The 56,087-nt window shown below is 73.5% G+C and carries 52 protein-coding genes, 1 pseudogene and 1 riboswitch (1 of these 54 running past the window's edge); of the genes and pseudogenes, 29 read left to right on the top strand and 24 right to left on the bottom strand.

Annotated features, from left to right (window positions below; all coding sequences use genetic code 11):
• On the bottom strand, nucleotides 1-182 hold the 5' end (the start) of the coding sequence (locus tag B5D80_RS14195) for a helix-turn-helix domain-containing protein (protein ID WP_144081664.1). 490 nt of this gene lie to the left of the window's left edge; only the first 182 of its 672 coding nucleotides appear in the window; it begins with the start codon at nucleotides 180-182; the stop codon falls past the left edge of the window.
• Nucleotides 183-213: 31 nt separating this feature from the next.
• Between B5D80_RS14195 and B5D80_RS14190 the strand changes: the two genes are divergently transcribed.
• Both B5D80_RS14190 and B5D80_RS14185 read left to right on the top strand, forming a co-directional pair.
• Nucleotides 214-906: a CPBP family intramembrane glutamic endopeptidase gene (locus B5D80_RS14190; RefSeq protein WP_158224173.1), complete on the top strand. Its 693-nt coding sequence runs from the start codon at nucleotides 214-216 to the stop codon at nucleotides 904-906.
• 51 nt (nucleotides 907-957) lie between these two features.
• On the top strand, nucleotides 958-1,902 hold the full coding sequence (locus tag B5D80_RS14185; RefSeq protein ID WP_088644331.1) for an acyltransferase domain-containing protein: 945 nt from the start codon (nucleotides 958-960) through the stop codon (nucleotides 1,900-1,902).
• Here B5D80_RS14185 and B5D80_RS14180 read toward each other — a convergent pair.
• Nucleotides 1,899-2,399 (bottom strand): MarR family winged helix-turn-helix transcriptional regulator, encoded by a 501-nt coding sequence (locus B5D80_RS14180; RefSeq protein WP_088644330.1) that lies wholly within the window; start codon nucleotides 2,397-2,399, stop codon nucleotides 1,899-1,901. The genes B5D80_RS14185 and B5D80_RS14180 overlap by 4 nt on opposite strands.
• Nucleotides 2,400-2,430: 31 nt before the next feature.
• Between B5D80_RS14180 and B5D80_RS14175 the strand changes: the two genes are divergently transcribed.
• The gene (locus B5D80_RS14175; RefSeq protein ID WP_088644329.1) at nucleotides 2,431-3,501 is read left to right on the top strand and encodes a bifunctional NAD(P)H-dependent oxidoreductase/GNAT family N-acetyltransferase; all 1,071 of its coding nucleotides are present in this window, start codon (nucleotides 2,431-2,433) and stop codon (nucleotides 3,499-3,501) included.
• A 24-nt stretch (nucleotides 3,502-3,525) separates the two neighbouring features.
• Here B5D80_RS14175 and B5D80_RS14170 read toward each other — a convergent pair whose 3' ends face one another.
• The 5 genes from B5D80_RS14170 to atzF all read right to left on the bottom strand — a co-directional run bounded on the left by B5D80_RS14170 (nucleotide 3,526) and on the right by atzF (nucleotide 8,947).
• Complete coding sequence (locus B5D80_RS14170) at nucleotides 3,526-3,912, bottom strand: AtzH-like domain-containing protein (RefSeq protein ID WP_088644361.1); 387 nt, start codon at nucleotides 3,910-3,912, stop codon at nucleotides 3,526-3,528.
• Between the two features lie 93 nt (nucleotides 3,913-4,005).
• A complete protein-coding gene (locus B5D80_RS14165; protein WP_088644328.1) occupies nucleotides 4,006-5,667 on the bottom strand; it encodes a regulator in 1,662 nt (553 codons plus the stop codon).
• Between the two features lie 12 nt (nucleotides 5,668-5,679).
• Nucleotides 5,680-6,372, bottom strand: a complete 693-nt coding sequence (locus tag B5D80_RS14160; RefSeq protein WP_088644327.1) for a cysteine hydrolase family protein — start codon at nucleotides 6,370-6,372, stop codon at nucleotides 5,680-5,682.
• A gap of 9 nt (nucleotides 6,373-6,381) precedes the next feature.
• Entirely contained in the window at nucleotides 6,382-7,071 is a 690-nt protein-coding gene (biuH, locus tag B5D80_RS14155) for a biuret amidohydrolase (RefSeq protein WP_088644326.1), read from the bottom strand.
• A gap of 31 nt (nucleotides 7,072-7,102) precedes the next feature.
• A complete protein-coding gene (gene atzF, locus B5D80_RS14150) occupies nucleotides 7,103-8,947 on the bottom strand; it encodes an allophanate hydrolase (protein WP_088644325.1) in 1,845 nt (614 codons plus the stop codon).
• Between the two features lie 191 nt (nucleotides 8,948-9,138).
• Here atzF and B5D80_RS14145 point away from each other — a divergent pair, with 191 nt between their 5' ends.
• From B5D80_RS14145 to B5D80_RS14135, 3 genes are all read left to right on the top strand, one after another.
• Nucleotides 9,139-9,603 carry a TetR/AcrR family transcriptional regulator gene (locus B5D80_RS14145; protein ID WP_088644324.1) on the top strand — a complete coding sequence of 155 codons (465 nt, stop codon included), beginning with the start codon at nucleotides 9,139-9,141 and terminating at the stop codon, nucleotides 9,601-9,603.
• Nucleotides 9,604-9,682: 79 nt separating this feature from the next.
• On the top strand, nucleotides 9,683-10,036 hold the full coding sequence (locus B5D80_RS14140) for a hypothetical protein (RefSeq protein ID WP_088644323.1): 354 nt from the start codon (nucleotides 9,683-9,685) through the stop codon (nucleotides 10,034-10,036).
• Nucleotides 10,033-11,121, top strand: a complete 1,089-nt coding sequence (locus tag B5D80_RS14135) for an alpha/beta hydrolase family protein (protein ID WP_211291490.1) — start codon at nucleotides 10,033-10,035, stop codon at nucleotides 11,119-11,121. Before B5D80_RS14140 ends, B5D80_RS14135 begins: the two co-directional genes overlap by 4 nt.
• Nucleotides 11,122-11,139: 18 nt before the next feature.
• Here B5D80_RS14135 and B5D80_RS14130 read toward each other — a convergent pair whose 3' ends face one another.
• The 4 genes from B5D80_RS14130 to B5D80_RS14115 form a co-directional block, all read right to left on the bottom strand.
• Entirely contained in the window at nucleotides 11,140-11,805 is a 666-nt protein-coding gene (locus B5D80_RS14130; protein ID WP_088644322.1) for a GntR family transcriptional regulator, read from the bottom strand.
• A 125-nt stretch (nucleotides 11,806-11,930) separates the two neighbouring features.
• Nucleotides 11,931-13,034 carry a Gfo/Idh/MocA family protein gene (locus B5D80_RS14125; protein ID WP_088644321.1) on the bottom strand — a complete coding sequence of 368 codons (1,104 nt, stop codon included), beginning with the start codon at nucleotides 13,032-13,034 and terminating at the stop codon, nucleotides 11,931-11,933.
• Entirely contained in the window at nucleotides 13,004-13,714 is a 711-nt protein-coding gene (locus tag B5D80_RS14120) for a ThuA domain-containing protein (RefSeq protein WP_088644320.1), read from the bottom strand. Before B5D80_RS14120 ends, B5D80_RS14125 begins: the two co-directional genes overlap by 31 nt.
• A 139-nt stretch (nucleotides 13,715-13,853) precedes the next feature.
• Entirely contained in the window at nucleotides 13,854-14,456 is a 603-nt protein-coding gene (locus B5D80_RS14115) for a TetR/AcrR family transcriptional regulator (protein ID WP_088644319.1), read from the bottom strand.
• A 74-nt stretch (nucleotides 14,457-14,530) separates the two neighbouring features.
• On the opposite strand from B5D80_RS14115, the gene B5D80_RS14110 reads away from it, so the two are divergent.
• From B5D80_RS14110 to B5D80_RS14095, 4 genes are all read left to right on the top strand, one after another.
• On the top strand, nucleotides 14,531-15,640 hold the full coding sequence (locus tag B5D80_RS14110; protein WP_088644318.1) for an FAD-dependent monooxygenase: 1,110 nt from the start codon (nucleotides 14,531-14,533) through the stop codon (nucleotides 15,638-15,640).
• A gap of 81 nt (nucleotides 15,641-15,721) precedes the next feature.
• Nucleotides 15,722-16,852, top strand: a complete 1,131-nt coding sequence (locus B5D80_RS14105; protein WP_088644317.1) for a sensor histidine kinase — start codon at nucleotides 15,722-15,724, stop codon at nucleotides 16,850-16,852.
• A complete protein-coding gene (locus B5D80_RS14100; protein ID WP_088644359.1) occupies nucleotides 16,849-17,520 on the top strand; it encodes a response regulator in 672 nt (223 codons plus the stop codon). Before B5D80_RS14105 ends, B5D80_RS14100 begins: the two co-directional genes overlap by 4 nt.
• 131 nt (nucleotides 17,521-17,651) lie before the next feature.
• Nucleotides 17,652-18,320, top strand: a complete 669-nt coding sequence (locus B5D80_RS14095) for a DUF2306 domain-containing protein (protein ID WP_088644316.1) — start codon at nucleotides 17,652-17,654, stop codon at nucleotides 18,318-18,320.
• Nucleotides 18,321-18,371: 51 nt separating this feature from the next.
• Here the strand turns inward: B5D80_RS14095 and B5D80_RS14090 are convergent, their stop codons facing one another.
• Nucleotides 18,372-18,962, bottom strand: coding sequence for a DinB family protein (locus tag B5D80_RS14090; RefSeq protein ID WP_088644315.1), 591 nt, complete (start codon nucleotides 18,960-18,962; stop codon nucleotides 18,372-18,374).
• A gap of 123 nt (nucleotides 18,963-19,085) precedes the next feature.
• Between B5D80_RS14090 and B5D80_RS14085 the strand changes: the two genes are divergently transcribed.
• The 6 genes from B5D80_RS14085 (at nucleotide 19,086) to B5D80_RS14060 (ending at nucleotide 25,982) form a co-directional block, all read left to right on the top strand.
• Nucleotides 19,086-19,643 (top strand): hypothetical protein, encoded by a 558-nt coding sequence (locus B5D80_RS14085; protein WP_144081663.1) that lies wholly within the window; start codon nucleotides 19,086-19,088, stop codon nucleotides 19,641-19,643.
• 233 nt (nucleotides 19,644-19,876) lie between these two features.
• Nucleotides 19,877-20,566, top strand: coding sequence for a response regulator transcription factor (locus tag B5D80_RS14080; protein WP_211291489.1), 690 nt, complete (start codon nucleotides 19,877-19,879; stop codon nucleotides 20,564-20,566).
• The gene (locus B5D80_RS14075; RefSeq protein WP_211291488.1) at nucleotides 20,563-22,353 is read left to right on the top strand and encodes a sensor histidine kinase; all 1,791 of its coding nucleotides are present in this window, start codon (nucleotides 20,563-20,565) and stop codon (nucleotides 22,351-22,353) included. Before B5D80_RS14080 ends, B5D80_RS14075 begins: the two co-directional genes overlap by 4 nt.
• 100 nt (nucleotides 22,354-22,453) lie before the next feature.
• The gene (locus tag B5D80_RS14070) at nucleotides 22,454-24,853 is read left to right on the top strand and encodes a PEP/pyruvate-binding domain-containing protein (RefSeq protein WP_245854565.1); all 2,400 of its coding nucleotides are present in this window, start codon (nucleotides 22,454-22,456) and stop codon (nucleotides 24,851-24,853) included.
• A 6-nt stretch (nucleotides 24,854-24,859) separates the two neighbouring features.
• Nucleotides 24,860-25,453, top strand: coding sequence for a TetR/AcrR family transcriptional regulator (locus tag B5D80_RS14065; RefSeq protein WP_088644311.1), 594 nt, complete (start codon nucleotides 24,860-24,862; stop codon nucleotides 25,451-25,453).
• Nucleotides 25,454-25,595: 142 nt separating this feature from the next.
• The gene (locus tag B5D80_RS14060) at nucleotides 25,596-25,982 is read left to right on the top strand and encodes a hypothetical protein (protein ID WP_088644310.1); all 387 of its coding nucleotides are present in this window, start codon (nucleotides 25,596-25,598) and stop codon (nucleotides 25,980-25,982) included.
• Nucleotides 25,983-26,074: 92 nt separating this feature from the next.
• Here B5D80_RS14060 and B5D80_RS14055 read toward each other — a convergent pair whose 3' ends face one another.
• Nucleotides 26,075-26,794: a hypothetical protein gene (locus tag B5D80_RS14055; RefSeq protein WP_088644309.1), complete on the bottom strand. Its 720-nt coding sequence runs from the start codon at nucleotides 26,792-26,794 to the stop codon at nucleotides 26,075-26,077.
• A gap of 55 nt (nucleotides 26,795-26,849) precedes the next feature.
• A complete protein-coding gene (locus B5D80_RS14050) occupies nucleotides 26,850-27,752 on the bottom strand; it encodes an oxidoreductase (RefSeq protein WP_088644308.1) in 903 nt (300 codons plus the stop codon).
• Between the two features lie 127 nt (nucleotides 27,753-27,879).
• Between B5D80_RS14050 and B5D80_RS14045 the strand changes: the two genes are divergently transcribed.
• The 3 genes from B5D80_RS14045 to B5D80_RS14035 all read left to right on the top strand — a co-directional run bounded on the left by B5D80_RS14045 (nucleotide 27,880) and on the right by B5D80_RS14035 (nucleotide 32,536).
• A complete protein-coding gene (locus tag B5D80_RS14045; protein WP_088644307.1) occupies nucleotides 27,880-28,767 on the top strand; it encodes a helix-turn-helix transcriptional regulator in 888 nt (295 codons plus the stop codon).
• A gap of 27 nt (nucleotides 28,768-28,794) precedes the next feature.
• A riboswitch (cobalamin riboswitch) is annotated at nucleotides 28,795-29,008 on the top strand.
• Nucleotides 29,009-29,129: 121 nt separating this feature from the next.
• Nucleotides 29,130-31,505, top strand: coding sequence for a ribonucleoside-diphosphate reductase subunit alpha (locus B5D80_RS14040; protein WP_088644306.1), 2,376 nt, complete (start codon nucleotides 29,130-29,132; stop codon nucleotides 31,503-31,505).
• Nucleotides 31,506-31,558: 53 nt separating this feature from the next.
• Nucleotides 31,559-32,536, top strand: coding sequence for a ribonucleotide-diphosphate reductase subunit beta (locus tag B5D80_RS14035; protein WP_245854569.1), 978 nt, complete (start codon nucleotides 31,559-31,561; stop codon nucleotides 32,534-32,536).
• 58 nt (nucleotides 32,537-32,594) lie between these two features.
• Here B5D80_RS14035 and B5D80_RS14030 read toward each other — a convergent pair whose 3' ends face one another.
• The 5 genes and pseudogenes from B5D80_RS14030 to aceA form a co-directional block, all read right to left on the bottom strand.
• The gene (locus tag B5D80_RS14030; protein WP_088644304.1) at nucleotides 32,595-33,914 is read right to left on the bottom strand and encodes a PIG-L family deacetylase; all 1,320 of its coding nucleotides are present in this window, start codon (nucleotides 33,912-33,914) and stop codon (nucleotides 32,595-32,597) included.
• Between the two features lie 117 nt (nucleotides 33,915-34,031).
• Nucleotides 34,032-35,657 (bottom strand): annotated as a pseudogene (locus B5D80_RS14025) (ABC-F family ATP-binding cassette domain-containing protein).
• Between the two features lie 225 nt (nucleotides 35,658-35,882).
• Nucleotides 35,883-37,424 carry a glycoside hydrolase family 43 protein gene (locus B5D80_RS14020; protein ID WP_088644303.1) on the bottom strand — a complete coding sequence of 514 codons (1,542 nt, stop codon included), beginning with the start codon at nucleotides 37,422-37,424 and terminating at the stop codon, nucleotides 35,883-35,885.
• Between the two features lie 144 nt (nucleotides 37,425-37,568).
• Complete coding sequence (gene aceB / locus B5D80_RS14015) at nucleotides 37,569-39,176, bottom strand: malate synthase A (RefSeq protein ID WP_088644302.1); 1,608 nt, start codon at nucleotides 39,174-39,176, stop codon at nucleotides 37,569-37,571.
• The gene (gene aceA, locus B5D80_RS14010) at nucleotides 39,173-40,444 is read right to left on the bottom strand and encodes an isocitrate lyase (RefSeq protein WP_088644301.1); all 1,272 of its coding nucleotides are present in this window, start codon (nucleotides 40,442-40,444) and stop codon (nucleotides 39,173-39,175) included. The genes aceB and aceA overlap by 4 nt, the downstream gene beginning before the upstream one ends.
• Nucleotides 40,445-40,683: 239 nt before the next feature.
• Here aceA and B5D80_RS14005 point away from each other — a divergent pair, with 239 nt between their 5' ends.
• Nucleotides 40,684-42,069: a short-chain fatty acyl-CoA regulator family protein gene (locus B5D80_RS14005; protein WP_169733058.1), complete on the top strand. Its 1,386-nt coding sequence runs from the start codon at nucleotides 40,684-40,686 to the stop codon at nucleotides 42,067-42,069.
• 73 nt (nucleotides 42,070-42,142) lie between these two features.
• Here the strand turns inward: B5D80_RS14005 and B5D80_RS14000 are convergent, their stop codons facing one another.
• Nucleotides 42,143-42,796: an NAD(P)-dependent oxidoreductase gene (locus B5D80_RS14000; RefSeq protein WP_088644299.1), complete on the bottom strand. Its 654-nt coding sequence runs from the start codon at nucleotides 42,794-42,796 to the stop codon at nucleotides 42,143-42,145.
• Nucleotides 42,797-42,922: 126 nt separating this feature from the next.
• Between B5D80_RS14000 and B5D80_RS13995 the strand changes: the two genes are divergently transcribed.
• On the top strand, nucleotides 42,923-43,312 hold the full coding sequence (locus tag B5D80_RS13995) for a winged helix-turn-helix transcriptional regulator (protein ID WP_245854563.1): 390 nt from the start codon (nucleotides 42,923-42,925) through the stop codon (nucleotides 43,310-43,312).
• 48 nt (nucleotides 43,313-43,360) lie between these two features.
• Here B5D80_RS13995 and B5D80_RS13990 read toward each other — a convergent pair whose 3' ends face one another.
• The 3 genes from B5D80_RS13990 to B5D80_RS13980 form a co-directional block, all read right to left on the bottom strand.
• A complete protein-coding gene (locus B5D80_RS13990) occupies nucleotides 43,361-44,305 on the bottom strand; it encodes a hypothetical protein (RefSeq protein WP_088644298.1) in 945 nt (314 codons plus the stop codon).
• 83 nt (nucleotides 44,306-44,388) lie between these two features.
• Complete coding sequence (locus tag B5D80_RS13985; protein WP_088644297.1) at nucleotides 44,389-45,771, bottom strand: glycoside hydrolase family 43 protein; 1,383 nt, start codon at nucleotides 45,769-45,771, stop codon at nucleotides 44,389-44,391.
• Nucleotides 45,772-45,916: 145 nt separating this feature from the next.
• Nucleotides 45,917-46,759, bottom strand: coding sequence for an amidohydrolase family protein (locus B5D80_RS13980; RefSeq protein ID WP_088644296.1), 843 nt, complete (start codon nucleotides 46,757-46,759; stop codon nucleotides 45,917-45,919).
• A gap of 110 nt (nucleotides 46,760-46,869) precedes the next feature.
• On the opposite strand from B5D80_RS13980, the gene B5D80_RS13975 reads away from it, so the two are divergent.
• The 6 genes from B5D80_RS13975 to B5D80_RS13950 all read left to right on the top strand — a co-directional run bounded on the left by B5D80_RS13975 (nucleotide 46,870) and on the right by B5D80_RS13950 (nucleotide 52,678).
• A complete protein-coding gene (locus B5D80_RS13975) occupies nucleotides 46,870-48,117 on the top strand; it encodes a M20 metallopeptidase family protein (protein WP_158224172.1) in 1,248 nt (415 codons plus the stop codon).
• Nucleotides 48,114-49,100 (top strand): Gfo/Idh/MocA family protein, encoded by a 987-nt coding sequence (locus tag B5D80_RS13970; protein ID WP_088644294.1) that lies wholly within the window; start codon nucleotides 48,114-48,116, stop codon nucleotides 49,098-49,100. The genes B5D80_RS13975 and B5D80_RS13970 overlap by 4 nt, the downstream gene beginning before the upstream one ends.
• Before the next feature lie 28 nt (nucleotides 49,101-49,128).
• Nucleotides 49,129-50,424, top strand: a complete 1,296-nt coding sequence (locus B5D80_RS13965; protein ID WP_245854560.1) for an ABC transporter substrate-binding protein — start codon at nucleotides 49,129-49,131, stop codon at nucleotides 50,422-50,424.
• Between the two features lie 61 nt (nucleotides 50,425-50,485).
• The gene (locus B5D80_RS13960) at nucleotides 50,486-51,442 is read left to right on the top strand and encodes a carbohydrate ABC transporter permease (RefSeq protein ID WP_088644293.1); all 957 of its coding nucleotides are present in this window, start codon (nucleotides 50,486-50,488) and stop codon (nucleotides 51,440-51,442) included.
• On the top strand, nucleotides 51,439-52,272 hold the full coding sequence (locus B5D80_RS13955) for a carbohydrate ABC transporter permease (protein ID WP_088644292.1): 834 nt from the start codon (nucleotides 51,439-51,441) through the stop codon (nucleotides 52,270-52,272). The genes B5D80_RS13960 and B5D80_RS13955 overlap by 4 nt, the downstream gene beginning before the upstream one ends.
• A gap of 55 nt (nucleotides 52,273-52,327) precedes the next feature.
• A complete protein-coding gene (locus B5D80_RS13950) occupies nucleotides 52,328-52,678 on the top strand; it encodes an L-rhamnose mutarotase (protein ID WP_144081662.1) in 351 nt (116 codons plus the stop codon).
• Nucleotides 52,679-52,743: 65 nt separating this feature from the next.
• Here B5D80_RS13950 and B5D80_RS13945 read toward each other — a convergent pair whose 3' ends face one another.
• On the bottom strand, nucleotides 52,744-53,874 hold the full coding sequence (locus tag B5D80_RS13945; RefSeq protein ID WP_088644291.1) for a mandelate racemase/muconate lactonizing enzyme family protein: 1,131 nt from the start codon (nucleotides 53,872-53,874) through the stop codon (nucleotides 52,744-52,746).
• Nucleotides 53,875-54,005: 131 nt separating this feature from the next.
• Here B5D80_RS13945 and B5D80_RS13940 point away from each other — a divergent pair, with 131 nt between their 5' ends.
• Both B5D80_RS13940 and B5D80_RS13935 read left to right on the top strand, forming a co-directional pair.
• Nucleotides 54,006-54,941, top strand: a complete 936-nt coding sequence (locus tag B5D80_RS13940; protein ID WP_088644290.1) for a thiamine pyrophosphate-dependent dehydrogenase E1 component subunit alpha — start codon at nucleotides 54,006-54,008, stop codon at nucleotides 54,939-54,941.
• Nucleotides 54,934-55,914 (top strand): alpha-ketoacid dehydrogenase subunit beta, encoded by a 981-nt coding sequence (locus tag B5D80_RS13935; RefSeq protein ID WP_088644289.1) that lies wholly within the window; start codon nucleotides 54,934-54,936, stop codon nucleotides 55,912-55,914. Before B5D80_RS13940 ends, B5D80_RS13935 begins: the two co-directional genes overlap by 8 nt.
• Nucleotides 55,915-56,087: the final 173 nt, after the last annotated feature.

Here is a 56,087-nt window from a genome sequence, read left to right as displayed (position 1 = left end):
TGCACCCGGTACGCCGCCTGTTCCACCGGCAGCCCGATCTCCCGGGCGGCCTCGGCCACGCTGCGGCTGCGTCCCAGGAACGGTTCGAGGAACCGCCGCTTCGCCGGCTGGAGCACGATCCGCGCCGCCCGGACGTCAGCCACCGTGACCGTGTCGGGGCTACTCGAAAAAGGGCCTGTCATGTCGAGGAGGGTATCCGCGAGCGTGACGGCCATGACCCTTCCACTGTCGTGGCCCCGCGTCGTCGCCCTGCACCTGGGTCCGGGCCTGGCCGGCCTGGCGGTCTTCGTCGCCGTCGCCCCGGTCCTGGCGGCGGCCGACCTGCCGCCGGTCTGGGCGATGTACGCGGCGGTGCTGCTGGTGCTCGCCCCGCTGGAGCTGTACCTCGTACGCCGGTTGCGGGGTGGCCGCGACGAGCCCGACACCCGCTGGCCACGGCCGGGTCGGCTGCTCCGGCTGCTGGCCCCGACGCTCGCCGTCGCGGCACTGGCACCCGGTCTGGTGCAGTGGTTGGAGCCGGGCCTGCACGACCTGGTTCCCCTGCCGTCCTGGTGGCGGCTGGACCCGGTGGTGGCCGGTGCCGGTCGCCCGGGTTGGCAGACCGCCGTCACGGTCACCGGCTGGCTGGTCTGCTTCGTCGTGGTCGGCCCGGTCGTCGAGGAGCTGTACTTCCGGGGCGTGCTCCTGCACCGCCTGCCCACCACCCGGCCGGCGGTCGCCGGCGCGGTGCTGTTCGCGCTCTACCACCTGTGGCAGCCGTACGCCTGGCTGACGGTGGCGGTCTTCGCGCTCCCGCTCGCGGTCGTCGCCCGCCGCCCGCGCGGGCTGGTCGTCGCGGCGTCGACCCACGTGCTGGTCAACCTGGTGGCGTTCGTGGTGCTCGCCGTGGGGGCGGTGCACCGTTGACCGGCGGCGGCGGGGGCTCCCGGCGGGTCGGCCGGCCGGTAGGATCGGCCGGTGGACCTGGATGTCGTGGCCGCCCGGCTCGGGGTGCCCGTCGGGGAGGTCGAGCGGGTGCACCGGCTCGCCGGTGACCGGCCGTCGGCCCCGTTGCCCGCCCGCGCCGACGCGCCCGCGCTGCTCGACCGGCTGGCGGTACGTCCGGACGACGCCGCCGAGATCCTGGCCGGCTGGCCGGACCGCGACTCTCCGGAGTGGACGCCCGAGCTGCGCTGGCTGCTCGACCGCTCGACCGCCCTGGCCCGCGCCGACCTCGGCGGGCACGAGTGGCTGTCGCCCGGCCCGGAACTGCCCCGCGACCGGGGGCCGGCCTGGCGGCACCTGTACGTCTACGCCTACCTCGCCCTGGTCGACGTGGTCGGCGGATACCACCGCGAGCGCGGCGTCCCCGGGGCCGTCACCTGGGCGACGCTGGCCGACCTGGGTCGTAACCTGGCGATCGACAGGCGGATGCGCGGCGAGGGCTGGCCGGTCATGCAGAGCTGGCTGACCCTGCACGTCCGGGGCGGCCTCTACGAGCTGGGCCGGCTCCAGCACGAGCGGGGCGGTACGGCCATCGGCCTGCACGTCCCCGACGCGGGGCCGCTGACCCCGGAGGCGGTCGACGCGTCGCTCGACGAGGCCCGCGAGTTCTTCCCCCGCCACTTCCCCGACGAGCACCACACCGCCTTCTCCTGCGGCTCCTGGCTGCTCGACCCGCAGTTGCGCGACTACCTCCCCGAGGATTCCAACATCATCCGGTTCCAGCGCCGGTTCGAGCTGCTCCCCTACGTGCCTGCCGACGGGCCGGACGCCGACGTCGAGGTGCTCCGATTCGCCTTCCGTACGCTCAGCACGCCGCTGGAGCAGTTGCCCCGGCGGACCGCGCTGCAACGCGCGATCGTCGACCACCTGGCGGCCGGTGGCCACTGGCAATGGCGGCACGGGCGGTTCCCGCTCTAGGGTCGGCTCGTTCCTGCCGGCGGTGGCCCGGCTTGGTCGTCGTCGGCCGGGGGCTGCGCCAGCCGGCCGGCGATCCGTTCCAGGGCGGCGAGGTCCTGCGGGGCGAGCCGGTCGACGAGGTGCCGCCGTACCGATTCGACGTGCACCGGCGCGGCGTCGCGCAGGGCGGCCATCCCCGGCGCGGTCAGCACGAGCAGGCAGCCCCGCCCGTCGGCCGGGTCGGGGGCGCGGCGCAGCAAGCCGCGCGCCTCCATCCGGCTGGCGTGCCGGGACAGCCGGCTGCGGGACCAGCCCATCTTGTCGGCCTGCACGCCGAGGGTGCTGGTCTGCGCGGGCTGTTCCGACAGGGTGCTCAGCACCTCGTAGTCGGCCTCGGACAGGCCGATCGCCGCCAGGTCGTGCGCGGTGCCGGCCTGGACGGCGACCAGCACGCGCCGCAGGGCCCGCCAGGCCCGTTCCTCGGTGGGTGTCAGCCACCGCACCGACTTTGTTGACATGTAATCAATCTAGCACCTAGCCTTCGTTTCCATGTCAACGAAACCGCTCCGTGTCCTGGCACTGACCTGCGCCACCCGTCCCGGCGCGCTCGGTCCCGCCGTGAGCCGGTGGCTGCTCGACGCGGTCACCGGCCGGGCGGCGGCACTCGACGTCGAGGTGGTGCCGGTGGCGCTCGGCGACCTGGACCTGCCGTTCCTCGACGAGGAGGAGTCCCCGTCGTCGGGCGTCCACCGGCACGACCACACCCGCCGGTGGAGCGCGACAGTCGACGCGGCCGACGGCTTCATCGCCGTCACGCCGGAGTACAACCACGGGATGCCGGCGACGCTGAAGAACGCGCTGGACTACCTCGGCGGCGAGTGGGCGTGGAAGCCGATCGGTTTCGTCAGCTACGGCCACACCTCGGCCGGCACCCGGGCCGTCGAGCACGCCAAGCAGGTGGTGACCGCCCTACGCATGGTCCCGACGGGCAGCACGGTCGCCGTCCGCATCGGCGACGCCGTGCGCGACGGCCGGCTGTGGCCCGACGCCGACCGCGACGCGGCCGGGGTCGCCCTGCTGGACGAGGTGGTCCGGCTCGCCCACGCCCTGCGGCCGATGCGCGAGCGCGACCGGGCCACCCCCGGCCCGCTGCCCGGGTCCTACGCCCGGCGGCTGACCGTCCACGACGCGCCCGAGGTGACCGTCCTGCAACGGTGCTGCTGGACGGAGGAGGCCCTGGTCAACGAGACACTGGCCATCCCGCCGCTGCACGAGTCGGTGCAGGAGGTGGGCCAGTGGCTGGCGGACTGGCACACCACCGGCCTCTGGCGCGACGGACGGCTGCTGGGCATGGTGCGGACCCGCGCCGACGCCACCGACTGCCACCTGGGACGGCTCGCCGTCGTACCCGACCTGCGCGGACGGGGGGTGGGGCGGTGGCTGTTGCGGGCCGCCGAGGTCGCCGCCGGACCGGGGTGCCGCCGCATCGAACTGTTCACCGGGGCGAGGAGTCAGCGCAACATCGCCCTCTACCGGAGCGTCGGCTACCGGCCGGTGTCACCGGCCGGCCCGGACGGCACCGTCCGCCTGGCGAAGCACCTGTCCGGCACCGGACGCTGACCGGCCCACCGACCCACACCGGGCTCAGGTCGGCGTGCCGGCCGGCTCGGAGACGTGCGCGGTGACGATCCGCCAGCCGACGGGCAGGCGTACCCAGGTCTGGGTCTGCCGACCGGTGGCGGCGGCACCGGGGTAGCCGAACCGGGTGGTCACCACCGCGAGGTCCGGGCCGAACGTGGTGACCACCGGATCGACCAGCCGGCGGCCCGGCGGCAGCGCCGGTTGGGCGGCCCGCCACGTGCGCTGTTCGTCCCAGCCGTACTGGTGGTCGGCGAGGCCGAACCGCACGGTCCGGTCGGACTGCCAGAAGTAGCCGCAGATCCGGTCCGCGTCGCCGTCGACCAGCGCCTGTTCGTAGCCGGCGAAGGCCGCCGTCACCTCGGCGACCACCTCCGCCCGGTCGATCTCCATGTGCTGCGTCCCTTTCCGCCGTCGGATGGCCGGCCGGTGGACCCGGTCGGTGGTCGGGGTGGGGGTCACCGGCCACCGACCGGGCCGGTCGGGTCAGCCGTTGACCGCCGACGCCGGCCGGCTGCCGTCGGCCGGACCACCCGGGGCGGCGACGGTGGCCGGGGCGGTGGCGGCGGCCGGGGCGGACGGTTCGTGCCGGCGGTCCAGTTCGGCCTCGTCCGGGTCGGGGACGCGGGGCGCGGGCCGGCCCAGCGCGAAGACCGCGCAGATCACCGCGACGAAGAGGTAGCCGAGCGCCACCGGACCGTTGGCGTTCCACTCGATCTTCTCACCGTGGATCAGCCCGACGAACGACAGCACCGCACCGACCCCGGCGAAGACCGCCGCCCGGACGAACCGCTTGTCGATGACGAAGACCACCACCGCGCCGAGCACCAGACCGGCGAGGATCGCCCCCTGGCCGAGCACGAGCAGCCCGTCGTAGACCACCCCGGCGCCGTTGAGCGCCTCGTCGCCGACCGTGGCGGCGGTGGTGCCGGCCGCCGCCAGGGTGTTGTCGATCTGGCTGGTGGCCCAGGCCGCGATGTTCGGGATGAGCGCGGCGACCACGGCGGCGGCGTGCGCCCTCGGCGTCGCCTGGAACGCCTGCGCGCCGATCAGCAGCCCGATGTACAGCAGGATCGGCACGATGGCCGCCGTCGGGAAGATCGTCGCGAGCAGGCCGAACATGCCCAGGAAGCACAGCACCGCGATCACCACGCCGGTCGCCATCGAGTAGCCGGTGCGACCACCGGCCGCCTTCCAGCCCGGGTGTCCGACGTAGACGGCGGGCGGGAACGGCGAACCGAGAGCAGCGCCGATCACCGCGCCCGCCCCGTCGGCGAGCAGGACGCTGCGCAGGTTGTAGTGGTCGCCGGCGGTTGCCGCGCTCTCCACGTTGGACATGCCCTCGGTGAAGTTGTAGACCCCGAGCGGGATCGCCGTGGCCAGCAGCGGCGCCATGTCGCCGAGACCGGTGAGCAGCAGGTCCAGCTTGAACGAGGGTACGGCGACCGCGACGTCCCGGGCGGCGGCGGTGACGTCCGGCACCGACATCGCCCCGCCGGCCCAGCCGATCGCCGTGCCGACCAGCAGCGCGGCGAGCCCGATCGGGAACTGGAAGGGCAGCTTCACGTCGGTGAGCAGACCGATCAGCAGCAGCGCGAACACCGGCAACGCCACCCACGCCGTGCGCCACATCTGCCCGGCCGGGTTCATCGAGATGAAGGTGACGGAGATCCCGGCCAGGGTGCCGAGCAGCGCGGCCCGGGGCGCGTACCGGCGGATGTACGGGCCGACGAACGCGCCGACCAGCACGATCACGCCGATGATGAAGGCCCACGCCAGGCCGGCCTCCCAGGCCCGCACCGGGTCCCTGGTGCGCAGGTAGATCGGCAGCATGATGACGAAGATGACGATGAACATGTGCGGCACGCTCGGCCCGTACGGCAGGGCGGTCACGTCGGTGCGCTGTTCCCGGCGGGCCAGCCGCCGCGCCAGCAGGGTGTAGTAGACGTTCCCGGCCACCAGGGCGATGCCCAGCGCCGGCAGGATCGTGCCGAACACCTCCCCCTCGGGGAGGTTCACCACGGCGACGCAGAGCCCGGTCAGGGTGAGCACGTTGACCAGGACGTTGACGCCGAAGCCGAAGAACGCGTTGGTGTCGCCGCGGACCCAGAACGGGAGGGCGACGACGGGGGGCTTGGTGGGGACCATGGCTGCTCCCGGTCAGGAGGAGGGGTGCGACACGGAGGGGGTGGCGAGCGCGGCGCGTGCCTGTGGGGAGTCGGCGACCCACCCGAAGATCCCGCCCTGGGCGGCGATCATGTCGAGTCCGACCCGGTGGAACTCGGGGAAGTACGACCCGACGCAGTCGGCGAGCACGAGGCACTCGTACCCGCGGTCGTTGGCCTCCCGGACGGTGGTGTGCACGCACACCTCGGTGGTGACCCCGGTGACCAGGAGGCTGCGCACCCCCCGCGCACGCAGCAGGGCGTCCAGGTCGGTGGCGTGGAAGGCACCCTTGCCGGGCTTGTCGACGACCGGCTCGCCGGGCAGCGGCGTGAGTTCGTCGATGATGTCGTGGCCGTACTCGCCCCGGACGAGGATGCGGCCGTTGGGACCGGGGTCGCCGATGCGCCGGCTCGGCGCGCCCCGGTGCAGCTTGGCCGGCGGGCAGTCGGACAGGTCGGGCAGGTGCCCCTCACGGGTGTGCACGACGGTCAGGCCGGCGGCGCGGACGTCGGCCAGCAGCGCCGCCAGCGGCGCGATGGTCCGGCGGAGCTGACCGACGTCGTTGCCCAGGCTCTCCCCGAAGCCGCCGGGCTCCAGGAAGTCGCGCTGCATGTCGATGACCAGCAGCGCCGTGCTGGCCGGCTCGAAGGAGTACGGGGTGGGCCGCGCGGCGGCGACTGTCGACACGGGCGTTCCTCACTTCACCGTGGCGGTGATGACGTCGTCGGCGGTGGCGACGCAGCCGAAGACGCCGCCCTGCATGGTCACCATGTGCAGGGCCGCGTCGTGGTTGCCCTTGTCGGTCGCGCCCGTGCAGTCGGACAGGATCAGGCACTCGAAGCCCCGGTCGTTCGCCTCCCGCATCGTGGTGTGCACGCAGACGTCGGTGGTGATGCCGGTGAGGATCAGGTGGGTGATGCCCCGGGTCCGCAGCACCAGGTCGAGGTTGGTGGCGTAGAACGCGCCCTTGCCCGGCTTGTCGACGATCACCTCGCCGGCGGCCGGGGCGACCTCCGGCACGATTTCCCAGCCGGGTTCGCCCCGGACCAGGATGCGACCGGCCGGTCCGGCGGCGCCGATCTCGGCACCGATGCGGGCCGAGCGCCACCGCTTGTTCGCCGGCAGGTCGGACAGGTCCGGTTGGTGGCCCTCCCGGGTGTGCACGACCAGCATCCCGAGCGACCGGGCGTGCGCCAGCAGTCGGGCGGTGGCCGGCAGTCCGGCCCGGGTGAGTCCGATGTCGTAGCCCATCGCGTCGACGTAGCCGCCCGGCCCGCAGAAGTCGGTCTGCCAGTCGATGCAGAGCAACGCCGTCCGTGTGGTGTCCACCGTGCCGTCGTACGGCCACGGGTAGGGGTTGGCCGGTACCGGCCCGATGCTGCCCATCCTCGCTCCCTGTCGTCGTCGAAGGTTCGGATCACCGTCGGGCGGCACGCCGCCAGGCCCGCCAGCCACCGGTGGCGCTGATGTCCTCGACCTGCGGTCCCACCGCGTACGCCTCGCAGAGGAAACCGAGCACGTCCCGCCCGTCGTGCAGCCGGACCCAGCCGAGGGAGAGCGGGGCCGGCACCCCGGCCAGCAATGCACCGACGGCGGACGTCGGCAGCCGCCACAGCTCGACGTCGATCGGTAGGCCCGGCGGGCCGGTGGGGGCGGCCCGGACCAGGCCGGGCAGTCCCTCGTCGTCGGGGGTGTCCATCCGGTAGAGCCGGTAGAGCGGCGCGGTCCGGGCCGCGCCGACCAGGGTGGCCCCGTGCCCGGTCAGCTCGCCGTTGCGGGACTCGCCGGCCAGGTGCCGCCCCACCACGGCGATCAGCAGCTCCGCCGGGGCGGGACTCGGCACCGGGCCACCGCCCGGCACCGCAGCCGCGACGGTGCCCGTCCCGGCCGGGTGGGCGTCCACCGGGGTGGGTTCGGTGGCCGTGGTGAGGGCGGCGGCGAGCCGGGCCAGGGTGAGGTCGCTGAACGCCGGGCCGATCAGGGTCAGGCTGGCCGGCCGCCCGCCCTCGGTGAACCCGTTGGGCACGGTCACCGCGGCCAGGTCGAGCAGGTTGGCGAACTGGGTGTAGCGGCCGAGCACGGCGTTGCGTCCGATGGGGTCCTCGGCGATCTCGTCGAGGGTGAACGTGGTGCCGACGGTGGGGACCACCAGCACGTCGATCTCCTGCCACCGCCGGTCCACCCGGGCCCGCAGCTCGCGGAGCCGGTGCTGGCCCCGGAAGGCGTCGACCGCGTCGTAGCGTCGACCGGTCTCCAGCACGGCCCGGGTGACCGGGAGGACCGACCCGGGATGCGCCCGGACGAAGTCGCCCAGCGCGACGAGCCGCTCGGCCACCCACGGCCCCTGGTAGAGCAGGTCCCCCGCCGCGAAGTAGTCGTCCAGCGGCACCGGCAGCGCGTCGGCGACCAGCGCGCTCAACCGCCGTACGCCGATTGCGAACCGGTCGGCCTGCCCGTCGTCGCCGAAGAAGTCGAGGTCCTCCGGCCTGGGCACCCCGAGGCGCAGCGTCGCCGGCACGTCGGCGCTCGCCCGTCGCGCCGGCAGGGCACGGCCCCACGGGTCGGCCGGCGAGACGCCCCGGGCGGCGTGCAGCACGTCGACCGCGCCCGCGACCTCGGTGGTGAACACCGACACGCAGTCCAGCGAGCGGCAGGCCGGCACCACCCCGGCGGTGCTGAGCAGACCCCGGGTGGGCTTGAGCCCGACGATGCCGTTCAGCGCCGCCGGGACCCGACCGGAGCCGGCGGTGTCCGTACCCAGGGCGAAGCTGACCTGGCCGGCGGCGACCGCGACCGCCGAGCCGGAGCTGGAGCCGCCGGAGACGAGCCCGCCGCCGAACACGCTCTCACCGCTGCCGTACGGCGAGCGGGAGCCGGTCAGGCCGGTGGCGAACTGGTCGAGGTTGGTCTTGCCGACGAGCAGGGCACCGGCGTCGCGCAGTCGGCGCACCACGGGCGCATCCTCGGCGGCCCGGTACCCGAAGTCGGGGCAGCCGGCCGTGGTGACCATTCCGGCGACGTCGATGTTGTCCTTGACCGCGAAGGGGATGCCGTACAGCGGGAGCGCGGCGGGATCGTGGCGGCGGGTCAGTTCCTCCGCGCGGGCCCGCAGCTCGGCGGCCGGGACGGTGCTGATCCAGACCGGTCCCCCGTCCCGCCCGGCGAGCCCGGCCAGGACGCGTTCGACCTGGTCGACGGGGGTGGTCGCACCGCTGCGGTAGGCCGACCGTAGTTCCGGGACGGTACCGATGCGCTCTGACATACTGTCGATTGTCGACTGTCTTGTTACGAGCGACGGTCCACGTCGTAACGACGCCATGACGGCCCGCAGGCCGGGCCGGCCCACCTTTTCGCCGCCGCCGTCCATTCGGGATGCCCGCGCCCGCTCGGCCCGCCAAGAAAAGGAACGATCGTTCTTGACCGTTCGTTCCTTAATCGCTTAGTGTTCTCGGCATGGGTCGCCCGAGGGGTTTCGACGAAGAAGTCGTGACGGCCGCGGCGGCGGAGCTGTTCGCCGGCCGGGCCTACGACGGGGTGTCCGTCGACGACCTCGTCCAACAGTTGGGAGTGCACCGCAACAGTCTGTACAAGACCTTCGGCAGCAAGCGGGGGCTGTATCTCGCCGCGCTGCGGTGGCACCTCGATCACCGGCTCCCGCCGCTGACCGAGCAGCTCGCCGCCGGCGCGGAGGTCGCCGACGACCCCGCACTCGATCTGCTGCTGTTGGCGGCGGTCGAGCGCGCTCCCCGCGACGTCGAGGTGGCCGCCCTCGTGACCAAGGCGTGGCAGGAGCTGGATCAGGCCCTGCAGCGGGCACCGGCGAACCACACCGACGGCACCCGCTCGACCGCGTTGAACGCCCTGCTGGGTGAGCGGCTGCGGGCTCGGGCCACTGCGGCGACAACCGACCCTTCATAGCCCCGCGCGGCGCTGCCCACGCCGGTGCCCCACCATGCCCCGCGGCCGGTGCCGCCGGGCCCACGAAAGGACCGTTGACATGGCCAGCGTCCGCATCGACGGCGACGATCTCGTCGTGGAGATCGAGGGTATGGACAGGTTGTGGTCACTCAAGAGCCGTCTGGTGATCCCGTTGGCGAACGTCCGCGGCGCCACCGCCGACCCGGGTATCGCCGCCGAACCCAAGGGCCTGCGGGCACCGGGAACGAGCCTGCCCGGCGTGATCACGGCCGGCACCTTCCATCAGGACGGTGAGCGCGTCTTCTGGAACATCCGTGACGGTTCCCGCGCCGTCGTCATCGAACTCGCCGACGAGCACTATGCCCGCCTGGTCGTGGAGGTCGTCGACCCGGCTGCCACGGTCGCCCTGATCGAAAAGGCGGTCCTGCGATGATCCCGCTCGGCCGGATGCCGCACACCGCCCGGCGGATCGCCTGGCGAGCCGCGGTCGGCGCTGTCATGGTCGGGAGCATCGCCGCGGGGGCCCTTCCCGCCGCCGCCGTGCCGTCCGTGCCGAGCGTGCCCGCCACGGACCGCGAGATCGCTTTCACTGTGGACGGCACCGTCACCTACGGCACCCTGCACCTCCCCGCCCACCGCCGGGGGCGGCAGATGCCGGCCGTGTTGTTGCTGCCGGGCAGCGGCCCCACCGACCGCAACGGCGACCAGCCGCCCGCGCTCACCCCTCACACCCTGGCCAAACTCGCCGAGGCGCTGGGGCGCGACGGAGCCGTCAGCCTGCGCTTCGACAAGTACGGCACGGGCCGCACCGGGTTGGGCGCCTACGCCGAACATCCCGAGACGATCGACTATCCCGCCTTCGTCCGCCAGGCCGATGCCGCGTACCGGCTGCTCGCCAGCCAGCCCGAGGTCGACCGGCGAGCGGTACGGCTGATCGGGCACAGCGAAGGTGCGCTGACGGCCCTGCAGGTCGCGGTCACCGCCGAATCCCGTGCGGCCGGAGTCGGGCTGTTGCAACCCCTGGCACAACGGTTCCTCGACGTGCTCGCCAGGCAACTGCACGACCAACTCGCCGCCGCCGTCGCCGCAGGTCAGCTGAGCCGGCAGGAGCAACGCACCGTCGGACACGCCGTCGACCGGGCCATCGCCGATCTCCGGGCGCACCGCCCGCCGGACACCACGGGCATGCCGCCCGCCCTCGCCGCGCTCTTCCAGGCCCTCGGCGGCCCCAACCAGCGCTACGTGGAGACCATCGACGCCCTCGACCCCGCCTCGGTCGCACTCCGGCTACCGCCTCGGACCCCTGCCCTGCTCACCTGCGGAACCATCGACCAGCAGATCCCGTGCCACACGACCACACGGCTGGCGACGGCGCTGGAGCGGGCGCACACCCACGGGCCCGGCCGGATCGTGCTCTCCGGCGTGGCGCACGATCTGACCGACCCCGCGAATCCGGACGTGCTCGCCCCGGCGACACTCGACGCAGTGCACCGGTTCATGAGGCACGGTGTTCGGTAGGCGGGGCCCACGCCCACGCTAGCCGAGGTACGAGCGCGCGCCGTGCGCGGAGAGCACGGCGAGCACCTCCTCCGGGTCTCCCCCGGCGACCGCCTCGAACAACCGCTCGTGCCGGTGCACGCCGTCGAGTGGCTGGGCCAGCTCCGCCTCACGGCGCAGGTTGATCGCCATGTAGAGCTGCAACTTCACCAGGATCGAGTCGTACACGTCGGACAGCTTCCGGTTACCGGCGAGCGCCACCAGCGCGACGTGGAACGCCCGGTGCGCCTGCGCGACAAGCATCCGGTCGCCGCGCCGTACCGCCTCGCGCATCTGCTCCAACGCCGCCCGCAGGCCGGCCAGGTCACCGTCGCGGCCCACCGGGATGCCGGCCCGCACCGCGAACCGCTCCAGCACGTCGCGCAGCTCGTAGAGTTCCCGCACGTCGCGGTCGGAGAGGGTGGCCACCCGGACGCCCCGCCGGGGCACGTGCTCCACCAGCCCCTGTTGGGCGAGCAACCGCAGCGCCTCCCGCAGCGGTGCCCGGCTGATCCCCAACCGCCTGGTCAGCTGCTCCTCCACCAGGCGTTCACCCGGGTCGCTCCGGCCGCTGAGGATCTCCTGGGTCAGCCGGGTGACGGCCAACTCTACCAGGCTGACACTCTCCAGCTCACCATCCATCGGCGATGCGGCCACGTCGTTCACTCCGCTGAGTCTGCCATCTGTCACCTGACGGTCGGCGCGGCGCGTCCCCCGCCCGGGGGACGCCGCGCCGGCCGGCCCGGAACCGCCGGCCGCGACCGGCGGGAGCGCCGGCCCGTCCGCCCCGCTCAGCGTCCCTGCCAGTCCTCGGCCGCGGTGAGCGGCACGGGGTGGGGTCGGCGCACCGTCGTGTCCAGTGTGATCCGCCGGCCCTCGGCCGCCGAGCGGAGCAGCCCGGTCATCGTGTCGAGCACGTGCAGCGCCAGGTCACCGCCCGCCCGGGGGGCCCGGGTGTCGTCGGCCCGGACCGCGTCGACCAGGCCGAGACCCCGGGTGCCGTCCCGGTAGCCCGCCGTCGGCGCGAGCACCTGCCAGCCGTCGCCGCCGAGCGGGCACAGCCGGACCTCGCCGTCGAAGTAGTTCGGGTCGGGCACGGCGAGGGTGCCGGTCTCCCCGTGCACCTCGATCGGCGCGGCCGTCGTGGTCACCCCGTCGAAGCTGGTGGTGATGGTGGACAGCACGCCGCTGTGGTGTTCGAGCACGCCCGACACGTGGGTGTCCACCAGGACGGGGACGCGCTGGCCGAGGCGCGGGCCGTTGCCGATCACCCGTTCCGGGCGCAGCCGGCTGGCCGTGCCGGTCACCGCGCGGACCGGACCGAGCAGGTGGACCAGCGCCGAGAGGTAGTAGGGGCCCATGTCCAGCAGCGGACCGCCGCCCGGGGCGTAGTAGAAGTCGGGGTGGGGGTGCCAGCGCTCGTGTCCCGGGGTGACCATGACGGCCGAGGCGGCCAGCGGTCGCCCGATCAGCCCGCCGTCGATCGCCGCGCGGGCGGTCTGGGTACCGGTGCCCAGGACGGTGTCGGGAGCGCAGCCCACCCGCACCCCGGCCGCGGCGGCCCGGTCGAGGACCGTACGGGCCCGCGGCAGTTCCACGGCGAGCGGCTTCTCTACGTACACGTGCTTGCCGGCGGCGATCGCGGCGAGCGAGACCTCCACGTGCGCGGCGGGGATAGTGAGGTTGAGCACCGTCTGCACGTCGGGGTGGTCGAGCAGGCGCGCGACGCTCGTCGCCGTGGCGTCGGGGAGGTTCGCGGCGGCCGCGGCCGACCGCTCGGCGTCGAGGTCGGCCACCGCGACGACGCGCAGCTCGGGGTGGTGGGCCAGGGTGTCCAGATAGGCGCGGGAGATGACCCCGAGCCCTACGACGCCGACGCCGTGCGGGTCGCCCACAGCATGCCCCTCTCGATGACGGTCCGCACGGACGGGTGCTCCAGCACGTCGAGGCTGTGCCCGGGGGTCGTCACGACGACCCGGCCGGCGCCCCACCGCCGGGTCCAGATCGCCGGCGAGGTGACCGGCCGGTGCCAGGGGTGCCAGTCCCGGGTGGGGTGGACGGTGGTGGCCAGGACGTCGACCAGGTCGTCGTGCAGCACCCAGTACTGCTCGGTGACCAGCTCGAAGTCGGCGATCCCGGCGGTGATCGGATGTTCCCGGCCGAGGTCGGTGACCGTCACCGTGTGCGGGAGGAAGTTGTCCTCCTCGCCGCCGCGCCGCTCGCAGGGCTCCCGCCCCGGGTGGGTCGCGAACTGGCCGCCCACCAGGTGCAGGTAGTCCGACGAGGCGCGGAACGCGTCCACGATGCCGCCGTGCCAGCCGGTCAGGCCCGTTCCGGCGACGACCGCCGCGCGCAGGCCGGCCACCTGGTCGGCGGTGATCTCGGCCATCGTCATGCACTGCACGACGAGGTCGGTGGCGGCCATCGCGTCGGCGTCGGCGTAGACCTCGGTGGACTCCTCGACGCGTACGGAGTAGCCGTTGTCCGCCAGGAACGGCAGGAACAACTCCGTCGCCCGGACCGGCTGGTGGCCCTCCCAGCCACCGCGTACCACCAGTGCTCTGCGCTGCGTCACGCTCGCTCCCCTCCACGGTCCGTCGCCGGCCGGTGCCGCCCCGGCTACGGGCCGCGTGCCGGGCGGGCACCGAGAACCGTACCCGGGTCCGCCGACACGATCGGCCCCGCGCGGACCGCGGCGGCCCGGGGGGCGTGGTTCACGGCCGGGGCGTCCACGGGCGCAGGGCGACCTCGGTGGCCTGCTGCAGGGACGCGCGGATGGCGGCCGGGTCGGTGCGCCGTCGCGGGTCCTCCAGGAGCGTGGTCAGGGCGGCGGTGGCCGCGCCGACGAACGCGCCGACCAGGGCGGCGGCGCTCACCTCGTCGAGGCGGTCGGGATAGGCGGCGGCGAGGTGCCTGGCGATCTCGCGTTGACTCTCCCACTGCAGTTGCAGGGCCCGGCCCCGGACGGCGGGCACCTCCATGGTCAGCCGGATCCGCAGCGCGGCGAGCGGGCCGGTCATGTCCCCGCTCTCGTCGTTGGCCTGCCGGAGCGCGCGCAACAGCACCTCGGCCGGTTCCTCGTCAGGCGACCGGCCGGCGATGGCGTCGACCGCGACGCGCACCCGACGGTCGGCCTCCGGGAAGAGCAGATCCTCCTTGCTCGGGAAGTAGCTGAAGAAGGTGCGGGTGCCGATGTCGGCGGCGGCGGCGATCTCGGCGATGGTGGTCGCCTCGTAGCCCTGGCGTCCGAACAGGTCGACGGCGGCGTCGACCAGCGCCTGCCGGGTGCGGGCCCGCTTGCGGTCGCGGAGGGACATCGGCACACCTTAGCGCACCGAACGCAAATCCGCACTCATTGCAATTCTGCACTGAGTGCGGAAAACTTCGGGTCGTGCGTACAGTGCTCATCTCCGGGGCCGGCGTGGCCGGCCCGACCCTCGCCTACTGGCTGGCCCGCGCGGGCTGGCAGCCCACGGTGGTCGAACGCGCGGCCGGGCAACGGTCCAGCGGCAACCCGGTCGACGTCCGCGGCCCGGCCCTGCCGGTGGTCGAACAGATGGGCATCGTGGATGCCCTGCGGGCGGCGGCCACCCACGCCACAGGCGTGCGGCTCGTCGACCCGGCGGGCCGGCCCGGTCGCCGCATCGCGATGCCCGCCACCCGCAGCCCGGCCGGCACCACCGAGATCGAGGTACCCCGCGCCGACCTCGCCCGCATCCTGCACGACGCGGCCCGCGACGACGCCGAGTTCCGGTACGACGACACCGTCACCCGGCTCGACCAGGACCCCGGCGGGGTGGACGTCACCTTCGCCACCGCCCCGCCCCGCCGGTTCGACCTGGTCGTCGGCGCGGACGGGCTGCACTCGACGGTCCGCCGGCTCGCCTTCGGCCCGGAGCGCGACGTCGTCCGCCACCTCGGCCTCTACGTGGCCACCACACCGCTCGGCGAGGCACCGGAGCACCCCCACGACGTCCTGCTGCACAACACACCGGGCCGGCTCGTCGCGGTCCACCCGGTCCGGGGCGAGGCGGGGGTCGCCTTCATCTTCCGGCACCCCGCCGTCGCCGACTTCGACCACACCGACACGGCCCGGCACCGGCAGCTCCTCACCGACGCGTACGCCGGGGAACGTGGCTGGCGGGTCCCCGAGCTGCTGGCCCGGGCCCGGCAGGCCGACGACCTCTACTTCGACGCGGTCACCCGGGTGGTGCTGCCGTGCTGGTCCACCGGGCGGGTGACGCTGCTCGGCGACGCGGCGGCCTCGGTGTCGTTGTTCGGTGACGGGTCGAGCCTGGCCATCGCCGGCGCCCGTACCCTGGCCGCCGCCCTCGCCGGGAACGAACCCGTCGCCGCCCTGCGCCGCTACGAGGCCGAGCACCGACGCCGCACCGACCGGCGCGGGCGGACCACCGGCCTCGTGGCGGCGGTGCTGGTCCCGGGGAGCCGCCCGGGTGTCGCCGTCCGCAACGCGCTCGCCCGGTTGCTGCCGGCCGGCTGACCCCGGGAGGGCACCCGGCGATGCTTCCCACCCGCGCCTCCGGGGCACCGGACGGATTCCCGCCGCCCGTACGATTTCCCCGTGCGCGAGCTGCTGCGGTCCTGGTGGCGTGAGCCCCGCCCGACGCGCCCGGCACCGCACGGGTGGCGCGACGCGACGCTGGTCGCCCTGCTCGCGGCGGCGGCGCTGGTGGAGGGGCTCGCCCGGTGGGGCAGCCTGCCGCAGCCGGCGGCCGTGCCGGTCCTGATCGGCGTCGGTCTCACCCCGGTCCTGCTGTGGCGGCGGAGCCGGCCGCTGCTCGTGACGCTCGTCGCCTTCCCGGTCTGCGCCGTGGGCGAGGTCGTCGTCGGTAGCGACCTCGGCCTGCACACGCTTGCCTACCTGCTGCTGGCGGTGGCCGCGCTGACCCGCTGGGGGTCGGGGCGGGAGGCCGGGTTCGGCGCGGCCCTCGTCGCTGCGAAGATCACCTGGTCGACCGTGGTCGGTCACCTCGACCCGGACGATGCCCTGGGCGGGGCGGGGGTGGTCGCGGCGGCCCTCGCGGTCGGGGCCGCGCTGCGCTGGCGGGAACGGGCCAGACGACGGGAGGTCGAGCAGGTGACGCTGCGTGAGCGGGAGCGGCTGGCCCGCGACCTGCACGACACGGTCGCCCACCACGTGTCCGCGATAGCCGTCCGGGCCCAGGCCGGGCTCGCCCTGCTGGAGACCCGACCCGCAGCCGCCGCCGACGCGTTACGGCTGATCGAGACGGAGGCGAGCCAGGCTCTGACCGAGATGCGCACCCTCGTGCGGGCCCTGCGCCGCGACGAACCGGCCGACCGGGAGCCGAGCCTCCGCATCGCCGACCTGCGGCAGTTGGCGGACCGGACCGGCGACGGGCCGGCCGTCGAGGTGGACCTGGTCGGCGACCTGGACGGCCTACCGGCCCCGGTGGCGGCCACGATCTGCCGGCTGGCCCGGGAGTCGGTCACCAACGCCCGCCGGCACGCCCGGGACGCGACCCGGATCACGGTCCGGGTGGTGGCCGACGAGAACACGGTGCGGCTGCGGGTCAGCGACGACGGCGTCGGCCCGCCGGCACCCGGACGTGACGGCTTCGGGCTGGTCGGGATGCGGGAACGGGCCCACCTGCTCGGCGGCTCGGTCGACGCCGGCCCCGAGGAGGACCACGGATGGACGGTCACCGCCGCGCTGCCCCGGGCCGTGGCATGAACGGCGGGACCCGGGTACGGGTGCTCGTGGCCGACGACCAGGAGATCGTGCGGACCGGGCTGGCGATGATCCTCGCCGCCCAGCCCGACGTCGAGGTGGTCGGCGAGGCGGCCACCGGGCAGCGGGCGGTCGAGCTGGCCCGGCGGCTGCGCCCCGACGTGTGCCTGTTCGACATCCGGATGCCCGGCCTGGACGGGATCGAGGCGACCCGGCTGCTGGCCGGCCCGGGGGTCGCGGACCCGATGGCGGTGGTGGTCATCACGACGTTCGACCTGGACGAGTACGTCTACGCCGCGTTGCGCGCCGGGGCCCGGGGCTTCCTGCTCAAGGACTGCGGCCCGGCCCTGCTCACCCAGGCCGTCCACGCGGCGGCCGCCGGAGACGCGCTGATCGCGCCGCAGGTCACCACCCGGCTGCTCCGGGCGTTCGCGGACGCCGGCCCGGCCGCCCCGCCCCGCCAGCCGGTCGACCGGCTCACCGACCGGGAGGAGCAGGTGTTGGGCGCGGTGGCCCGGGGACGCACCAACACCGAGATCTCCGCCGAGCTGCACATCACGCTGAGCACGGTCAAGACGCACGTCGCCAGCCTGATGGCGAAGCTGGGGGCCCGGAACCGGGTCGAGGTGGCGATGTGGGCGTACGAGACCGACCGGCTGCGCGGTGGCTGAGGCCGGCCCCCGCCGTTTCCCTCCATGGTGGACGGCTGCCGAAAGTACGGTCGACCACCCCGACCATCGGCCGGCACGACAACGGCCCGTGGACCGATGAGCCGGCCGGGTCAGGCCGCCATGCTCGGGTCATGACGACGTCACGACGGGACTGGCCCCTCCTGACCGGGCTCATCGCGCTCAGCGCGCTGCCCACCCTCGGCGGCGCGCTGCGGGTGGCCGCCCTCTCCGGTGGGGCGGAGGTGACCCCCGCCAACGAACGCTTCTTCGCCGCGCCGGTGCCGGTGCTGCTGCACATCGCCGCCGCCGTCACGTTCAGCCTGCTGGGGGCGTTCCAGTTCGCCCCGGGGTTCCGGCACCGGCACCGGGCCTGGCACCGCCGGGCGGGCCGGGCGCTGGTCGTCTGTGGACTGGTGGTGGCCGCGACCGGGTGGTGGATGAACGCCACCTATCCGCTGCCACCGGGCGACGGCCCGCTGCTCATGGTGCTGCGCTACCTGTTCGCCGCCGGCATGTTCGTCGCCGTCGCCGGCGGGTTCGTGGCCGTCCGACGGCGACGGCTGCCCCAGCACCGGGCCTGGATGATGCGGGGCTACGCGATCGCCCAGGGCGCGGGAACCCAGGGCGTGCTGCTGTCGACCTGGGCGCTGGTGGTGGGACCGACGACCGAGCTGTCGCGGGCGTTGCTCATGGGTGCGGCCTGGACGCTCAACCTGCTCGTCGCCGAGTGGCTGATCCGCAGGCGGCGGCCCGGCCCGGTCGCGGCGGCCCGGCCGGCGACGCTCGCCACGACGGGATGACCGGCGGATGGGACGGCACCGCCTCCCTCCCCGGGTGGGCCGGTCGGCGGGTCAGGCGAACCGGTCGGCGAGCGCGGTCAGCTTGGCGACGTACGCCGGCCACTGCTGGTCGTCGATGACCTGACGGTTCTCCCGTCGCCAGCCGACCGTCGCGTCGTGCTGCTCGCGCAGGATGTCGGCGTGGCCGGCGTGCCGGGCGAGATCGCAGGTCACGTGGATGATGATCTGGTGCAGGGTCACGTCCTGGTGCCCCGGCCGCCACCACGGCACCCGCCCAGGCGCGTCGAGCGGCAACTCGGCGATGGTCTGGTCGGCGAACTCCCCCACCCGGCGGTACAGGTCGATCAGGCCGTCCTTCGTCTCGTCCGCCCGCGCGTACCAGTCCGCCTGCGGGTCCTCGTCGTACACGTGCTCGGGGACCAGTTCGCCGGGGCTGGGGAACTCCCGGCCGAAGGTGGGGCCGAAGTAGCCGGCCTCGACGTTCAGGCAGTGCTTGAGCAGACCCAGCAGGTTGTTGCCGGTGGCGGTGCGGGGCAGCCGGGCCTCGCGTTCGTCGAGCCCTTCCAGCTTCCACACCAGATCGTCGCGGGTGGCCTGGAGGTAGTGCCGCAGTGCCGCTTTCGGATCGTCCTGTTCAGCCATGCCCGCCAGTCTCCCCCACCGGTACGACACCGGGCGGGCCCGTCGCGGCAAACAGCTTCCTGACAGTCGACGGTGATGCTGGGCCCCGGCGAGATCGCCGCAGAGCTGACCGGAGGCGGGACGATGAGGAAGCAACTGATGGCTGTGCTGTGCAGCGGCGTACTGCTGGTCGGCGGGTGCTCGACCGCCGAGGAGGCCCCACCCGCCGCCGGCAGCACCGGCGGGGCGGAGGTGGCCACCCTCCAGACCGGCGCGCCCACCCCCACCGTGTCGGCGACGCCGGCGCAGGCCGAGCGGCCACGGGAACGCCTCGACGACACCCCGGAGGACAAGAAGGAACGCCTCAAACCGTACATGAAGTGCCTGACCGAACACGGCGTCGACATCACCAAGCGGCGCAGCGACGGCACCGGCGCGGACGGGACCAGCGGGGCGGCCAAGGCCTGTGAGCACCTGATGCCACTGCCGCCGTGGGAGTTCGACCCGGCCAACCCGGAGGCCAAGGACTTCGCCCGGGACGTCGTGAAGTGCCTCAGGGACAAGGGCGTCCGGTACGTCGAGGTGGGCGCCGACGGCACGGGCTGGGCCTTCGGTGGCAAGAACAACGACCCCGAGTCGATCTCCAAGGGGTTGAAGTACTCCCCGGCGTGCGAACGCGAGGTCGCCGCGAAGCGGAAGTGACCGCGCCACCCGGCGGCGTCGCCCACTCCGGGCGACGCCGCCGACGGTCGTCCGCGCGGCGATCGTGACACCGGTTTGTCAGGAACCGGTCAGGACCGGGCATGACCTTTTTCTCACGATCGTCGGATCTCCCCGTCACCCGCCCACCGAACTGCGCACGGACCCCGAGGTGCCCGGTGTCACCGCCTTCCGCCCGATCCGCGACCCCCCTGACCTGCTCTATATTCCCCAGCATGTGCGCACACGTGATGCTCGCGGAGGACGATCCGCGGCAGGCCGAGGCGTTGCGCCGCTACCTCACCGCAGCGGGCCACCGGGCGACGGTCGTGGCCGACGGCGAGACGGCGCTGCGCCAGGCCCGGGAGCAGGCGTTCGATCTTCTCCTGCTCGACGTGATGCTGCCGAAACTGGACGGCATGCAGGTCTGCCGGATCCTGCGGCAGGAGTCGGACGTGCCGGTGCTGATGCTGACCGCGCGGTCCGCCGAGGACGACCTGCTGCGCGGGCTGGACCTGGGCGCCGACGACTACATGACCAAGCCGTACAGCCCGCGTGAGCTGGTGGCCCGGGTGCGCACCCTGCTGCGGCGGGTGCGCACGACGCCCCAGGAGTCGCCGGTGCACCGGCTCGGGCGGCTCACCGTTGACGAGTCCCGACGCCTGGTCACCGCCGGGGACACCGCGGTGGACTGCACCGCAGGCGAGTTCGCCATCCTCGCCGCGATGATCCGGCAACCCGGCCGGGTGTTCAGCCGGGTGCAACTGCTCGAACACACCAGGGGCGTCGACCGGGAGTCGACCGGACGCACCATCGACGTCCACGTGATGAACCTGCGCCGCAAGATCGAGGCGAACCCGCGCCGTCCACAGCAGTTGCTGACCGTCTACGGCGTCGGCTACAAGCTCAGCGCCGGCGCGTCGTGACCCGGCAGCAGCGGGTCCCCCTGCACCGCAGCCTGGTGGTGCGGCTGCTGGCCACCTCGCTGCTGGTCGCGGTCTGCGCGATCCTGGCGACGACCTGGCTGGCCGTGCAGTCGACCACCCGGGCGATCCGCCAGGAGCAGGGCCGCTCGCTCGCCGACGACAAGAGCATCTACGACACCCTGCTGGACCACGCGGCGACCCACCGGGACTGGACGGGGGTCGACGCGGTGCTCGCCGAGCGGGCCGACCGGCTCGAACGGCGGATCACCCTGATGACCCCGGACCGGCAGGTGATCGCCGACTCCGCGCCGGACGGCCCGTCGTTGCAGACCGCCCGTCCGTCGGCGACCGTCGATCCGTTGCAGGTCGACCTGGGCCTGACCGGCGGGACCGAACGGGTCGATCCGCGCGCCGTCGGGCCGTACCGGCTGACCAAGCGGGAGAGCAACACCACCCGGGAGATGGCCGAGCGGCAGCTCGGCTGCGTGCGCGCCGAGTCCCGGGCGGACGCGCGGGTCGTGGTGGATCCGGCCGGCCGCGCCTCGGTGCAGGTGAGCGACCCGAAGGACCGGGGCATCGTCGGGTTCTGCCTGCCCGACGAGCTGACCCGCCCGATGCCGAGCGAGGCCGCCGGGATCGCCCAGTTGGAGACCCTGACCAAGAACTGCCTGCGGGAGCTGGGCGCACCGACCCGGGTCGAGATCCGCGCCGACCGGACCGCGGTACCGAGCCGCGACGCCCGCTTCGACCGGCAGATCGACGGCTGCCTGCAACAGGCCCGGACGACCCAGCTCCGGGCGTACGTGGCGCCACCGGCGCTGCTGTTCGTCACCGACGAGGCACAGGGCGGCGCCGAGCCGGTGTTCAACCTGTCCCGGGCCAACGTGGTGCGCATCGCCCAGGTGACCGGGGCGGTGCTGGTGGCCACCGTGCTGATCACCGTGCTGGTCGGGCGGCGGCTGGTCCGGCCGCTGCGGGCGCTCACCGACGCGACCCGGCAGCCGATGGACGAACCGGCCCGGGTGCCGGTGACCACCCGCGACGAGATCGGCATGCTGGCCACCGCGCTCAACGATCTCGCCGCCCGGCGGGAGCAGACCGAGGCGCTGCGCCGGAGCATGGTCAGCGACGTGGCGCACGAGCTGCGCACGCCGTTGACCAACATGCGCAGCTGGCTGGAGGCCGCGCAGGACGGCCTGGCGCAGCTCGACACGCAGCTGCTCACCCTGCTGCTCGACGAGGCGCTGCTGTTGCAGCACATCATCGACGACCTGCGTGACCTGGCCGCCGCCGACGCCGGTGACCTGCGTATCCACCGTGAGCCGTACTTCGTGGCCGACCTGCTGGAGCAGGTCGTCGAGGCGCACCGGGGCGCCGCCGAGGCGGCCGGGGTCCGGTTGGGCACCTCGGTGGGGGTCGACCTGGAGATGGCGGTCGACGGTGCCCGGCTGCGCCAGATCGTCGGCAACATCGTCGCCAACGCGGTACGGCACACCCCGGCGGGTGGTTCGGTGGTCGTCCGTCTGGAGGTGCGCGACGACCAGCTCGCCATCGCCGTGTCCGACACCGGCACCGGCATCGCCCCCGCCGACCAGGCGAAGATCTTCGACCGGTTCTGGCGGGCCGACGACTCCCGCACCCGCAGCACCGGCGGCAGCGGGCTCGGACTGTCGATCGCCCGCAAGCTCGCCGAGGCGCACGGCGGCACGATCGGCGTCGAGAGTGTCCTCGGGCGGGGCAGCACCTTCACCGTCCGGCTGCCGATCGTCGTCCCGGCCCGGGGCTGAACCCCGTCGCCGCCGTCCGTCCCGCCCGGCTACGGCCGGTTCCGGTGCGGCCCGGTTTTTTACATTGCAGTTGCACTGTAACCCGCGTACCTTCTTTGCAATGCAGTCGTATTGCAAACGGGAGGCGCAGGTGTCGGTGATCCCCCTGGCGGAGGCACATGCCGGGCTGGTGTCGCTGGTCGGCGGCAAGGCGGCCGGTCTCGGCGAGCTGATCCGCGCGGGCGAGCGGGTGCCCGAGGGTTTCTGCGTGACCACCGAGGCGTACCGGGCCGGGGTGGTCCCGCAGGACGAGGTCCGGGCGGCGTACGCGCGGCTGGGCGGCGGGCCGGTGGCGGTGCGGTCGAGCGCCACGGACGAGGACCTGCCGGACGCCAGCTTCGCGGGCCAGCACGACACGGTGCTGGACGTCGAGGGCGAGGCGGACCTGCTGGTCGCGATCGGCACCTGCTGGAGGTCGCTGCACGGCAGCCGGGCGGCGGCCTACCGCCAGGCACACGGCACCGACCCCGCCGACGTGCGCATGGCGGTGGTGGTGCAGCGGATGGTCGCCCCGGTCCGGGCCGGCGTGCTCCACACGGCGAACCCGGTCACCGGCAACCGCACCGAGATGCTCGTCGAGGTCGGGCCGGGCACGGCGGTCGTCGACGGTAGCGCCGGGGTCACGCGCGTCGTGCTGGCCGATCAGGCCGGCAGTGACGGGGAGCGGCCGGACCCCGGGTGGCGGGACGAGCTGTGGGCCGCCGGCCGGCGGGTGCAGGCGCACTTCGGCGTGCCGCAGGACGTCGAGTGGGCGACCGACCACGACGGGACGCTGTGGCTGCTCCAGTCGCGGCCGGTCAGCACGCTGTTCCCGGCGCCGCCGCAGACCGACGACCTGCGGGTGTACGTCGAGTTCGGCAACGTGCAGGGGATGCTGCGCCCGGTCACCCCGATGGGCATGGCCACGCTGCGCAGGATGATCGCCGCCATGGTCGCCTCGCTCGGGATGCGGGTGGAGATCGTCGACATCGGCGGGCGGCTCTACGGCGACCTGACCGACCTGGTCCGCCGGCCCGCCAGCCGCCGGCGGCTCGTCCGGCTGATGGCCGTCGACTTCGGCCCGCGCGCCCAGGCGGTGATGGAGCACGTCCTGCGGGACCCCCGGTTCGCGCCGTCCGGCGACGACTCCCGCCGCCGCCCGGCGGACGCCTCGGTGGGCACGGCGCTGCGGGCCCTGCGGGGCATCCTGCGGGCGCTGGCGCGACCGGACGCGGCACGGCGTCGGCTGGTCGCTGCCGTCGACCGGCTACGGGCCGAGTCGGCGACGCCGCCGCCGCTGCGGACGGCCCACGAGCGGCTGCGGTTCGTCCGCGACCACGGCGACGGCGGTGCCGCCGACGACATCACCTGGCCGATCGTGGCCGGGATGCTCGCCTCGGCCCTGCCCGCCCACCTGCTCACGGGGGTCGCTACCGAGGACGACGTCCACGCCGTGCTGCGCGGTGTCCCGCACAACGTGACCATCGAGATGGACCTCGCGCTGTGGGCGCTGGCCAGCGCCGCCCGCCCGCACCGCGACCTGCTCCTCGACACGCCACCGGCGGAACTGGCGGCCCGGTACCTGCGGGGCACGCTCCCCGAGATCGGCCTGTCCACCTTCCTGTCCCGCTACGGCCACCGGGCGGCGGCCGAGGCCGACGTCGGTGTGCCGCGCTGGGCCGAGGACCCCACCCCGGTCTTCGCGGCCGTCGCCAACTACCTGCGGCTGGCCGACCCCGCGCAGGCACCCGACCGACGGTTCGCCGAGGCCACCGTGGCCGCCGAGGCCGCGCTCGACGGGTTGGCCGCCCGGGTGCGGCGACGTCGCCCGGTCCGGGGCCGGATCGCGGTGTTCCTGCTGCGGCGGGCACGCCGGCTGGCGGGGCTGCGGGAGTCCGGCAAGTTCGCCGGGCTGTACCGGCTCCGGGCCGTACGCGAGCAGTTGCTGCTCATCGGGGCGACGCTGTTCCCGACGGCGGACGACGTCATGTTCCTCACCCTCGACGAGGTCGAGGCGGCCCTCGACGGTGCCGACCTGACCGGGCTGGTCGCGCGACGCCGGGCGACGCACCGGCGCGAGTTGCGCCGTCGGGTGGTGCCGGTGGCGCTGTTGTCCGACGGGACCGACGTGGAGAGCACCCTGCCGGCCCCCGCCGACGGGGCGGGACTGCTGCGGGGCGTGGGAGCGGCGACGGGTAGGGTGACCGGCCCGGCCCGGGTGGTCACCGACCCGGCCACCGCGCACCTCGAACCCGGGGAGATCCTCGTGACCGCCACCACCGACCCGGGCTGGACGCCGCTGTTCCTGACCGCCGGGGCGCTGGTCACCGAGACCGGCGCGATCATGGCGCACGGTCCCACGGTGGCCCGCGAGTACGGGATTCCGGCCGTGATCAGCGTGCCGGACGCCACGTCGCGGATCGTCACCGGTCAGGTGATCACCGTGGACGGTGCGGCCGGCACCGTGACGACGGCGCGGTAGGCCCCGATGCCCAGGAAGGTCGATCCCCGTCAGCGCCGCACGCTGATCGCGGACGCGCTCATGCGGGTCGCCGCCGACCGGGGTCTGGAGGCGGTGAGCCTGCGGCACGTGGCCGCCGAGGCGGGGGTGTCCGCCGGCATGGTGCAGCACTACTTCACCACCAAGGACGAGATGATGGCCTTCGCGCTGTCCGTCGTCCGTGACCGGGGCCAGGCCCGGGTCGAGGCGGCGGTCGCGGCGCTCGGGGCGGACCCGCAGCCCCGGCTGCTGCTGCGCACCCTGCTTGCGGCGTTGCTGCCGCTTGACGACGCGGCACGCGAGGACGGGCGGGTGGCGTTGGCGTTCCTGTCCTGGACCGCCCTGCACCCGGCGGCGGCTCCCGGCCTGCGGCCGGACACCGCGCGACTGGTGGAGTTCATCGCCGGGCTGCTGCCGCGGCCACCGGCACCGCCAGCCGGCCGGGCGGAGGCAGCGTCGGACGCCGCGGCGGGGCTGCTGGCGCTGGTGGAGGGGCTGGGGGTGTACCTGCTCGGCGGGCAGTACACCCCGGCGCAGGCGACCGCCGCCCTCGACCACCAGTTGGACCTGCTCTTCGCCTGACGAGGGGCCGCCGGGTCGGCCTGACGAGGGGCCGTCGGGTCGGGTCGGCGTCGCCCGGGTGCGGACCGTTCGCCGTGCGGGCGCACCCGACCCGTGCAATCCTCTGTGGACAGTGATCGTCACCTATCGACAGGGGACTTCCATGCGATCTCGACTCCTCTCCATCGCCTCCGCCCTGACGCTCGCGGTCAGCGGCTCGGTGCTGGCCCTGATACCCGCCAGCCCGGCCAGCGCCCACTGCGACGGCCACGGTCAGCACCCGGACCTGTACAGCGGGGGTGGGATCTCCTGGGGCGACGGAACCTTCATCCGCGCCTACCCGCACCAGGACTGCCAGCCTAAGGGCCAGGGGTACCCGAACCAGAACATCGACGTGCACTGCGCGACGCTCACCGGTGACCTCTGGTTCTTCGTCCGCAACACCAGCACCGGGATCAACGGGTGGGCCCGGCGGGACGCGCTGCGCTTCTCGCAGAGCGTCACCATCGCCGACTGCGCCAACGGGCTCGCCCCGCACCGCGTCGCCTGACCGGTCGCCGGCCCGGCCCGTGATCCGACGGGCCGGGCGGGCGACCGCTGACCGCCCGGGGTGGACGCCGTCGGTGTCCACCCCGGGCGACCTCAGGTGAGCAGGGCCGGCCGCAGCTCGCCGCCCACGTTGATCGTGCCGACCACCCGGTCGCCGGTGAGGTCGAAGACGTCCACCGTCCGGTTGGTACGCATGAGTTCCCGCACCGACGGCGGCAGCGACGGGGGTTCCTTCATCGCCGCCCGGACGTCCCGGGTGGTCGAGATCAGCCGACCGACCAGCGACGCCCCGTCGTGGTCCACCCGTACCCGGCCGTACTCCCAACCGCAGGTGGTGAGGTCGAGCACCTCGAACAGGCGGGCGAGCAGCGGATGGGGGTCGGTCGCCCGGACGAACTGCGCCGCCCGGGTGCCGACGACGGCGGTGGCGGCGGCGACGTGCACGTACGGGTGCAGGCCGCCCGGCAGCGCGAACAGCGGCCAGTGCAACCGTCCGCCGGCCTCACGCCACAGTGGCCGGTAGTTGCGCCGGTCCACCGGGAACCGCTGGCCGGTACGCCGGTACAGCTCCGTCGTCTGAGCCAGCAGGTCCGCGTGGGCGGCGTCGGCGAACTCACCGACGATCGAGGCCGCCACCGCCAGGCCGTCGCCGTCGTCGAGCAGGCCGACCATCGCCGCCACCTGCTCGGCAGGTCGGACGGCCAGGTGGGCGCCGAAGCGCTGCCGTACCTCGGCGGACAGCGCCGCCTGCCGGACCGGATCGTCCTGGACCTGCCGGCCCCCGCCGCCCAGCACCCGCCCGAGCCATCCCATGTCGCCTCGTCTCCACCGCCGTCACCGACCGCAGCCATGCTAGTGCGGCCCTGCGTCAGAGACAGCGGACGCCGGTCAGTTCCTCGGCCGCCGTCCACAGCCGCCGGCCGACGGCCGGGTCGGTGGCCTCCCGGCTGGCCCGCACCTCGGTGACCGGCCCCCGGGTCTGGAAGAACCGGGCCGGGCCGAAGAACTGACCGCCGTGGACCTGCGGGTCGGTGGCGGCGCGCAGTTGGGGCAGCGCACCCTGCTCGACCGGTTGGGTGGCCAGCAGGCCGAGCCGGGCGATCACCCGGCCGCGCCGGCCCTGGTGGGACCAGGCCCGGGGGGTCAGGTTGGTGCGGGTGACGCCGGGATGGGCCAGCACGCTGAGCACCGGCGATCCGGTGGCGCGCAGCCGGCGGTCCAGTTCGATGCCGAAGACGGTGGTGGCGAGCTTGGACCGGCCGTACGCGGTACTGCCCCGGTAGCCGCGCTCCACCATCAGGTCGGCGAAGTCCAGGTGGGCGTTGCGGTGGGTGATGGAGCTGAGGCTGACCACCCGGGCCGCCCGGGCCGCGGCCAGGTTGCCCAGCAGCAGGCCGGTCAGGGCGAAGTGGCCCAGCAGGTTGGTGGCGAGGTGCAGCTCGTGGCCGTCCACGCTGGTCCGACGCGGCCCGAGCAACACCGTGCCGGCGTTGTTGACCAGCAGGTCGAGCACCGGACGGTCGGCGGACAGGGCCGCCGCGAACTCCCGTACCGAGGCGAGGGAGGCGAGGTCCAGCTCGCGTACCTCGACGTCGCCGCCGATGTGCCGGGCGGCCCGCCGGCCGGCGGCGGTGTCGCGCACGGCGAGCACGACCCGCGCGCCCCGGCGGGCCAGTGCGGTGGCGGTGACCAGGCCGAGGCCGGAGTTCGCGCCGGTCACGACGGCGGTGCGGCCGTGCTGGTCGGGGATGTGGTCGGCGGTCCAGGTCATCTGCTGCTCCCTGACGATCGGGTGGGACCGCCGACGCTAGGGGCCGGCCGGGCGGGACCGGTCGTACCCGGCTGCCTAGGTCCCGCAGACCTACCCGCGCCGGTCCGGGCCGCGCCACACTGGCGACATGACCCATCCGTACGCCCGCGAACTCGGTGACTTCCTGCGCGCCCGGCGCGGCCGGCTGCACCCCCGCGACGTCGGCCTGGAGCCGGGCGGGCGTCGCCGGGTCACCGGGCTGCGCCGCGAGGAGCTGGCGCTGCTGGCCGGGTTGAGCACCGACTACTACCAGCGGATGGAGCAGGGTCGGGAGGTTCGCCCGTCCGACGCCGTGCTGGACGGGCTCGCCGCCGCGCTCGGCCTCGACGACGAGGAACGCCGGCACCTGTTCACCCTGGCCCGCGCCGCCCGCCGGCCGGTGCCCGCCCGGGTCGACCACGGGCCGGAACTGGTGCCGGAGAGCACCAGGCGGCTGCTGCGGGTGATGGACACCCCGGCGGTGGTGCTCGGCCGCCACCTGGACCTGCTCGCCTGGAACGGGTGGGCGGTGGCGCTGCTCGGCGATCCGGCGGACCTCCCGCCGGACCGGCTCAACATGCTGCTGCTGATGTTCGACGAGGCGGCGGCCCCACTGCGGCGCTGCGCGTCCTGGGAGCAGCAGGCCATGGACTACATCGGCATGATGCGCGCCGCCGTCGCCACGGACCCCACCCACCCCCGGGCCACCGCCGTCGTCGGTGAGCTGAGCATCCGCAGCGCCGAGTTCCGGCGGCTGTGGTCCCGGCACGACGTGCGCGGGTCGGTCAGCGGCACCAAGACCTTCCAGGTACCCGAGGTCGGCGACATCGTCCTGGACTGGGACACCTACCCGCTGCCCGGCAACCCCGGCCCGGTCATGCTGGTCTTCACCGCCGAGCCGGGCAGCGCCGACGCCGACGCGCTGCGACTGCTGGCGTCACTGCGGGCGACCGGCCGGTCGGATGAGAGTTATCCGACACACCGACGCGACATCTAGTGTTGCCTCTCCCCCACCTACGCCATATATGGTGTGCCACGCAGCTGGTTCGGCCGGGCCCGGTGGTCCGGTCGAGGCAACAGGGAACCCGGTGGGAATCCGGGACTGCCCCGCAGCGGTAAGTGGGAACGACCGCCGTCATCGAGCACTGGACCGCGAGGTCTGGGAAGCGACGGCCAGTAGGCGACCGACCCCGGTCACGCCCGCGAGTCCGAAGACCTGCCAGTGCGCCGTGCGCTGCTGCGTGCGGCGGTCGGAGGTCGCGCGGGACGACCGACGCCAGCACCCGGGCCGGCCGCCGTGCCGCGCCCGTCGGCGTCCTCCCGCGTCCCGATGGCCATCGGTGACAGCGAGGAGAGGTCATGACGAGCACAGCGCAGAGCCCACCGTCCGACGTCGACGGCGCGCAGCCACGCCGGCCCGCGATGCGGGTCCGCAAGCGCGACGGCGACACCGAACCGGTGGACGTCAACCGGATCGTCACGGCCGTCGCCCGGTGGGCCACCGACCTGGACGAGGTCGACCCGCTGCGGGTGGCCACCAGGACGATCAGCGGTCTCTACGACGGGGCGACCACGGCCGAGCTGGACAAGCTGTCGATCCAGACGGCGGCGGAGCTGATCGGCACGGAACCGCAGTACTCCCGGCTGGCCGCCCGGCTGCTGGCCGCGTACGTGGCCAAGGAGGTACGCGGGCAGGAGGTCGCCTCGTTCAGCGAGTCCATCCGGTACGCCCACGGCCTCGGCCTGATCGCCGACGACACCGCCGCGTTCGTGGCCCGGCACGCCCGGCAGCTCGACGACGCCGTCGACCCGGCCGGTGACCTGCGGTTCGAGTACTTCGGGCTGCGTACGGTGGCCGACCGTTACCTGCTGCGGCACCCGCGGTCGCGGCTGGTGGTGGAGACCCCGCAGTACTGGCTGCTGCGGGTGGCCTGCGGGCTGTCCACCACGCCCGACGAGGCGGTCGGGTTCTACCGGCTGATGTCGTCGCTTGCCTACCTGCCGAGTTCCCCGACGTTGTTCAACTCGGGCACCCGGCACACCCAGATGTCGTCGTGTTTCCTGGTCGACTCGCCGCGCGACGAACTGGACTCGATCTACGAGCGCTACCACCAGGTGGCGAAGCTGTCGAAGTTCTCCGGTGGCATCGGCATCTCCTTCACGCGGGTGCGCGGCCGGGGCGCGCTGATCCGGGGCACCAACGGCCGGTCCAACGGGATCGTGCCGTTCCTGAAGACCCTCGACGCCGGGGTGGCGGCGGTCAACCAGGGCGGCCGGCGCAAGGGGGCGGCCTGCGTCTACCTGGAACCCTGGCACCCGGACGTCGAGGAGTTCCTGGAGCTGCGGGACAACACCGGTGAGGAGGCCCGGCGGACCCACAACCTCAACCTGGCCAACTGGATCCCCGACGAGTTCATGCGCCGGGTCGAGGCCGACGGCGACTGGTCGCTGATCGACCCGTCGGACGCCCCGGAGCTGCCCGACCTGTTCGGCGAGGAGTTCGACGCGGCGTACCGGGTCGCCGAGAAGAAGGCGGTCCGCACGGTGAAGGCCCGGGACCTGTACGGGCGGATGATGCGCACCCTGGCGCAGACCGGCAACGGGTGGATGACGTTCAAGGACCGGTCGAACCGGCTGTCCAACCAGACCGGTGTGCCGGGCAACACGATCCACCTGTCCAACCTGTGCACGGAGATCCTGGAGGTGAACAGCGACACGGAGACGGCGGTGTGCAACCTCGGCTCGGTCAACCTCGGCGCTCACCTCACCGACGACGGTGTCGACTGGGACAGGCTGCGCGCCACGGTCCGCACGGCGGTGGTGTTCCTGGACCGGGTGATCGACATCAACTACTACCCGGCCGAGCAGGCGGCGGCGTCGAACCCGCGCTGGCGGCCGGTCGGGCTGGGGCTGATGGGGCTTCAGGACGCGTTGTTCGCGCTGCGGCTGCCGTTCGACTCGGCCGGGGCCCGGGAGTTGTCCACCCGGGTCCAGGAGGAGATCTTCCTGACCGCCCTGGAGACGTCGACCGGCCTGGCCGAACGGTTCGGCGTCCACCCGGCGTACCCGCAGACCCGGGCGGCCCGGGGTGACCTGCACCCGGACCTGTGGGGGGTCGAACCCACCCAGACGGCGCGGTGGGCGGCGCTGCGCGACCGGATCGCGGCGCACGGCCTGCGCAACTCGCTGCTGGTGGCGATCGCCCCGACCGCCACGATCGCGTCGATCGCCGGCTGCTACGAGTGCATCGAGCCGCAGGTGTCCAACCTGTTCAAACGCGAGACGATGTCCGGGGAGTTCCTCCAGGTCAACACGTACCTGGTGCGGGAGCTGAAGGCACGCGGGCTGTGGACGCCGGAGATCCGCGACCGGATCAAGCGGGCCGAGGGCTCGGTGCAGGGCATCGTCGAGCTGCCCGCCGAGGTGCGGGAGCTGTTCCGTACCGCGTGGGAGCTGCCGCAGCGGGCGCTGATCGACCTGGCCGCCGCGCGGGCACCCTACATCGACCAGTCGCAGTCGTTGAACCTGTTCCTCAGCGCGCCGACCATCGGCAAGCTGTCCTCGATGTACCTGTACGCCTGGAAGTCCGGGCTGAAGACCACCTACTACCTGCGGTCGCGTCCGGCGACCCGGATCCAGCAGGCCACCGTCACCGTCGCCCCGGTCGTCGCGGCCGACGCCGAGGCGCTGGCCTGTTCCCTGGAGAACCCCGAGAGCTGCGAGGCGTGCCAGTGACCACCGTCGACGAACCCCGTACCGCCGGGCGGCAACTGCTGCTCGACCCCGGCATGGACCTCACCCTGCGGCCGATGCGCTACCCGCACTTCTTCGACCGGTTCCGGGACGCCATCCGCAACACCTGGACGGTGGAGGAGGTCGACCTGCACTCCGACCTGGCCGACCTGGAACGGCTGTCGCCTGCCGAACGGCACCTGGTGTCCCGGCTGGTGGCGTTCTTCGCCACCGGTGACACGATCGTCGCCAACAACCTGGTGCTCAACCTCTACCAGCACGTCAACTCCCCGGAGGGCCGGCTCTACCTGTCCCGGCAGCTGTTCGAGGAAGCCGTGCACGTGCAGTTCTACCTGAACCTGCTCGACACGTACGTCCCCGACGAGCAGGAGCGGTTCGCCGCGTTCGCCGCCATCGAGAACATCCCGTCGATCCGGCGTAAGGCCGAGTTCTGCTTCCGCTGGATCGACTCGGTGTTCGGGCTGCGGGAGCTGCGTACCCGCGCCGACCGGCGGGCGTTCCTGCTCAACCTGATCTGCTTCGCCGCCTGCATCGAGGGGCTGTTCTTCTACGGGGCGTTCGCCTACGTCTACTTCCTGCGCTCGCGGGGCCTGCTCAACGGGTTGGCGTCGGGCACCAACTGGGTGTTCCGCGACGAGTCGATGCACATGGCGTTCGCCTTCGACGTGGTGGAGACCGCCCGGCGCGAGGAGCCGGACCTGTTCGACGCCGACCTGGAACGTCAGGTGACCGAGATGCTCGCCGAGGCCGTCGAGTGCGAGGTGCAGTTCGCCGAGGACCTGCTCGACCAGGGCGTGTCGGGGCTGTCGCTTAAGGACATGCGGGCCTACCTGGAGCACGTCGCCGACCGGCGGCTCGCCCAGCTCGGCATCGCGCCGCGCTACGGCGCGCAGAACCCGTTCGCGTTCATGGACCTGCAGGACGTGCAGGAGCTGTCGAACTTCTTCGAGCGTCGGGTGTCGGCCTACCAGGTGGGGGTCAGCGGCAGCGTCAGCTTCGACGACGACTTCTGACCGGCCCGGCCGGGGCCCGGTCCGGTGGGGCGACCACCGGACCGGGCCTGGCCGTCCGTCAGGGGCCGGCGTTGCCGAACACCTCGACCTCGGCGAGGCCGACGTTGACGGTGCCGCCGCCGACCCCGGTGACGGTGAGCTTGACGCTGGTCACCGTCTTCGCCGCCGGGAGGACGATCTCCGTCGGGCCGCCGCCGTTGTCCAGGGCGCCGACGGCCGTGGAGGTGCCGTCGCTGAACAGCAGGGTGCCGCCGGTGATCTGGTCGTTGGGGTTGGGCCGGTCGTAGAGGACGACCCGGCGGACGGTACGCGGGCCCGGCCAGCTCAGGGTGAGCTGGGTGCCGACGCCGCCGTAGACGGTGGCCCACTCCCGGGTCGGGTCGTCGGGCCAGCCGGCGACCACCCCGTCGACGGCCTTGGCCGCCGTCTGCCCGCTGCCGATGTCCTGGCTGGTCGCGGTGACGGTGGCCGTCCGGGCCAGGTTCGGGCCGAGGACCCTGTACTGCCGCTGGAGGAAGGCCGGGTAGTCGTAGCCGGCGCAGGTGGGCAGGCTGGTGCAGGCCCCGTCGTCGTACTGGCCGTAGGCGAAGAAGGCCGCGGACTTGGCGGCGACGTCGGCCGATCCCAGGTTCGCCGGATAGTTCTTGATCTTGTAGTCGTGGTAGCCGGTGAACGTGGGCGAACCGACGTACGCCTGCTCGGCGGCCTGGGCGAAGTAGGCCGCGCCGTGGTGGTCGCTGTGGTCACCGTCGCCGAACCCGCCCGCGTGGTCCTGGGTGTTGACGGCGGTCGGCTGGTAGGCGGCCATCAGCCCGGCCAGGGTGCTGATCAGGCCGGCCCGGCTGTAGCTGGACGCGCCGGCACCCAGCGACGTCATCGACGGGATGTCGTTGAGCCAGAGCTTCTGCAGGCTCTGCGAGCCGGTGTTCGGGTGCCCGGTGCCGCCGGGGTAGCCGTCCGGCAGCCGCAGGAAGGCCAGCGACACGGTGGGCTTGCCGGTGAGCGTGAAGACCGGGATCGGGTGCCCGCTGATCCCGGCGTCCGCCTGGGTCCAGGTGTCGGCGACCCCGGCCATCTGGGCGTACGCCGCCCGCGCCCCGGTCTCCCGGCCGCCCCAGTAGGTGCCGTCCCGGCCGGCGTCGCCCGCCGTGACGAACACCGTGCGGACGCAGCGGTTGGCCTGCACGTCGTGCAGCAGGTCCGGGCTGAGGAAGAGCAGGTCGTCGTCCTGGTGGGCGACCACGTTCATGATCGCTCCCGCCGGACAGCCCGGCCCGGCCTGGGCGGCCGGCGGGCCGGCCAGGGTCGCCGCCGCGCAGGCGGCCACCACCGGAACGACCAACGACCACCGGGCCGGACGACGGTGAACTGTTCGCATGACAAAGTGACGCACGGTTACCTCCCCGTAGCAGCAGCGTGCGTCCCCTTTCTACCATGGACGAACGTCTACCTCTGCCCCGTCGCGACGGCCCCTGCGGCGGGCCGCCGGGCCGGATCAGGGTCCGGTCTCGGTGAGCCGGCCCTCGGCCAGCCGGAGCCAACGGTCCACGGCGATCCCGGCCAGGAACCGGTCGTCGTGACTGACCACCACGAACGCCCCCCGGTACGCCAGCAGCGCGCTCTCCAACTGCGCCACGCTGACCAGGTCCAGGTTGTTGGTCGGCTCGTCGAGCAGCAGCAGGTGCGGTGCCGGCTCGGCGAACAGCAGGCAGGCCAGGGTGGCGCGCAGCAGCTCACCGCCGGAGAGCACCCCGGCCGGCAGGTGGACGCGGGCACCCCGGAACAGGAACCGGGCCAGCAGGTTCATCCGCTCCGCCTCGGTACGCGACGGCGCGAACCCGGCCAGGTTCTCCGCGACCGTCCGGGTCGGATCGAGCAGATCGAGGCGCTGCGACAGGTACGCCACCCGCCCCGGTGCCCGCGCGACGGTGCCCGCGTCCGGCTCCTGCCGGCCACCGACCAGCCGCAGCAGCGTCGACTTGCCCGCACCGTTGGGCCCGGTCAGGGCGATCCGCTCGGGGCCCCGGATGGTCAGGTCGACCCCGTCGCCGACGAACACCGGCCGGCCCGCGTAGCCGGCCCGTAGGCCCTGGCCGGCGAAGACGGTTCGACCGGCGGGCACCGTGGTGTCCGGCAGGTCCAGGACGAGCTGGTCGTCGCGGCGGGCCGCCCCGCTCGCCTGGTCCAGCCGGGCCTAGGCGTCGGCGACCCGGGCGGTGTGCACGTCGTCGGCCCGGCCCGCCGACACCTGCGCGTCCCGCTTGAGGTTGCCGGCGACGATCCGGGGCAGCCCCGCGTCGGACAGGTTCCGGGCGGCGGTCGAGGCCCGGCGGGCCGCCCGCTCGCGGGCCTGCTGGAGTTCCCGCTTCTGCCGCTTCACGTCCTGCTCGGCCTGGCGCAGCTGCCGCTCGGCGACCTCCCGCTCGGCCCGCACCGTCTGCTCGTAGTGGGTGAAGTTGCCGCCGTACCAGCGGATCCCGCCGTGGTCGAGGGCGGCGATACGGTCCATCTCGTCCAGCAGCGCCCGGTCGTGGCTGACCACGAGCAGCGCGCCCGGCCAGGACCGCAGCACGGTGAGCAGGCGTTCCCGCGCCGGTCGGTCGAGGTTGTTGGTTGGCTCGTCGAGCAGCAGCACGTCGGGGCGTCTGAGCAGCTCGGCGGCGAGGCCGAGGGAGACCACCTCACCACCGCTGAGGGTGCCGAGCCGGCGGTCCAGCGTCACCCCGGTCAGGCCGAGGCGGTCGAGGGCGACGCGGGTGCGCTCCTCGACGTCCCAGTCGTCGCCGACGGCGGTGAAGTGCTCCTCGGCGGCGTCACCGGCCTCGATGGCGTGCAGCGCGGCGACGACGCGGTCGACCCCGAGCACCTCGGCGACGGTCTGCCGCATCGCGAAGGGCAGGTGCTGCGGCAGGTAGCCCAGCACCCCCTCGACGGTGACGCTGCCCCCGGTGGGACGCAACTCGCCGGCGACGAGCCGCAGCAGGGTGGACTTGCCGGCGCCGTTCGCCGCGACCAGGCCGGTGCGGCCACCGGGAAGGGAGAAGGACAGGTTCTCGAAGACCGGGGTGTCGTCCGGCCAGGAGAAGGACAGGTCGGAGCAGACGACGTGACTGTCGGACATGGTGAACCTCGGAGACAGGTGGTCCGGGCGCGCGGGCGCTGCCCGGGGTGAACAGGGCAGGACGACGGGGGCGACGCGACGGGGCGGTCATCCGCCGTCGGTCACCGCAGCCGGGTGTTCACCCGGAGATGTCGTCGTCACCTGCCACGATCTGCTCCCTGTCCTGGTCGACGGGACCAGGATAACCCGGTCGGCCCGGCACCGGTGCACGCCCGGCGTGGGCGGCTAGCGCGGCTCGTAGTCGAACCAGTCGAAGGCGACGGCACCCCGGGCGGCGTACATGCCGACGACCCGGCCGGTGAAGCCGCCGGCGACCTCCGTCGACAGGTACCGGCCGTCGAGTTCGGCCAGCACGTCGAAGGTCCCGTCCGGGCGGTCGACACCGAGCCGGAGCAGGTCGGGTTCCTTGGCGGGGTGCCAGTCGCCGGGGGCCGGGGCGACCACCTCGATCCCCAGGCGGACCGGGCCGGCCCCGACCGGCCGGGTGGCCAGCGTCGACCGCACCGACCCGATCCGGGCGACGACCCGCACCTCGCCGCCGCCGGCCTCGATGTCGTAGTGGTGCCGCTCGTCGAGGCGCACCACCAGGCCGCCGTGCCCGTCGCCCGGGTCGACCACGGTCCGGACCCGGCACGACGGGTGCTGCTGGCGGCGGCCGACGAACGTGACGTCCGGCGCGTCCGGGGACGCGCCCCGGGCCCGCAACGTGAGCCAACCGGGTCGTTCGGCCAACGACCAGACCTCCGCCGGCCGGGACCGCACCGAGACCCAGCGGGGGTGCAGCCGGTCGGCGTCGAAGTCGTCGCGTACGGGCGGCGGCGGCACGGGGTGCGCGGCCCACGGCGGGGCGGGCATCACCGGCGCGAGGTCCCCGACCACCGGCCAACCGTCGACCCAGGTCACCGGGGCGAGGAACGTCTCCCGCCCGAGCACGTGCCAGCCGGGGGTGCCGCCGCCGGGGCGGACCCCGAGCAGCATCAGCCACCACGAACCGTCGGGCCCCTGCACCAGGTCGGCGTGGCCGGTGTTCTGGATCGGCCGGTGGGTGCCCCGGTGGGTGAGGATCGGGTTGGCCGGACCCGGCTCGTACGGGCCGTCGGGCCTGGTCGCGCGGGCGATCGAGACGGCGTGCCCGCGTTCGGTGCCGCCCTCGGCGATCAGCAGGTACCAGTGGTCGCCGATCCGGTACAGGTGCGGTGCCTCCGGGGCCTGCGCGCCCGGGGCACCGGACCACAGCCGCCGGACCGGGCCGACGGTGCGTCCGGTCTCCGGGTCGAGGCGCACCTGGGCGATCCCGGCGTACGTGCACCAGCAGGTGCCGTCGGCGTCCCAGGCGAGGTCGGGGTCGATGCCGTCCACCCCGGGCACCCGGACCGGGTCCGACCAGGGGCCGGCCGGGTCGGTGGCGGTGCAGACCAGGGTGCCGCCGCCGTCGGCGCAGTTCGTGACGATCAGCCAGAACCGGCCGTCGTGGTGGCGCAGCGTCGGCGCGTACACCCCGGCCGACGACGGCATGTCGACCGGCAGGGTGAGCTGGCCGGGCCGGTCGAGCACGTTGCCGATCTGCGCCCAGTGCACCAGGTCGCGGCTGTGGAACAGCGGCACTCCGGGGAAGTACTCGAAGCTGGAGCAGGCCAGGTAGTAGTCGTCGCCGACCCGGCAGACGCTCGGGTCGGGGTGGAAGCCGGCCAGCACCGGGTTGGTGAAGGTGCCGTCGGGCCAGCCGTCCGCGCCCCCGGTCACCGCGTCGGCCCCGACCGGATTCATCCGCCAACCCCCTGGGATCGTGACCGGGATGGATACCCGCCCACGATCCCATGTTGGCGGCACCGCCTGCTGCCCCACCGGGTTCCGGCCCGCCGCCGGCCGGGAGGGGGCGTGGACTCCTCCTCCCGGCCGCGCGGTGCCGGGTCAGCCCACCGGCACGGGCCGCCGGGCCGGGCCGAGGTGCCGGGCGTACGCGCCGGTGGTGAAGAACGCGGGCAGGTCCTCGCCGAGGGCGGTGTCCTCGACGATCCGCGCCGCCCGGTCGGCCCGTTCCCGGTCCTCGCCGTCGCGCCCGGCGGCGAGGGTGGCCAACTCCTCCGCGAGGATCGACCGGACCAGGTCCTCGGTCACGCAGCCGCCGTCGGCCAGCGGGGTGCCGTGGTGCAGCCACTGCCAGATCTGGCAGCGGGCGATCTCGGCGGTGGCCGCGTCCTCCATCAGGTTGCCCAGCGCCACCGCGCCGGTGCCGCCGAGCCACGCGTCGACGTAGCGCACCGCGACGGCGAGGTTGGCCCGCACCCCGGCGGCGGTGACCCGGCCGGGGGTCTTGTCGACGGCGAGCAGGTCGGCGGCGGTGACGGCGACGTCGTCGCGCAGCCGGTCGAGCTGGTGCGGGCGGTCGCCGAGCACCGCGTCGAACTCCTGCCGGCAGGTGTCGACCAGGGCGGGGTGGGCCACCCAGGAGCCGTCGAACCCGTCGCCGGCCTCACGCCGCTTGTCGGCCCGGACCCGGTCGAGGGCCACCTCGTTGACCTGCGGGTCCCGGCTCGGGATGAACGCGGCCATCCCGCCGATGGCGTGCGCCCCGCGCCGGTGGCAGGTCGCCACCAGCAGTTCGGTGTACGCGCGCATGAACGGCACCGTCATGGTGACCTCGGACCGGTCGGGCAGGACGAAGTCGGCCCACTGTCCGAAGTTCTTGATCACGCTGAAGATGTAGTCCCACCGGCCGGCGTTCAGCCCCGCCGAGTGTTCCCGTAGCTCGTAGAGGATCTCCTCCATCTCGAAGGCGGCGGTGATCGTCTCGATCAGCGTGGTCGCCCGGATGGTGCCCCGGGGCAGGCCGAGGCGCTGCTGGGCGAAGACGAAGATGTCGTTCCACAGCCGGGCCTCCCGGTGGCCCTCCAGCTTCGGCAGGTAGAAGTACGGCCCGGCGCCCGCGTCGAGTTGCCGCTGCGCGCAGTGGAACAGGTAGAGCCCGAAGTCGACCAGGCTGGCCGAGACGGGCCGGCCGTCCACCACGATGCCCTTCTCCACCAGGTGCCAGCCGCGCGGCCGGACCACGATCGTGGCGAGCTGCGCGCCGAGGGCGTACCGCTTGCCGCGCGGGTCGGTGAAGTCGATGCGCCGGTCCAGGGCGTCGATCAGGTTGAGCTGACCGGAGATGACGTTGTGCCAGGTCGGTGCGGTGGCGTCCTCGAAGTCGGCGAGCCACACCCGGGCCCCGGAGTTGAGCGCGTTGACTGTCATCTTCCGGTCGGTCGGCCCGGTGATCTCGACCCGCCGGTCGGTGAGTCCCGGTGCGGGCGGGGCCACCCGCCAGTCGGGGTCGGCCCGGATCGCGGCGGTCTCCGGCAGGAAGTCGGGGAACTGGCCGGTGGCGTAGCGGTCCCGGCGGGCCCGCCTGGTGTCCAGCAGGGCCACCCGGCGGGCGGCGAACTCGCTGTCCAGCGCGACCAGGAACTCCAGCGCCGCGGGGGTGAGGACCTCGTCGAACCGGTCGGCCAGCGGGCCGATGATTTCGTACCTCATGCGAACTGCTCCTCTTCGGTGGAGCCGCGCAGGGCGGTGGTCTCGGCGGCCGGGTTGAGCACGGTGCTGATCAGGTCGAAGTAGCCGGTGCCGACCTCACGCTGGTGCTTGACGGCGGTGTAGCCGGCCGGCTCGGCGGCGAACTCCCGCTCCTGCAACGCCACGTAGGCGGACATCCCGTCGGTGGCGTAGCCGCGGGCCAGGTCGAACATCGAGTAGTTGAGGGCGTGGAAGCCGGCCAGGGTGATGAACTGGAACCGGTAGCCCAGGTGGCCGAGTTCGCGCTGGAACTTCGCGATGGTCGAGTCGTCGAGGTGCTTGCGCCAGTTGAACGACGGCGAGCAGTTGTAGGCGAGGAGCTGGTCCGGGTACTCGGCCTTGATCGCCTCGGCGAAGCGGCGGGCCACCTCCAGGTCGGGGGTGGAGGTCTCCATCCACAGCAGGTCGGCGTGCGGGGCGTAGGCCAGGCCCCGGGCGATGCACGGCTCGATGCCGTTGCGCACCCGGTAGAACCCCTCGGCGGTGCGCTCGCCGGTGACGAACGGCCGGTCCCGCTCGTCGACGTCGGTGGTGAGCAGCGTGGCGGCCTGCGCGTCGGTGCGGGCGATCACCACCGACGGCACCCCGGCCACGTCGGCGGCGAGCCGCGCCGCCTCCAGGGTGCGCACGTGCTGGCCGGTCGGGACGAGCACCTTGCCGCCCAGGTGGCCGCACTTCTTCTCGGCGGCGAGCTGGTCCTCCCAGTGCACCCCGGCGGCGCCGGCCCCGATCATGGCGGTCATCAGCTCGTAGGCGTTGAGCGGGCCGCCGAAGCCGGCCTCGGCGTCGGCGACGATCGGCGCGAGCCAGTCGACACCGCCGTCGTCGCCCTCGGCGGTGGTGATCTGGCCGGCGCGCAGCAGCGCGTTGTTGATCCGGCGCACCACGGCGGGCACCGAGTTGGCGGGGTAGAGGCTCTGGTCGGGGTAGGTGTGCCCGGCGAGGTTGGCGTCGGCGGCCACCTGCCAGCCGGAGAGGTAGATGGCCTTGAGTCCGGCCCGGACCATCTGCACGGCCTGGTTGCCGGTGAGCGCGCCCAGGGCGTGGACGTAGTCCTCGGTGTGCAGCAGCCGCCACAGCCGCTCCGCCCCGCGGCGGGCCAGCGTGTGCTCCTCCTGCACGGTCCCCCGCAGGCGGACCACGTCCTCGGCGCGGTAGCTGCGGCGCACCCCCTGCCAGCGGGGGTCGGTCTCCCACTCGGTACGCAACCGCTCCACGGCGTTCTGCATGATCTCGTCTCCTCGGATGTCGTGACGCCGGCACCGGCCGTCGTGCCGTCCGGCGGTGCGAGCGCGTCGCCCGGCCGGCGTGTCACCCACGGTCACACGGGGTCCGGGACGTGGTCGAGGGACGGAAAAAGCCAAGTTCTGAGAAGTTCACACCCGGTTCTGCGAAGTTGCGAACAGGTATATTCGCACTCTGCCAAGGGGCGCTGGGCTGCCGAAAGAGCAGCGGGGAGGTGATCGTGGTGAGCAAGACGTTCGCGGGTGCCCGGCTGCGCCGGATGCGCGAGGACCGCGCCTTGAGCCAGTCCCGGCTGGCCCGGCTGCTCAACATCTCGCCCAGCTACCTCAACCAGATCGAGCACGACACCCGGCCGCTGACCGTGCCGGTGCTGATGCGCATCACCGAGGTGTTCGGGGTCGACCCGACGGTCTTCGCCCCCCGGGACACCCCCCGGCTGGTCGCCGGGCTGCGCGAGGCGCTACCCGGCCGGCCGGGCGTCGCCGACCTCACCGAACTCGCCAGCCGGCTGCCCGAGGTCGCCGAGGCCGTGCTCGACCTGCACCGCCGCTACCGGCAGGCCGACGAGCAGCTCGCCGAGCTGCTGGGCGACCGGGAGACGGTCGGACGCAGCCCGCACGACCGGGTGACCGAGTTCTTCTACCGGCGGCAGAACTACGTGCCGGATCTGGACGAGGCGGCCGAACGGCTCGCCGCGACGATCGGGATGCGCCGCGGCGAGGTCCGGTCCACCCTCCAGGACCGGCTCGCCCAGCGGCACGGCGTGCAGGTACGCCGCGACGACGCCACCCTGCTCGGCGACGAGCTGCACCGCTACCGGCCGCAGACCCGCACCCTGCACCTGTCGACGTCGCTGCGCGCCGGGCAGGAGGCGATGCGGATGGCCGCGCAGATCGCCCTGCTGGAGTACGCCGACGTGATCGACGAGATCGTGGAGGAGGAACGGTTCGACGACCCGCAGACCCAGATCCTCACCCGGGTCGGCCTGGCCAACTACTTCGCCGCCGCGCTGATCCTGCCGTACGGGCCGTTCCTCGCGGCGGCCGAACAGCACCGGTACGACATCGACCTGCTCACCCAGCACTTCACGATGGGCTGGGAGACCGTCTGCCACCGGCTCAGCACCCTGCAACGGCCCCGGGCGCGCGGGGTGCCGTTCTCGTTCGTCCGGGTCGACCGGGCCGGCAACCTGTCCAAACGCCAGTCCGCCACCGGTTTCCCGTTCTCGCTCACCGGCGGCACCTGTCCGCTGTGGAACGTCTACGAGGCGTTCGGCGCGCCCGGCCGGGTGGTGGTGCAGGTGGCCGCGATGCCCGACGGGCAGCGCTACCTGTGGATCGCCCGCACCATCACCCGGCACCACGGCGGCTACAACCAGCCCGGCAAGGTCTACGCGATCGGGCTCGGCTGCGAGATCAGGCACGCCGACCGGCTGGTCTACTCCCGGGGCATCGACCTGTACGACGCCGACGCCGTCACCTCGATCGGCCCGGGGTGCAAGACCTGCGAGCGGATGACCTGCCCGCAGCGGGCCGCCGCGCCGATCACCGGCCGGCTCGACCTGGACGAGAACCGCAGCACCTTCATCCCGTACCCGTTGAAGGGCTGAGACCGGTGGGCGTCACCCCGGTGCGGTGACCGGTCGGGTCGGTGCCGCACCGCCCGTGCGACGCCGCCGGCGGTCAGTAGGCGACGGCGAAGTGTGTGCGCGGGTGCGCGCCCTGCTCGGCCTCGTCCAGGACGGCGACGGCGAAGTCGCGGTAGGAGATGCGGCTGACGCCGTCGGCGTCGGTCAGCAGACCGGTGCCGCCCGCGCGGTACGTCCCGGTCCGCCCGCCCTGCGGGTCGAACTCCGTCGCCGGCACCACCACCGACCACTCCACCGTCGCCGGTGCTTCCCGCAGCACGTCCAGCGCCGCCGCGTGGGCCCTGGCGAAGTCCTGGAACTGCGCCGGGAATCCGGGGGTGTCCATGATCCGGACGCCGGGCGCGACGTCGAGGTAGGCCGCCAGGCCGATGGCCACCAGGCGGCCCCGGCCGGTCGCGGCGACGGCGTCGACGAGCGCGTTCGCGGCGGCGGTGAAGAACGTCCGCGGGTCGTCCCCGGCGTCGGGGGCGACCGCGTTCACCACCGCGCCCGCGCCCTCGACCAGGGCGGCGACCTGCGACCGGTCGGTGACGTCGCCCGCGACCACCGCGACGCCGCAGCCCGCGAGGTCGGCGTACCGGGCGGTGTCCCGGACGACCGCGACGACCTCGTGCCCACGGCCGGCGGCCTCGGCCACGATCGCCCTGCCCGCCTTTCCACCCGCACCGAACACCACGATCCTGGCCACTGGTCGCCCCTCTCCCGCGCTGCCGACGTTCCGGTGCCCCCCGCGCGTACGGCGGCGGACGGCACCGGCTGCGCCACGGTAGCGGGCACCGGGGTTTCCTCCGGGAAACCTCGTTAGGCTGGCCCGGTGACGGACCCCGCCGCGCGCTTCGATCCGGTCTGCCCGTCCGGGATCGCGCCGATCCGCATCGGCGACAAGTGGACGGCGATGGTGATCTCCCTGCTGGCGCAGGAGCCGATGCGGTACTCCACCATCCGGGCACAGATCGGCCCGGTCACGGCGAAGGTGCTGACGACGGCGCTACGTGACCTGGAGCGGGACGGGTTCGTCGCCCGCACGGAGCATCCCGGCCCACCCCGCAGCGTCCACTATGCGCTGACGGAGCTGGGCCGGACCCTGTTGCCCGCCATCGCGCTGGCCGTGCGGTGGGCGCACGACCACCTCGGCGCGATGCTCGACGCGCAGGAGGCCTACGACCGCGAACACGCCCGCCAGGGTCGGGTGGACCTGCGCTGACCGGCACTTCCGCACCGGTTCCGGGCACCGCCCGCGCCGGTCGGCGGATCAGGTCAGGCCGATCACCGGTCGGGTCAGGGTCTCGTCGGCGTAGCCGTCGTCGGAGGCGAGCCACCGGCCGAAGTCCCCGTCGCGGTAGGCGGTCGCGAGGGTCAGCCAGCCGAGGAAGAAGCCACTGCCGCCGCAGGTGACGACACCGCCGTCGCCGCCGCAGACCACCGTCGGCTCGGTCGTCACCTCGTACCGGTAGGGGTCCTGGCCGATCGCCAGCCCCCACAGGTTCGGCGTCCGGTGCGCCCCGGTGCGGTGCTCGACCGGGTAGCCGTCGTCGGGGGTGTCGTCGCCCCAGCGGAACAGGGTGCTCGCGCCCGCGCCGCAGGCCCACTCCCACTCGTCCGGACTGGTGGTCCGCAGGCCGAGGGCGGTCAGGGCGGCCATCGCCTCGTCGTGGTCGAACTCCTCGACCAGCACCGCGCGGGTCACCCGGCCGGTCGCGTCCAGCTCGACGGTCAGGCCGTCGGCGGAGCTCACGGTGGCCACCCCGTCGCCCCGGTGCTCAAGGGACGCGACGAGTTCGCCGACCCGCGGGTCGTCCGGCGGCACCGGCATCTCGCCGGGTTCGAACGCCTCCACCGCGACCAGCATCGCCGGCAGGTCGACGTCGCGCACCGGCGAGGTCATCGCGTCGACGTACTCGGTCAGCGGCGGCAGGCCGTACTCCTGCGCGCTGTCGGCGTAGCTGGCCGCCTGGCCCGCGCCGGGGTGGAACCGCGTCCCGTCGTAGCCGAGCGTCGGCCGGCCGCCGGGCACCAGCGCGAACCGCAGCCCGCCCCGGTCGAACAGCGCGGTGCGGTGCCGGCGTCCCGCGTAACCGGTGTCCCGCAGGCCCACCACGGTCAGGTCGTGCCGCGCCGCGATCTCCCGGGCGAGTCGGCCGGCGGCCTGCTCGGACCGGTCGTTCCACTCATCGACACGGAGTTCGGCGTACGACATCGCGCCAGAATAGGACCGGTCGCGCCGGCACCGGCGGGCAGGGCTGACCGACCGTCGGTGTGCCGTGCGCAGTTCCGGACGTGTCAGTAGCCGATGCGGAAGGTGGCGTCCTGCCGGTCGGTGGCCGGTGAGCCGCTGGTGAGCGGGTCGATGCGCAGCAGGTAGTCGTAGTGGCGCAGGTACCGGTCGGGGAAGTTGTAGGAGCGGAACGACGTCCACGAGGAGTCCGCGAGGCCGGCCGTGCGGTAGAACGTGGCGTCGCCCCGGAACGCGCTGGTGCCGTCGTTGGCCGCCAGCCGGATCGTGTAGTCGTAGTGGCGCAGGTACCGGTCGGGGTAGTTCACCGAGCGGAACGACACCCCGGCCGGATCGGCCAGGCCGGGCACCAGGGTCCACAGTTGGTCCTGGTACGGCTCGAACGGGTACGTGTCGATGCGGCCGACGTTGTTGCCGTGCCGCACGTAGCGGTCGGGGAAGTTGTACGACTTGATCCGGTTCCAGGTGGGCACCCCCCAGGCGGCGGTGAGCGCGGTGAGCTCGGCCGCGGTGACGGGGGCGATCCCGGGGTGCTTGGAGTTCAGCGGCTGGGTGTACGCCCGGTCGTTGAGCAGGCTCCACGCACCGCCTGCCACGTTGGTGGTCTGCCAGCAGAAGAACCGCCCGTTGGGGCTCCACGTGTCGCCCCACAGGTACCAGGTGTTCGCGGTGTGGGACTTGACGATCTGCGGGGCCTCGACGCCCCGGCCGGGGCCGATGGCGGCGGTGTGGATGCTGAAGCTGCCCGGGTTGAGGGTGGTGGAGCGGGTGCCGAGCAGGGTGCTGTTGGTGTTGTTCTTGAAGTACATGTAGTTGACCCCGTTGACGCTGACGAAGCTGCCGTCGATGGCGTCGTAGCCGGGGTCGAAGAACGTCTGCGGGGCGGACGCGGTCACGAAGTCGGCGGTGTAGTTGACCATCAGCACGTTGCGGCCGCCGGTGACGGCGGAGTAGACGACGGCGTACTGGCCGCGCCCGGGGTCCCAGTACGCCTCGGGCGCCCAGGCGTGGGTGGCCAGGGAGTGCACCTTGAGCAGCCGGTAGCCGGTGAAGGTGCGCAGGTCGGCCGAGTCCCAGACGTGCAGGTACTGGCTCTGGTAGTTCCAGTCGGTGCCGTTGAGGTCGGTGGCGAGCACCACGAAGCCGCCGTTCTGCCTGCGCAGGACGAACGGGTCGCGCAGGCCCCGGCTGCCCAGCGTGGGGGTGGCGACGGGGCGGTTCTGGTTGAGCGGGGTCCAGTTCAGGCCGTCGGTGCTGACGGCGAGGTGCAGTCCGTAGTTGGCGGCGGTCATGCTCGGCGACTCGGTGAAGTAGGCCATGACGTAGCCGTCGCCGGGGGCGGCGGACGCGGCGGACGCGGCGGCAGGGCGTAGCAGGGTGGCGCCGGCGAGGGCGGCGCCGGTGGCGGACAGCAGGGTACGACGCTTCAACGGGGCACCTCGGGGTGGTGGAGGCGGGGTGGCGGTGGTCCCCGTACGTTATCGCTAACATCGATGACGTCAAGTGTCCGAAGAGGCTGGTGGCCTGCCGCCCCGCAGGTCGGACGCCACCGCGCCCCGGGCCGGTCCGCTCCGGTCAGCGCGTCGCCGCGGCGCGGCGGTCCAGGGCGCGGAGCAGGTTGCCGCCGGACACGTCGGCCGCCTCGGCGGCGGAGAGCCCGTCGAGCCCGACCGGGTACAGGGTCTGGGCGAACGACACGTGGTCGAGGCTGGGGGCGAAGTCGGAACCCCAGTAGAGCCGGTGCGTCCCGAAGTGGTGCAGCAGCGTCTCGACGAAGGGTCGGGCGGCGGGGTGCGGGTAGCCCTCGGCGGGGTCGCTGACCGCGTACAGGCCGGAGACCTTGACCCCGACGTGGGGCAGCCGGGCCAGGTCGGTCAGCGGGGCGAGCCGGTCGGCGGCGGCCGGGAGGTCCGGGACGGCCGGCTGCCGGCCGGGTAGGCCGAGGTGGCTGAACAGCACGGGACACCCGTCGAGGGCGGCCAGTGCCCGGCCGAGGCGGCCGGCGGCCTCGGGTGGGGCGTTGAGGCTGAGCAGCGCCGCCGCGTCGGTGAGCGTCGTGGCGGTCCGCGTCAGCCAGTCGGCGAAGGCGTCGGCGGCGGCCGGGTCCGGCAGGTACGCGGCGAGGCCGGCGAATCCCGCCGACCGGATGCGGTCCAGTCCGGCGGGGTCGACGCCGGTGACCGGAACGTACGCCAGGGGGGCGATCCAGTCGTGCTCGGCGGCGAGCCGGGCGAGATGTCGGTTGTTGCCGGTGAACTCCGGGCCGCCCTCGTAGCCGACCACGAGGGCCCGCGCGATGCCGTGTTCGTGGCGCAACGTCCGGTAGACGGCGAGTTCGTCACCCCCGGCCGGTGACCTTCCGTACCGGCCGGGATAACCGTCGGCGAACAGGTGCAGGTGGGCGTCGGCGCGTTCCATGGGCGGACCCTAACCGATTCTGAGCTGCCCATTGACGCGGGAGGACCCCTCGCTTAGGTTCTTGTCTCAATTAGGTCCGGATTATCGGACGTAGGCGAGGAGTGAACCGCGTGGTGCAGGCGCACGAGGACGTTGACGATCTGGTACGGCTGCGTCGGCAGCTCCACCAGCAGCCCGAGCTGCGGTTCACTGAACAGCAGACCGCTGCCGTGCTCGCCGGGCGGCTCGCGCCGATCGCCCGGGTCCGCACCGGCCTAGCCGGCACCGGCCTACTCGCGGAGATCGAAGGACATGCCGAAGGACCCTCGGTGTTGCTTCGGGCCGATATGGACGCCTATCCGGTGCAGGACGCCAAGCAGGTGCCCTGGGCGTCGACCAACCCGGGGGTGTGTCACGCCTGCGGGCACGACGTGCACATGACCGTGATGGCCGGGGTCGCCGCCCGGCTCGCCGCCGACCCGCCCGCCCGGGGTTCGGTGACCGTGCTGTTCCAGCCGGCCGAGGAGATCCCGTTCGGCGCGACCTCCGGCGCCGCCGCGGTGCTCGCCGACGAGGCCCTGCGCGACCGGCGCTTCGACGCCGTCCTCGGCCTGCACTGCTGGCCGGACCTGCCGGTGGGGACGATCGGGGTGGACCGGGTGACCGCGATGGCGGCCAAGGACGCCTTCCGGTTCGAGGTGACCGGCCGGGCCGCGCACGCCGCCACTCCGGCCCTGGGCCGCGACGCGATCCTCGGTCTCGCCGGCATCGTCAACCTGCTGCACGCCGGGGTGGCCCGCTCCCGCAACCCGCACGAACTGGTGGCCTTCAACATCGGCACGATCGCCGGCGGGGCCAGCCAGAGCCAGGTCGCCGAGCGGGCCGAGGCCACCGGCACGCTGCGCACCCACGACGAGGCCGTCCGCGCCCGGCTCAAGGAGGTCATCGAGCGGATCGCCCGGCAGCAGGCCGCCGCGCTCGACCTCGGGCTGCGGTTCACCTGGGCCAACGAGATGCCGCCGGTCCGCAACGCGGCAGCCCTGGTGGCGCTCGCCCGCACCGAACTGCCCGGGGTGGTCGAGGTCGCCGACCTGACCGAACCCCCACTGACCACCGACGACTTCGCACTGCTCGCCGCGCTCGGCCCCAGCCTGTACGTCAAGCTCGGCGTCACCGGCGAGCAGGGCGGCGCACCGCTGCACTCCGGCGCGTTCGACGTCGACGAACGCTGCCTCCACGTCGGGGTGACCGCCCTGGAACGGCTCACCCGGGCGGTGCTCGACGGCCGGCTGGCCGCTCCCGACGGTCACGGGGACGCCGGGGCCGGCCGGCCCGGCCCGGGTGACCGGGCCGGCACCGTCGAGGCGGTCGGGGCGTGAGCCGCCCGTCGGTGGCCGTGATCGGGGCCGGGGCGTTCGGGGTGCGGCACCTGGCCGCGTACCGGTCGCTCGGCGTGCCGGTGGCCGCCCTGGTCGAGCCGGACCCCGCGACCCGCGCCCGGGTGGCCGCGCAGTACCGGGTGCCGCAGGCGTACGCCGACGTCGCCGCCCTGCTCGCCGACACGACACCGGACGCCGCCTCGGTCTGCGTGCCCGGCCCGGCGCACCGGGCGGTGGCCGTGGCGCTGCTCGACGCCGGGGTGCCGGTGCTGGTGGAGAAGCCGCTCGCCACCACCGTCGCCGACGCCGCCGCCATCGTCGCCACCGCCGAGCGCACCGGCGTGCTCTGCCAGCCGGGGCACCTCCTGCGGCACAGCCCGCCGCACCGCGCCCTGCACGACGCGATCCGCGCCGGCCGGCTCGGCGACGTGCTCGCCGTGTCGTCCCGCCGTGACCGGCCCCGCACCCTGAGCCGGCTCTTCCCGCGCGAACACCCCGCGCTGCTCACCGCCGTCCACGACATCGACCTGGCCCTCTGGTACGCCGGAGCGCCGGTGGTCGAGGTCCGCGCGGCGGCCCGGACCCGACCCGGATCGGCGACCCCGGTCCTGGTGTGGGCGGAGCTGCGACACGCCAACGACGTCGTGTCGTCGATCCGCAACAGCTACCTGCTTCCCGAGAACACTCCCCACCACACCTCGGACCTGGTCGAGGTGTACGGCACCGACGGGGTCGCCCACGTCGACCTCGGCCACCCCACGCTGCTCGTCCAGGGCGAGCCGACCGAGGCGCCGGACTGGCTGTTGTCCCCGGTCGACGGCGGCGGCGCGCTCGCCGCCGAGCTGCGGCACTTCCTGAGCCGGATCGACGGCACCGCACCGACGGCGGTCGTCCCGCTCGCCGACGGGCTGCACGTGGTGCAGGTCGCCGAGGCCGTGGCCGGCAGCGCCGACAGCGGCGGCGCGGTCCGCCGACTCCCCTGAGCCCCCCACTTGTGACAGGAGCTAACCGATGTTTCGACGGAGATTGGCCGGCGCCCTCGCCGCCGGCATGGCCGCCGCCGCCCTGCTGACCGGATGCGGTGGCGACGACGCCGCCGACGGCCCGGTCACCCTCAAGGTGCTGACCTGGGAGCCGGGTGGGGCCGAGTACTGGAAGCAGGTCAAGACCAGCTTCGAGGGCAGCCACCCGGACATCAAACTGGAGATGCAGTCCGTCCCGTTCGACAAGTACCCCGAGGTGCAGGGCCCGTACATCACCTCGCAGTCGGGGCCGGACGTGATGGCCAACAACGCCGGGCTGGAGCTGTTCGACAGGCGTGGCGCGTACGTGCCGCTGGGTGACAAGGCCGCCGAGATCAACAAGGACCTGGTCACCTACAGCGGGGCCTGCGAGGGCTTCGACACGAGCAAGACCTGCTACGGGGTGCCGTTCTCCTACCAGGGCAACGTCCTGTACTACAACAAGGCCGTCCTGACCGCCGCCGGGTTGAACCCGGAGCAGCCCCCGGCCACCTGGGACGAGTTCGGGGCCGCCTGCGAGGCGGTGAAGAAGGCCGGCAAGACCTGCCTGGCGCTGGGCCTGTCCGGCACCTTCCCCGCGTACTGGGACTTCCCGGAGATCGCCCGCAACTACCTCACCGAGGACGACATCCGGGCGCTGCTCGCCGGGAAGCTGTCCTGGAAGGACCCGAAGATGGTGTCGGTGCTCGGCAAGCTGGCCGAGATCACCACCAAGGGCTGGGCCAACAAGAACGCCCCGTCGATCACCATGCTGCCCGACGGCGCGGACATCTTCCAGCGCGGCGACGCCGCGTTCGCCGGCACCATCATCTCCGACGCGGTGAACTGGGAGGCGTTCGGCAAGGCCCTCGGCGACGACAAGCTCGGCGTCACCCGGTGGCCGGCGATCGACCCGGCCGCGCCGCTGGCCGGCAAGTTCTCCGGCATCGAGGGCGCGGTCTACGGGGTCACCCAGTGGAGCGAGAAGAAGCAGGCCGGTCTGGAGTTCATCAGCTGGCTCGCCGGTAAGGAGAACGGCGAGCTCTGGGTGAAGTACGGCAAGGGCCAGCCGCTGAACAAGACCGTCGACAAGGCGCTGCTGCCGTCGTCGCCGGCCTTCCTCAAGATCCAGGAACTGGTCGCCCAGCCGACCCTGCACGCCGGCGTGATGCTCTCCGGCCCGGAGGCCGACGCCCTGGCCCGGGGCTGGCAGCAGGTCACCCTCGGCCAGCTCACCGTGGACAGGTGGGCCGACCAGATGCAGCAGGCGCTGGAGCGCAGCCCCACGAAGAAGCAGGGCAAGTAACCACCCCGGGCGGGGCGACGCCGCGTCGCCCCGCCCGACCGACCCGGGGAGAGGAACCCTGATGACGATCTCCACCGCGCCGGTGTCGGACCCGGTGGCCACCGACGCCCCACCCGCGCCGACCCGCCGACGGCGGCCCGGGCACGCCCGGGAGTGGTGGCTGGGCGCCGTGCTGGTGCTCCCGGCCGTGGTGCTGGCCGTGCTGTTCAAGCTGGTGCCGCTGGTCCGGGGGGTGGTCACCAGCTTCGAGTCGTCCAGCGGGTTCGGTGGCAGCGAGTTCGCCGGGGCGGACAACTACACCCGGATGTTCGACGACCCGATGGTGCTCACCAGCTTCCGCAACGCCCTGCTGGTGGTGGCCACCCTGCCGGTGTGGATCGTGCTCCCGCTGATCCTGGCGCTGCTGATCCACCAGCGCTCGCCGGGGTGGAAGTTCTTCCGGGCGGTGTACTTCGTGCCGTACACCATCGCGCCGATCGTGGTCGGCATCATGTTCCGGCAGATCCTCGCCCCCGACGGGCCGCTGAACGCCCTGCTGCGGTTCGTCGGCCTGCAACCGCTGGCGATCGAGTGGCTCAACGGCCGCTACAGCGCGCTGTTCTCGCTGGTGGCGGTCGCCCTGTGGAGCTTCTTCGGGCTCGGCGTGATGACCTACCTCGCCGGGCTGGCCACCATTCCGGAGGAGACCCTGGAGGCGGCCTACCTGGACGGGGCCGGGTTCTTCCGGCGGCTGTGGTCGGTGGTCGTGCCGATGCTGCGCCCGACCGTGGCGTACTGGAGTGTGCTGTGCGCCTCCGGCGTGCTGATCTGGCTGTTCCCGCTGATCTACGCGTTGACCCAGGGCGGCCCGGGGGACGCCACCATGCTCCCCGAGTACCTGGTCTTCCTCACCACCTTCCAGTTCCTGGACCGCGGCTACGGCTCCGCCATCGGCATCGCCCTGTTCGTCTTCGTCGCCGTGCTGTCCATCTTCAGCGTCCGGCACATGTTCACCGAGGGGACGCGTAAGCCGCGATGAACCCGCGCCACTTCGCCCGGATCGGGCGCTACCTGTTGACGTTCGCGCTTGTCGTCGTCGCCGTCGCGGCGATCTACCCGCTGCTGTTCACCGTGGTCAGCTCGGTGAAGACGCAGTCCGGTTTCGCCGACGACCCGCTGGGCCTGCCGGCCGGGATCACCTTCGAGAACTACCTGGAGGCGTTCCGCCGGATGGACATGCCCCGGCTGCTGCTCAACTCGCTGGTCACCACGCTCGGCGGGTTGGTGCTGTCGGTGCTCGCCGCCCTGCTGGTCGCGTACGCGGTGACCAAGCTGCGGTTCCGGGGCGGGAAGGTGGTCTTCCTGCTGATCATCGTGACGCTGACCATCCCCAGCCAGGCGATCATCTACCCGCTGTACCAGACGGTGCTCGACCTGGGCATGTCCGGCCAGTACCAGGGTCTGATCCTGGCGTACGCGGCGTTCGGGCTGCCGCTGGGCACCTACCAGCTCGCCGGCTACTTCCAGCAGGTGCCCGACGAGCTGATCGAGGCCGCCCGGGTCGACGGCGCGGGACACCTGACCATCCTGTTCCGGCTGCTCGCCCCGATCGCCACCCCGGCCATCGCGGCGCTGGCCATCTTCAACTTCGTCTGGATGTGGAACGACCTGCTGCTGCCGCTGGTCATCATGGGCGGCTCGGACAGCAAGACGCTGATGGTCGGCGTCTCCCTGCTCAGCGGCCAGTACGACGTGTCGGTGCCGCTGGTCAGCGCCGGGCTGATCGTGGCGCTGCTGCCGGTGCTGATCGTCTACCTGGTCTTCCAGCGGCAACTCGTCTCCGGCGCGCTCGCCGGCTCCGGCAAGTGACGCCGGCCGACCACAGCCGGGTGACGCCGGCCGGTCCGCTGCGGCGGGGGCGACGGTGAGCGGGGCGGCCGGGCCGGGTGAGCAGGTGTGCCACCTGTACCGGCTGCGCCCCGGCGCGCAGGCCGAGTACGAGCGGCGGCACGCCCGGGTGTGGCCGGAGCTGTCCGCGCTGCTCGACGAGGCGGGCGTCTACGACTACCACATCTACCGGCACGACCTGCTGCTGATCTGCGTGCTGCGGACCCGTCACGGGTTCACGCACGCCCGGTCGGTGACCGCCGCCTCGCCGGTGCAGGCCCGCTGGACGGCGTCGCTCTCGGAGCTGTTCGCCGAGATCGCCGACGCCGACGGCGAGCCGCTGTGGGCGTACCCGGTGTTCCACCATCCGGGGCAGCCGCCACCGTGAGCGGCGCGACCACGTCACGACGGCCCGGCGGGGAGATACCGGCCGGGCCGTCGCGGTGCCCGCCGTCAGACCGCGTACGCCACCGAACCGTCGGCGCGCAGCGGGATGCGGGTCAGCGGCCGGCCGGTGAGGTCCAGCGGCCGGGTGTCGGTCAGGTCGAGGGTCACGCCCAGGCCGGGTTCCTGCGGCACCGGCAGGAACCCGCCCTCACGGCGCACGCAGGCCCGCGCCGGACCGTCGGCGAGCTGGTCGTCCAGCGGCGAGTACTCCTGGGTGACGAAGTTCGGGATGACCGTGTCGAGCTGCACCGAGGCCATGGTGAGCAGCGGACCGAGGCAGTTGTGGGTGACCACCGCCGCGTGGTGCGCCTCGGCCAGCGCGGCGATCTTACGGGCGTGGCTGAGCCCGCCGGCCAGCCCGACGTCGGGCCGGACGTACTGGGCGCCGGCCTGGGCCAGCAGTTCCTTGAACTCCCAGATGGTGTGCAGCCGTTCCCCGTTGGCCATCGGCACGCCCGGCGCGCGCCGGCCCACCTCGGCCTGGCTGCTCACGCTGTCGATCTGGACCGGGTCCTCGACCAGCAGCGGCAGGTGTCGGGCCAGCGCCGGCACCACCGCCTGCGCCTGCAACGGGGTGAGCTTGCGGTGCAGCTCGATGAGCAGGTCGACGTCCGGGCCGACGGTGTCGCGGACGGCGGCGGTGGTGGCCTCGGTCTCGGCCACCAGCCGGGCCTGGGACAGGTCGCCGTAGGCTGCCGGCAGCGGGTCGAACTTCACGGCGGTGAAGCCGTCGGCGACCGCGGCGGCGGCCTGTTCGGCGAGCGCCTGCGCGCCGGTGCCGGGCAGCAGCAGGTGCAGCCGGATGCGGTCGCGCACCCGGCCGCCGAGCAGCTGCCACACCGGCACCCCGAGCCGCTTGCCCAGCAGGTCCCACAGTGCCAGGTCGATGGCGGAGACGGCGGCGGTGAGCACCGAGCCCCGGAACGGGCCCATCCGGTAGAGGTGGTGCCAGTGGTGCTCGATGCGGTCCGGGTCGGCCCCGAGCAGGTACGGCCGGAACGTCTGCACCACGGCGTGCACCGCGTCGGGGTATCCCCAGCACGCGGACTGGCCCACCCCGGTCCGCCCGTCGGACGTGTGTACCTGGACGAAGTGCGCGTCCCCGCGTACCGCCGACTCCACCTCGACGATCTCCATGCCGACTCCCCCAAATTAGAGACCAATAACGGCCACAAACTTGCTTGTGCACTCTTCCATAGCCTTGGACTGCTGGTCTAGGCTCCTCAACCAACGAGCCGGAATAGGGCTCAATTATCTCTGGGGGTGTGATGGGGCAGCTCGACGACTATCGGCTGATGGCCCGGATCCGCCGGTTCGAGGAGCGGCTGACCGCCCTCAAGGACGCCGGCGAGATCCCGGGATCGATCCACCTGTGCAACGGCCAGGAGGCCATCCCGGTCGGCGCGTGCCGGGCGCTGCGCGACGGCGACCACGTCACCGCCACCTACCGGGGCCACGGCTGGGCGATCGCCCGCGGCGTCGACCTCGCCGGCCTGTTCGCCGAGATGATGGGACGCGACTCCGCGCTGTGCGGCGGACGGGCGGCCTCGCCGTACCTGTCCGACCCGGGACGCTGGTTCGTCGGCGAGAACTCCATCGTCGGCGCCGGGGTGCCGATCGCCACCGGCGCGGCGCTCACCGCCCAGCGCACCGGCAGCGGGGCGGTCAGCGTGGTCAGCATCGGCGACGGCGCGATGAACCAGGGCAACGTGCACGAGGCGCTCAACCTCGCCGCCGTGCTCGACCTGCCGCTGGTGCTGGTGGTGGAGAACAACGTCTACTCCGAGATGTCCCGGATCTCCGACATGGTGCGCGTGAAGCAGCTCGCCGAACGGGCCGCCGGCTACGGCCTGCCCGCCCGGGTGGTCGACGGCAACGACCCCGACGCCGTCGCCGAGGCGGTCACCGAGGCCGTCGACCGGGCCCGGGAGGGCTCCGGCCCGTCCATCGTGGAGGCGATGACCGAACGCCTCGTCGGCCACTACAGCGGCGACGTGCAGCACTACCGCCCGGCCGGCGAGATCGCCGCCGCCCGGCAACGCGAACCCCTGGCGCGCATCCGCCAGGCCGCCGACGCCGACCTGACCGCCCGGCTCGACGCCATCGACGCCGAGGTGGCCGCCGAGATCGAAACCGCCGTCACCGCCGCCCGCGCCGTCCCCCACCCGGACCCGGCGACCGCCGAGGAGCACGTCTATGTCTGAGTCGCTGCGCTACATCCAGGCCGTCAACGCCGCCCTCACCTGGGCCCTGGACAGCCGGACCGACACCATCTACTTCGGCGAGGACGTCGCGCTGCCCGGCGGGCCGTTCGGCGCGACCAAGGGGCTGCACAAGCGGTTCGGCTCGGAACGGATCTTCGACACCCCGGTCTCCGAGACCGGCTTCCTCGGCATGGCCCTCGGCGCGGCCATGACCGGCCTGCGCCCCATCGCCGAGATCATGTACGCCGACTTCTCGTTCGTCGCGATGGACCAGATCGTCAACCAGATCGCCACCATCCACTACTCCAGCGCCGGCCGGTGGAAGGCCCCGCTGGTGATCCGGATGCAGCAGGGCTACTCCCCCGGCGCGTGCGCCCAGCACTCGCACTCGCCGGAGGCGTACTTCGCCCACACCCCCGGCCTGCGGGTCGCCCTGCCGGCCACCCCCGACGACGCGTACCAGATGCTGCGCACCGCCGTGGTCAGCGACGACCCGGTGGTGGTCGCCGAGGCCCGGATGCTCTACCCCACCCGGGGCCCGGTCCGCACCGACGCCCCGGTCGAGCCCGTCGGCGGGGCCCGGGTGGTCCGCCCCGGCACCGACGTCACCGTCGTGGCCTGGTCCCGGATGGTCTCCGCCGCCCTCGACGCCGCCGGCACCCTGGCCGAGGAGGGCATCGACGTCGAGGTCGTCGACCTGCGCTGGCTCAACCCGCTCGACTTCGACACCGTCGCCGCGTCGGTGGCCCGCACCGGCCGGCTGGTCGTCGCCCACGAGGCGAACCTGACCGGCGGCTTCGGCGCGGAGATCGCCGCCCGCGCCGCCACCGAGTGCTTCACCGACCTGCGCGCCCCGATCGCCCGGGTCGCCGCCCCGGACGTGCCGATGCCCGCCGCACCCGCCCTCCAGGCGGTCGTGGTGCCCGAGGCGGCCACCGTCGCCGACGCCGTCCGCCGGACGGTCCGGGCGTGAACGACGCCGTCCCGCCCGCCGCCGCGGGCGCACCCGAGGCACACCCGCCGGCCGGCGGAGCAGGCACCGGTGCCGCACCCGCCGGCCTGCTCGCCGGCCGGCGGGTGGTGGTCGTCGGCGGCGCGTCCGGCATCGGCCGGGCCACCGTCGCCGCCGCCGCGGCGGCCGGCGCG

This window comes from Micromonospora wenchangensis (assembly GCF_002210435.1).
Classification (GTDB): domain Bacteria; phylum Actinomycetota; class Actinomycetes; order Mycobacteriales; family Micromonosporaceae; genus Micromonospora; species Micromonospora wenchangensis.
This window is presented reverse-complemented; position numbering and strand designations above follow the sequence as displayed.

Coding starts and splice junctions, on each gene's coding strand:
- B5D80_RS14045 (WP_088644307.1), top strand. CDS start 27,880: ATGACCCATCCGTACGCCCGCGAACTCGGTGACTTCCTGCGCGCCCGG.
- B5D80_RS14140 (WP_088644323.1), top strand. CDS start 9,683: ATGGCCAGCGTCCGCATCGACGGCGACGATCTCGTCGTGGAGATCGAG.
- B5D80_RS13945 (WP_088644291.1), bottom strand. CDS start 53,874: ATGGAGATCGTCGAGGTGGAGTCGGCGGTACGCGGGGACGCGCACTTC.
- B5D80_RS14030 (WP_088644304.1), bottom strand. CDS start 33,914: ATGCGAACAGTTCACCGTCGTCCGGCCCGGTGGTCGTTGGTCGTTCCG.
- B5D80_RS13935 (WP_088644289.1), top strand. CDS start 54,934: ATGTCTGAGTCGCTGCGCTACATCCAGGCCGTCAACGCCGCCCTCACC.
- B5D80_RS14055 (WP_088644309.1), bottom strand. CDS start 26,794: ATGGGATGGCTCGGGCGGGTGCTGGGCGGCGGGGGCCGGCAGGTCCAG.
- B5D80_RS13965 (WP_245854560.1), top strand. CDS start 49,129: ATGTTTCGACGGAGATTGGCCGGCGCCCTCGCCGCCGGCATGGCCGCC.
- B5D80_RS14180 (WP_088644330.1), bottom strand. CDS start 2,399: ATGTCAACAAAGTCGGTGCGGTGGCTGACACCCACCGAGGAACGGGCC.
- B5D80_RS14170 (WP_088644361.1), bottom strand. CDS start 3,912: ATGGAGATCGACCGGGCGGAGGTGGTCGCCGAGGTGACGGCGGCCTTC.
- B5D80_RS14115 (WP_088644319.1), bottom strand. CDS start 14,456: ATGTCCCTCCGCGACCGCAAGCGGGCCCGCACCCGGCAGGCGCTGGTC.
- B5D80_RS14060 (WP_088644310.1), top strand. CDS start 25,596: ATGCGATCTCGACTCCTCTCCATCGCCTCCGCCCTGACGCTCGCGGTC.
- B5D80_RS14050 (WP_088644308.1), bottom strand. CDS start 27,752: ATGACCTGGACCGCCGACCACATCCCCGACCAGCACGGCCGCACCGCC.
- aceA (WP_088644301.1), bottom strand. CDS start 40,444: ATGCAGAACGCCGTGGAGCGGTTGCGTACCGAGTGGGAGACCGACCCC.
- B5D80_RS14065 (WP_088644311.1), top strand. CDS start 24,860: ATGCCCAGGAAGGTCGATCCCCGTCAGCGCCGCACGCTGATCGCGGAC.
- B5D80_RS13955 (WP_088644292.1), top strand. CDS start 51,439: ATGAACCCGCGCCACTTCGCCCGGATCGGGCGCTACCTGTTGACGTTC.
- B5D80_RS14035 (WP_245854569.1), top strand. CDS start 31,559: ATGGACCTCACCCTGCGGCCGATGCGCTACCCGCACTTCTTCGACCGG.
- B5D80_RS14080 (WP_211291489.1), top strand. CDS start 19,877: ATGTGCGCACACGTGATGCTCGCGGAGGACGATCCGCGGCAGGCCGAG.
- B5D80_RS13990 (WP_088644298.1), bottom strand. CDS start 44,305: ATGTCGTACGCCGAACTCCGTGTCGATGAGTGGAACGACCGGTCCGAG.
- B5D80_RS14085 (WP_144081663.1), top strand. CDS start 19,086: ATGAGGAAGCAACTGATGGCTGTGCTGTGCAGCGGCGTACTGCTGGTC.
- B5D80_RS13940 (WP_088644290.1), top strand. CDS start 54,006: ATGGGGCAGCTCGACGACTATCGGCTGATGGCCCGGATCCGCCGGTTC.
- atzF (WP_088644325.1), bottom strand. CDS start 8,947: ATGTCAGAGCGCATCGGTACCGTCCCGGAACTACGGTCGGCCTACCGC.
- B5D80_RS14190 (WP_158224173.1), top strand. CDS start 214: ATGACCCTTCCACTGTCGTGGCCCCGCGTCGTCGCCCTGCACCTGGGT.
- B5D80_RS14175 (WP_088644329.1), top strand. CDS start 2,431: ATGTCAACGAAACCGCTCCGTGTCCTGGCACTGACCTGCGCCACCCGT.
- B5D80_RS14090 (WP_088644315.1), bottom strand. CDS start 18,962: ATGGCTGAACAGGACGATCCGAAAGCGGCACTGCGGCACTACCTCCAG.
- B5D80_RS14135 (WP_211291490.1), top strand. CDS start 10,033: ATGATCCCGCTCGGCCGGATGCCGCACACCGCCCGGCGGATCGCCTGG.
- B5D80_RS14070 (WP_245854565.1), top strand. CDS start 22,454: ATGCAGTCGTATTGCAAACGGGAGGCGCAGGTGTCGGTGATCCCCCTG.
- aceB (WP_088644302.1), bottom strand. CDS start 39,176: ATGAGGTACGAAATCATCGGCCCGCTGGCCGACCGGTTCGACGAGGTC.
- B5D80_RS14040 (WP_088644306.1), top strand. CDS start 29,130: ATGACGAGCACAGCGCAGAGCCCACCGTCCGACGTCGACGGCGCGCAG.
- biuH (WP_088644326.1), bottom strand. CDS start 7,071: ATGGGCAGCATCGGGCCGGTACCGGCCAACCCCTACCCGTGGCCGTAC.
- B5D80_RS14165 (WP_088644328.1), bottom strand. CDS start 5,667: ATGGTCCCCACCAAGCCCCCCGTCGTCGCCCTCCCGTTCTGGGTCCGC.
- B5D80_RS14020 (WP_088644303.1), bottom strand. CDS start 37,424: ATGAATCCGGTCGGGGCCGACGCGGTGACCGGGGGCGCGGACGGCTGG.
- B5D80_RS13980 (WP_088644296.1), bottom strand. CDS start 46,759: ATGGAACGCGCCGACGCCCACCTGCACCTGTTCGCCGACGGTTATCCC.
- B5D80_RS14100 (WP_088644359.1), top strand. CDS start 16,849: ATGAACGGCGGGACCCGGGTACGGGTGCTCGTGGCCGACGACCAGGAG.
- B5D80_RS13960 (WP_088644293.1), top strand. CDS start 50,486: ATGACGATCTCCACCGCGCCGGTGTCGGACCCGGTGGCCACCGACGCC.
- B5D80_RS14145 (WP_088644324.1), top strand. CDS start 9,139: ATGGGTCGCCCGAGGGGTTTCGACGAAGAAGTCGTGACGGCCGCGGCG.
- B5D80_RS14095 (WP_088644316.1), top strand. CDS start 17,652: ATGACGACGTCACGACGGGACTGGCCCCTCCTGACCGGGCTCATCGCG.